We start from the raw sequence: 56,100 nt of genomic DNA, 5'->3' as shown, positions 1-56,100 counted from the left end.
CCCGGTGGAGCGCACGACCCCGTACCCCGCGGGCGGCGAACTGCCCCCGGAGTACGGCCGCACTCTCGACCCGTTCGTGGCCCTCGGCCAGGCCGCCGCGGTGACCTCCCGGCTCGGCCTCGGCACGGGCATCACCCTCGTCGCCCAGCACGACCCGATCGACCTGGCCAAGCAGATCGCGACCCTTGATTTCTTGTCGGGCGGACGCTTCACGCTGGGCCTCGGCTTCGGCTGGAACAAGGAGGAGGCCGCGGACCATGGCGTGGAGTGGACGACGCGCCGCGAACTGACCCGGGACCGGACAGCGCTGATGCGCGCACTGTGGGCGGCCGAACCGAAGGCGTACAAGGGCGAGTTCGGCTCCGTACGGGCTTCGCATGCCTACCCCAAGCCGGTGAGCGGCCCCCGCACCCTCATCGGAGGAGCGGCGGGCCCGAAGCTCTTCTCCCACATCGCGGACTACGCGGACGGCTGGCTCCCGATCGGCGGCCGGGGCCTGACGGAGTCGGTCCCGGTGCTCCGTGAGGCATGGTCGGCCGCTGGCCGGGACCCGGAGGCCTTGCAGGTGGTCCCGTACGCGGTCCTGCCGACGCCGGGGAAGCTGGCGCACTACGCGGAACTGGGCGTGGAGGAGGTCGTGCTGCAGTTGCCGCCGGCGGGGGAGTCGGAGGTACTGCGGGTGCTGGACGAGTACGGGCAGTACCTGTAGTTCCCGGGCGCCTGCACAGTGGGCGCCCCGGAGCGCGGCCCGTACGCGGCGCACGCGGGGAACAGGGCAGCGGCGGGCACGGCGGCGACGGTCAGTACGGCGATGGCGATCAGTCGTGGTGTGGTCACGTCACCCGAGCCTGCCGAGGGGAACGGGCCGCGCCCGGGAGACACGCGTGGGGGCTAGTCCAGAGGGAGCATCGCGGGGTGCGCGAGGAAGGCGGACCAGGTGGCGGGGGTGACGGCGAGGTGGGGGCCGTCGGTGACTTTGGAGTCCCGGATGTGGATGGTGGCGGGGGTGGTGGCGACCTCGACGCAGTCGCCGCCTTCGCCGTCGCTGTAACTGGACTTGCGCCATTCGACGGCGACTTCGATGCATTCCCCGCCCTCGCCGGTGCTGTAGCTGCTCTTGAACCAGGCAAGTTCCGACGTGTTCATCGTTCTCCCAGCATCTTCTCGATCAGGGACAGAGACTCCCGTGGGGTGAGAGCCTGCGCTCGGATAATCCCATAGCGTTCGCTGAAGACGCGGACGTCCTCCGGGTCCGTGATGAGCCTGGGCTGCCCATACAGCTCCGTGTATGCGACTTGCTGCCGCCCCTTTGGCGTGAGCAGGGTGAACGTGCCGTCCAGCGCCGGGTGTTCCTCGCGATCGGTCGGCATCACCTGGAGTTCCACAGTGCGTAGCTGCCCGACCCTCAGCAGCTGATGCAGCTGGCGCGCATGTGCAGCACGTCCTCCGATCGGCCGCCGAAGGACCGTCTCCTCGAATACGTAACTGAAGGTCGGCGCAGGCCAACGCTCGAGGACTTCCTGGCGGGCCAGACGATCGGCCACCCGCTTCTCGATGGTTGCTTCATCCAGCAGCGGTCGCCGCTGAGTGAACGTGGCTCGGGCGTACTCCTCGGTCTGAAGCAGACCGTGTACCGCCTGGGCACTGTAGTTGTGCAGCGCGACGGCATCGGCCTCAGCTCGCGCGTAATCCCGGAACCAGTCCGGGTGCCGCGTCCGCGCCCTCGCCTGGGCCTCCCGTACGTCCTCGATGGCCGCCTTGAGCACACCGCCGGCGGCCAGCAACTCATCGGCCCGCACCAGGAAGTCGGGCTGCGGCGTCCGTACGCCCCGCTCCATCGCGGAGATGAGGTCCTCCCCGCAATGCGCGGCAACCCCCAGCTCCCGCTGGCTCATCGAGGCGTTACTGCTGCTGCCTTGATCTGACGTACTCGCGCTATCCCGTGCCGTTGTCAGTGGCCCGACCTACTGTGGGGCGACACAGGATCCGCGACGAGAAACAGGAGGGTCCCATGACGACCCTGCCCGACAGGCCGAACACCGCGCTGCTGGTCATCGACGTTCAGAACGGTGTGGTGGCAGACGCGCATGACCGCGAGGGCGTCATAGCCAACATCAACACCCTGGTCGACAAGGCTCGCGTCGAGGACGTGCCCGTGGTTTGGGTGCAGCACTCCGACGACCAACTCAAGCGGGAAAGTGAGAGCTGGCAGTACGTGCCTGAGCTGGTCCGCCGCGATTCGGAGCCTATCGTCCACAAGAGCTACGGCGACTCGTTCGAGGGCACCGAACTGGAGGCGCTGCTCGCCGAGCGTGGGGTGGGCCGGCTCATCGTCACGGGCGCCCAGACCGACGCGTGCATCCGCTCGACCCTCCACGGGGGCTTCGTTCGCGGGTACGACGTGACGTTGGTCGGCGACGCGCACACGACGGAGGACCTCAGCGCGTACGGCGCGCCGACCCCGGACCTGGTGATCGCACACACCAATCTCTACTGGCAGGAGGAGAGCGCACCCGGGCGCCGCGGGGGGACTGTCAAGACGGCGGAGGTGACCTTCGCGGCGGCCGACGCGGGCTGAGCCGTCCCGGATGACAGCCCGGTCTGCTCGCGGTGTCCTGAGGCACGACGGACCGCGTCGTCGGCAAGACGGTCTGGGCGGAACTGGCGCTGCGGTGAGCTGGCTTACTGCGCCGGACAGGCAGTCCACATACTGAAGCTCCAGCCGTCGATCACCCTCGGTCGTTCGCCCGGCGGCGCAAGTTGCCCCCGTCTTCGAGCTGCAGGCTCGAGCTCAGGCTTTGAGCTTCGAGCCCCGAGCTCTCTTTGTGGGGAATGGTTGGTGGTTTGAACCCACCCACCCTCCCCTGTGCGCCCAACTGCGGGGATCCCCAGAAGAGTTGACTTTGGGTGTTCAACTTGCCACGCGCTGTCATATGCCTCTAGCGTTCACAGCAATAAACAACCCCGACCGGTGTTCGAGCACCAGCCGGGGTCTGACCTCCAAGATCGAACTAGGACCGATCTCGTGGCTTACCTCAACTCTAGCTGTGCCCTGCCGACGCCCGCACACCCCATGGCCAGCCCCGGCTACGGCAAGCGCCCCGGCCCCGATCAATCCCCTCGCCGCAGCGGTGACTTCGCAAATCTGCCCAAGCGGGAAGCGGCCGTCGCCGCGTTCATCGACCGTCTCCCCGAGGGCGCGGCGATGGACCACAAGACCCTCGCCAAGCACATCGCCGACTACGGCCAGGCCGCAATCCGTAGTGCGCTCAAGGCACTTACCAACGCGGGCCATCTGCGCCGCATCAAGGAGCAGGTCGTACGTGACGACGGCGTGCGCTGGGTGACGCGCACGTACTGGTCGCGTACCGCCCGCAGTGCCGCCTGGTGGCAGGAGTTCTGCCGGAGCGTACGAGGCGTGATGCTCGACGCCCCGGACTGCGCCGCGGACGACGAGCCGGCCGCCGCCGAGCCCGCGCCGGAGCGCACCGCTGCCTACCGAACCCTTGCCGCCCTCGGCCGTACCGACCCCCGGATGACCCTCTCCGCCGCCGACTGTCAGCGGCTGGAACCCTTCGCCGCGACCTGGCTGGAGTACGGCGCGAGCGTGAAGCACCTGACCCATGCGCTCACTCACGGACTGCCCGACGCGATCCACAATCCGGCCGGGATCGCGAAACGACGACTGGAGGACAAGATGCCGCCCAAGCCCGCCCGCGAGCCCGAGACCGTGCTCCGCAGCGTCATGGTCTGCATGTTCTGCGACACGACCGAGGAGGACGAGCCGCTGATCAACGGCATGTGCGAGTCCTGCCGCAGCGAGGACGAGGACGACATCCCGGCCACGTTCCGCCCTGGTCCGCGCCCGGCGGACGTGGCCGTGCTGGCCGACGCCGCACGTATCGCTGCCGGACTGCCGCCGAGGAGTCGCGAATGACCGTGCAGGCGGTCGTGACCCCTGGACGGGAGGAAGCGACGCCATGACTCCCAGAACCGGCATGCCCCAGATGGCCGTCGAGGAGTTCGAGGAGCTCGCCCGCCGTGCACCCGAGTTCGTGCGACTGGAGTTCATCAACGGGAAGGTCCAGGTCATGCCCGGACCGGACGGTGTCCACGGAGCCATCGTGATGTGGCTCATCAAGCGGTGCATGCAACAGCGGCCGGAGCTGTCGCTCTACCCGGAGCAGGGGCTGAAGGTCGAGGCCTGTCGCAGGGGGCGGGCCCGCCCGGACGGGTGCCTCGCTCCTGAGGAGAACTTCGTCGGGCAGGGCGAGTGGGCAGAGCCCGGTGGCGTTCTGATGGCGGTCGAGGTCACCTCGCGCGATGCGGACACCGACCGCCGCGACCGCGTCGAAAAGCCCGACGGCTACCCGGCGGCCGGTATCCCCGTCTGCCTCCTCGTCGACCGTGAGGCCTGCTCCGTCACCGTCCGCGCCGAACCCGAAGGCGGCTCGTACCGAAGGATCACCACGCGCCCCTTCGGCGCCGTTGTCGAGCTCCCCGACCCGGTCGGGATCACTCTGGAGACGCAGAAGCTCAAGGACTACGCCGACTGATGCGGTGACCCCGCCCCGAGGCCAGCTATTTCCCTTCCCTGTGCGCTCGTATGCTCGATCCATGACGGATCACCAGCACGGACGGCCCGGCCCCCCCACCGAGAACTCCATGCGCCGCGCCCTCAAGCGAGCCAGGGACGGGGTGGCGCTCGACGTCGCCGAGGCCGCCGTGCTGCTGCAAGCGCGCGGGGCGGATCTCGAAGATCTCGCCGCGTCCGCCGCGCGCGTCAGGGATGCCGGGCTGGAGGCCGCAGGCCGCCCCGGCGTCATCACGTACTCCAAGAGCGTGTTCATTCCGCTCACCCGGCTGTGCCGCGACAAGTGCCACTACTGCACCTTCGCGACCGTCCCCGGCAAGCTGCGCCGGGCCGGGCACGGGATGTTCATGTCGCCGGACGAGGTTCTCGACATCGCCCGGCGCGGCGCCGAACTGGGCTGCAAGGAAGCGCTGATCACGCTCGGGGACAAGCCCGAGGACCGCTGGCCCGAGGCGCGGGAGTGGCTGGAGGCCGAGGGGTACGACGACACCATCGCGTACGTGCGGGCCATGGCGATCCGCATCCTGGAGGAGACCGGGCTGCTGCCGCATCTCAACCCCGGGGTCATGTCCTGGACGGACTTCCAGCGGCTCAAGCCCGTCGCGCCGAGCATGGGCATGATGCTGGAGACCACGGCGACGCGGCTGTGGAGCGAGCCGGGCGGGCCGCACCACGGGTCGCCCGACAAGGAGCCCGCCGTCCGGCTGCGGGTGCTGGAGGATGCCGGGCGCAGTTCCGTGCCGTTCACCAGCGGGCTGTTGATCGGGATCGGCGAGACGTACGAGGAGCGCGCCGATTCGCTGTTCGCGCTGCGGCGCATCGCCCGTGCGTACCACGGCATCCAGGAACTGATCATGCAGAACTTCCGCGCCAAGCCGGACACGGCGATGCGCGGCATGCCGGACGCCGAGCTGGACGAGCTGGTCGCCACCGTCGCCGTGGCCCGGCACATCATGGGGCCCTCCGCCTGCCTGCAGGCGCCGCCCAACCTGGTGGCGGGTGAGTATGCGCGCCTGATTGGCGCGGGCATCGACGACTGGGGCGGGGTTTCGCCGCTGACGCCCGACCATGTGAACCCCGAGCGGCCCTGGCCGCAGATCGACGAGCTGGCCGAGCGCTCGGCGGCCGTCGGGTTCGAGCTGCGTGAACGGCTGTGTGTGTATCCGGAGTTCGTGCAGCGGGGCGAGCCCTGGCTGGACCCGCGGCTGCTGCCGCACGTGCGCGCGCTCGCCGATCCGGAGACGGGTCTGGCGGACCCGGACGCCCGCGTCGAGGGGCATCCGTGGCAGGAGCCCGACGAAGGGTTCACCTCCATCGGGCGCACCGATCTGCACCGGACGATTGATACGGAAGGCCGGACCTCCGACAGGCGCGACGACTTCGACGAGGTCTACGGGGACTGGGAAGCCCTGCGCGAGGCCGCCGTGCCCGGCATGGTGCCCTCCAGGATCGATACGGACGTGCGGCAGGCCCTCAAGACGGCCGCCGACGATCCGACCAGGCTCACCGACGACGAAGCCCTTGCCCTTCTGCACGCGGACGGGCCTGCGCTGGACGCGCTGACCCGGATCGCGGACGACCTCCGTAAAACCGTCGTCGGTGACGACGTCACGTACATCGTCACGCGCAACATCAACTTCACCAACGTCTGCTACACCGGCTGCCGCTTCTGCGCCTTCGCCCAGCGGCGTACGGACGCCGACGCGTACACCCTCTCCCTCGACCAGGTCGCCGACCGCGCCGCGCAGGCCTGGGACGTCGGCGCCGTCGAGGTCTGCATGCAGGGCGGCATCCATCCCGACCTGCCGGGCACCGCGTACTTCGACATCGCCCGGGCAGTGAAGACCAGAGTTCCCGGCATGCATGTGCATGCCTTCTCGCCGATGGAGGTCGTCAACGGCGCGACCCGGACCGGGATGTCGATACGGGAATGGCTCACGGCCGCCAAGGAGGCCGGGCTCGACTCCATCCCCGGGACCGCCGCCGAGATCCTCGACGACGAGGTCCGCTGGATCCTCACCAAGGGCAAGCTGCCCACCGCCACCTGGATCGAAGTCGTCAAGACGGCTCATGAGCTGGGTATCCGGTCCTCCTCCACCATGATGTACGGACATGTGGACCAGCCCCGGCACTGGCTCGGGCACCTCCGTACCCTCGCGCGCATCCAGCAGGAGACGGGCGGCTTCACGGAGTTCGTGACGCTGCCCTTCATCCACACCAATGCGCCGGTGTATCTGGCGGGAATCGCCAGGCCGGGCCCGACGACCCGCGACAACCGCGCCGTCGTTGCCATGGCGCGGCTCCTCCTCCACCCCCACATCACCAACATCCAGACGAGCTGGGTGAAGCTCGGCACGGAGGGTGCGGCGGAGATGCTCCGCTCCGGGGCGAACGACCTCGGCGGCACGCTGATGGAGGAGACCATCTCCCGTATGGCGGGCTCCAGTTACGGCTCGTACCGCTCCATCAAGGATCTCGTCGCCATCGCGGAGGCGGCCGGGCGTCCGGCGAAGCCGCGTACGACGCTGTACGGCGAGGTGGCCGAGGAGCGCATGCGCGCGGCCACCGCGTCCGACGGACATCTGCCCGAGCTGCTGCCGCTGCTGCCAGACTGATCGCATGAGTGCCGGAGCCGCGCGTCTGTCCATGCAGGAACTGATCGACATCGCCAGGCGCGCGAGCTTCGTGGGACGGCGCGAGGAACTGGCCGCGTTCCGTGGGAACTTCGACGTGCCCGTGGGGGACGCGCGGCACCGCTTCATCTTCCATATCCATGGCAACGCGGGCGTCGGCAAGACCTCCCTCGTACGCGAACTGACGCAGGCCGCGCGCGAACGCGACGCGCTCACCGCTGTCCTCGACGAGTCCGTGAACAGCGTGCCGGAGGCGATGGAGGCGCTCTGCGCCCAGTTCGCCGAGCAGGGGCATGCGCTCAAGGCTCTGGACAAGCTGCTGGCGACCTACCGCCAGCGCCGGTACGAGGCGGAGTCGGCCGCCGCCGCTGCGGTCACGGCCCCCGATCCGCAACAGGACGGCCCCACGCCCGGGTCCCTCGCCGTCGCTCAGGCCGGACTGATCGCCCTGGGCGCGGTGCCGGGCGTCGGCGCGCTCGCCGGAGGCGTCGACCCGGCCCAGCTCGCCCGCGGAGCCGACCATGTACGAGCCGTGCTCAGCGCCCGCTTCGGCAAGCAGGAGGACGTACAGCTGGTCCTCCATCCGATCGAGACCCTCACTCCGGTACTGGTCTCCGAGCTGAACCGGGTCGCCGCCCAAGTCCCCTGGATCGCGCTCTTCTTCGACACGTACGAACGCACCGGGCCCTTCCTCGACCTCTGGCTGCGCGATCTCATCACCAGCAAGCGCCACGGCCTGCTGCCCCCGCAGGTCGTCGTCACTCTCTCCGGGCAGCGGCCGCTCGACCCCAGCTGCTGGGCGGATTACGCCGGTTTCGTGACGGACCTGCCGCTCTCGCCCTTTACCGAGTCCGAGGCCCGCCAGTTCCTTGCCGCCAAGGGTGTGCAGGACGAGGAGGTGGTACGGGAGGTGCTCAAGCTCTCCGGCCGGCTGCCCGTCCTCGTCTCGACGCTCGCCGAGAACCCGGGAGCGGTCGACGACCCTTGCGCTACCGCAGTGGAGCGCTTCCTGAAGTGGGAGCAGGACCCGGTCCGCCGATCGGCCGCACTGGACGGCGCACTGCCGCGCCGGCTGAACGAGGACATCTTCCGGGCGGCCGTCGAAGGGGACGCGCAGGGGCTGTTCGGCTGGCTGTGCGCGCTGCCGTTCGTTAGCGACCGCGGGGGCCGGGCCCAGTACCACGACGTCGTACGGGACCCGATGCTGCGGCTGAGGCGCAACAGCTCGCCGGAGCGCTGGCGGGCCGGGCACACGCGGCTGGCGGAGGCGTTCGCCGGATGGCGGGCGGCGGCCGAGGACGGCCTCGACGAGGAGCAGCGCTGGGGACAGGACGCCTGGCGGGAGCTGCGCATCGAGGAGACGTACCACCTGCTGTGCGCCCGGCCGCGCGCAGTACTGCCCGCCGTCCTGCGGGACGGGATCGACGCGTGCGACGCGGGTATGCCCGCCGCCCGGCACTGGGCGCGGACCGTCGCGGACGCGGGCGCCGACGGAGACAGCGAGCTGCTGCGGGCGCTGGGCGGGGGCGCGCTGGCCGCGCTGGAGGACGAACAGCGCAAGTGCACTGCGGTGTTGGAGCTGATCCTCGCCCGTGGCGAGCTGGGCGACGAGGCGCGGGTGGCGGCCCTCGTGGTCCGCGGCCGTGACCACCGCAATCTGGGCGAGTACGAGGAGGCGCTGCGCGACTACCGGCGGGCGGTCGGCCTGGACGCGGGGTGTCAGCGGGCGCACTACGGGCTGGGGGAGACGTACGGCCGGACGGGGCGGTACGAGGAGTCCCTCGCCGAGTTCGACCGCGCACTCGAACTCGACCCCGCCGATATCTGGTCCCTCTCCAGCCGCGCCCAGACGAAGCACGCCCTGGGGCGCAGCGAGGAGGCGCTCGCCGATCTGGACCAGGTCATCGAGGCGAAGCCCGGCCATGTGTGGTCGCTGGTGCGGCGGTCCCAGATCCGGCGCTCGCTCGGGGATGCGCAGGGCGCCCTGGCGGACATCCGACGGGCCAAGGGGCTCGACCCGGACAATCCGTGGATCGTCGGCGAGCACGGGGAGATCCTGCGGTACGAAGGGCGGTACGAGGAGGCGATCACCGAGTTCGACCGGGCGTACGCACTGGATCCGGACTATGCCTGGGCTCTCGGCAGCCGCGCCATGGCGAAGCATGCGCTCGGCAGAACGCAGGAGGCGCTGGCGGACCTGGACGAGGCGCTGGGGCTGAAGCCGGACTACTGGTGGACGCTGCTGCGGAGGGCCGAAATCTGGCGCCAACAGGGCGATATGGCCCGGGAGTTCGCCGATCTCGACCGGCTCGTGGAGTATGCGGAGCCCAAGGCGTGGGCACTGGTCAGCCGCGGATACGCGCATCAGCGGGCCGGGCAGTACGAAGAAGCGCTCGCCGATTACGACCGGGCGCTCGCCCACAATCCGGAGTACGGCTATGCGCTGGAAATCCGGGGCCGGATGTACGAGCGGCTCGGCCGGTACGAGGAGGCGCTGGCGGACCTGAACCGGGGGCTGGGGCTCGACCCCGGATCGGTTCTCGCGCTGACGGTACGGGCGGGTGTGCGGCGGGAGCTCGGCGATCTCGACGGTGAACTCGCCGACCTCGACGCGGCGTTGGAGCTTGAGCCGGACCAAGCGGGGCAATTGACCCTGCGCGGTGAGGTGCATCGCCGTGCCGGGCGCTACGAGGAAGCGATCGCGGACTACGACCGGGCGGACGAGCTCAAGCCCGACGACGGCTGGACCATCGGCAGCCGCGGCCAGGCGCTGCGGGGCCTCGGCCGATTCGAGGAGGCGCTGGCCGATCTGGCGCGAGCCGCCGAGCTCCAGCCGGAAAAGGCGTGGATCGCGGCCGAGCGGGGTGCGGCTCTTCAGGACCTGGGGCGGTACGAGGAGGCGCTTGCGGAGCTGGACCGGTCGATCGGGCTCGACCCGGGATACGGGTGGGCGTACGGGAGGCGGGCTTCGGTGCGGCTGGCGGCAGGGCGGGCGGAGGAGGCCCGCGCCGATCTCGACCGGTACCGGGAGCTGGGCGAGGATCCGGCCGAGCTGGATTCTCACCTGCGGGGGGCTTTGCCCCCACCCTGAACCTCCAGGCGCCGTCGTTTGAGCCGCGGGGGCCGGGGCGGAGCCCCGGTTGAAAAGCCACGGCCCCTGAGCCCACCGTTCCCGTTCGATTACAGTGCTGCGCCAGGCATACGTTCGAGGTCCAGGGAGGGACGCGCGGTGAGCGCAGCAGCTACTGCCGTGTGGGGCCGGGCCGAGCAGCAGGACTTTCGCGCCCGGGTGCGCGGCGCCCTGCTCGGTGGCGCCATCGGTGACGCGCTCGGCGCCGGGGTCGCCGCGCTGACCCTGGAGGAGATACGCGCCGCCCACGGCCCCGAGGGCATCGCCGACCTCGTGCCCGCCCACGGCCGCCGCGGGGCCGTCACCGCCGCCACCCAGCTGACCCTGTTCACCGTCGACGGGCTCATACGGGCCCAGGTCCGCCGGGACACCGGCGCCTGGCACCCGCCCACCGATGTGCACCGCGCCTATCTGAGATGGGCCGCCACCCAGCGCGACTGGGGCCCCGACGAACGCCGCAAGGACAACGGCTGGCTCGCCCGCGAGGAGTGGCTCTACACCCGCCGCGACCCGGCCAATGCCTGCATCATCGGGCTCGGCGACGAGACCATGGGCACCCTCGAAGCACCGAAGAACCCGGCCGTGCGCGACGCGGGCGCGCTGGTGCGCTCCGCGCCGTTCGGGCTGCTCGTGGGCTGGGAGCCGCAGTTGGTGTGCCAGCTGGCGGTGGAGTGCGCGGCGCAGACGCACGGCCACCCCACCGCGTATCTCTCGGCGGGCGCGTTCGCCGTCATCGTGCACGGTCTGGCCCGCGGCGAGACCCTCGACGGCTCGGTGCAGCGCGCGCTCGCCCAGCTGGCCGCTCGGCCCGGGCACCAGCCCGTCACGGACGCCCTCAAGCTCGCGCTCGGCGCCGTACGCCAGGGCATCCCGAGCCCCACCAGGGTCGCCTCGATCGGCGAGGGCGGCAATGCCGAGGACGCGCTCGCGATCGCCGTCTACTGCGCCCTCGTCGGCGAGGACATCCGGCACGGCCTGCGGCTCGCGGTCAACCACGACGGCCCGTCCGAGGCCACCGGCTCCGTCACCGGCGCGCTGCTGGGCGCCCTGCACGGTGAGACGGCCCTGCCGCCCGCGTGGCTCTCTGAGCTGGAGGGCCGCCCCACGGTCATCGAGCTCGCCGACGACTTCGCTATGGAGATGACCCAGGGCCCTGCCCTGCACGGCCCCACGGTCGCCTCGCCCGGCTGGCTGGCCCGCTACCCACGCAGCTGAGACCTGGCTCCACTCCTGCGGAGCCGGGTCCCGACCGCGTACGGAACGAAGCGCGTCAGCCGTCCGCGCCCTCGCGGCCCAGCACCTTCGCATCGGCCGGCTCGGCCGGCGCCGGCACGGCCGCGGCCGCGAGCCCCGTCCCGTCCGGACCGTCGTCGTCCGTGTTGATCCGGGCGATGACCGCGTCCCGCTCGGGGGTGTCCTCCGGCTTGACCAGGCCGATCACGATGTAGAGCACGAGCGAGATCGCCAGCGGTACGGAGACCTGGTACTGCAGGGCCACATCGGTCCTGGCGGTGCCGTCGATCTCGTAGTTGAGGAAGAAGAAGGCGATCAGACCCGCCGCCCAGCTGGTGAGTGCCGCGGTCGGTCCGGACTTACGGAACCAACGCAGCAGGCCGAGCATGAACGGGATCGCGATCGGTCCCATCAGTCCGGCCACCCACTTGATCACGACGGTGATGATGTCCTTGAACGTGGGCGAGTTGACCTGGGTCGCGATGGCCATCGACAGCGCCAGGAACGAGATCGTCGACAGACGTGCGGCGATCAGACCGGCCCGTTCCGTCCAGCTCCTGGCCTTCTTGGAGATGACCGGTGCGATGTCCCGGGTGAAGACCGCGGAGATGGCGTTGGCGTCGGACGAGCACATGGCCATGGTGTGCGAGAAGAAGCCGACGATGACCAGGCCCAGCAGACCGTGCGGCAGCAGCTGCTCGGTCATCAGGGCGTAACTGTCGGAGGCGTCCGACTTCTTCGCCTCGACGAGCAGCGGGGCACACCACATCGGGAAGAAGAGGACCAGCGGCCAGACGGCCCACAGGATGGCCGAGAGCCGGGCCGAGCGGGTGGCCTGGCGGGCGTTGGCGGTCGCCATGTAGCGCTGCGCCTGGTTCCACATGCCGCCGTTGTACTCGAAGGTCTTGATGAAGAGGAACGCCAGCAGGAACGTCACCGTGTACGGTCCCGCGGTCGCGTCCGTGTGCCCCTGGAGCTCCGGCTTGTCCCAGACCGTCCACAGGGTGCTGAAGCCGTCCAGCTTGCCCATGACCGCGATGAGCATCGCGAGACCGGCGAAGAGCTGGATGATGAACTGCCCCAGCTCGGTAAGGGCGTCGGCCCACAGACCGCCGACCGTGCAGTAGACACCGGTGATGATGCCGGTGATCAGGATCCCCTGGTTGAGCGAGAGACCGGTGAAGACGGAGAGCAGGGTGGCGATGGCGGCCCACTTGGCGCCCACGTCCACGATCTTCAGCAGAAGACCGGACCAGGCGAGTGCCTGCTGCGTCTTGAGGTTGTAGCGGTTCTTCAGATACTCCAGCGGCGATGCGACATGCAGCTTGGAGCGCAGCCGGTTCAGCCGGGGTGCGAAGAGCTTCGCGCCGATGAAGATGCCGATGGCGATCGGGAGGGACCACGTCACGAAGGACGTGACACCGTACTTGTAGGCGATGCCCGCGTAGCCGGTGAACATCACCGCGCTGTAGCCGGACATGTGGTGCGAGATGCCCGACAGCCACCACGGCATTTTGCCGCCTGCGGTGAAGAAGTCGCTGACGTTGTCAACGCGCTTGTGCGACCAGAGTCCGATCGCGACCATCACACCGAAGTAACCGATGAGCACGGTCCAGTCGAGACTGTTCATGTGCCCCCTCCTGGGGTCCGCCTTGTGAACGCCGTTCATGGTGTGTCCATGGGCGCGGTCACGACAACGACCCGAAGGGTCAAGGGCAAGTAAAATTGTTCGAGTTAATGACCTCTGTTCACATCCATGATTCACGGAGGGGCGAAAAAGGGCCGTACGGCAGTGATTGCCCGTACGGCCCCGGCGGCCGGCTACCGCATCAACTCCCCCGCGTTGACCAGCAGCGACTGACCCGTGATCGCCCGGGCCCGGTCGGAGGCCAGAAACGCCGCGGCCTCCGCGACATCTCCGTCCGTGGCCAGCTCGGGCAGCGCCATCCGCTCGGTTAGCCGCCCGAGCACCTCGTCCTCCGGCACCCCCTCGGTGTGCGCAGTGAACTGGACGTACGCCTGGACGGGCGGCCCCCACATCCAGCCGGGCAGCACCGTGTTCACCCGGATCCGGTCCGGGCCCAGTTCGCGTGCCATCGAGTACATCGCCGAGGTCAGCGCGCCCTTCGACGCCGCGTACGCCGCCTGCCACACCTGTGAGGGCGCGGCCACCGCCGACTGCGTGCCGATGATGACGACCGAGCCGCCGCGCTCCTTGAGCGCGGGCAGGCAGGCCCGGGTCATCCGCAGCGTGCCCAGGAGATTCACATCGATGACCCCCTGCCAGGTCTCGAAGTCCGCGTCCGCGAGCCCGCCGAAATAGCTGTCCCAGGCGGCGACATGGACGACCGCGTCGATCCGTCCGAAGCGTTCCAGCGTGAGCGCGGCCAGCGCCTCGCACTGCGCCTCGTCGGTGATGTCCGTGGCGTGGTAGGCGGTGCGTGAGCCGTCGGGGTCCATCTCCCGGGCCGACTTGGCGAGATTCGACTCCGTACGGGCGCCGAGGACCGCGTTGCCCCCGTCCCGTACGACGGTCGCGGCGATCTGATGGCCGAGTCCGGCCCCGACGCCGGAGACGATCACGGTCTTGCCCTGCAGCAGCATCTGGGCGCCTCCCGGCTCTGGCAGTTCTTCTGACGGGCCGTCAGAGTAGGTCCGTCCGGCGGAGGAAGGAAGAGGACGGAAGGGGAGCGTCATGAGCGAGAACACGCGCAGGAGCGAGGACACGCGCAGCGAGGTGTACGCGGAGCTGGCGGGCGTCGGTCCGTACGGGGTGCGCCCCGGCCATGCCCTGATCACCATGGTCGAACCGCACCCGGGCCATGAGTACGCGTACAACCGCTGGTACGAGGACGACCACTACTACGCGGGCGCGATGGCGATGCCCTGGATGTACGCGGGACGGCGTTGGGTCGCCACGCGTGACCTCCAGCTGCTGCGCTATCCGGAGAAGTCGGCGGTGGCCCAGCCCGTCACGGCGGGCTGCTACATATCCACGTACTGGATCACCGACGGGCGCTACGGCGACCACATGAAGTGGACCGTGGGGATCAACAAGCGGCTCAACCGGGACGGCCGCGTCTACCAGGACCGTACGCATGTCTTCACGGCCTTCCAGGACCATGAGGCAACCGTCTACCGGGACGGGGCTGCGGGCCCGCGCGACTATCACGCGCTGGATCATCCGTACGCGGGCCTGGTCGTCGAGGTGATCGACGCGGAGGGCCCCGAGCAGCGGGCGGAGCTCCTCGAGTGGCTGTGTACGAAACAACTGCCGAAGCAACTGGCCGGATCGGGCGCGGCGATGGTGACCATCTTCAGGCCGACACCGCTGCCGGGCGACCGCATGACCTATGTGAAACAGGTGGAGGGCGTCGACACCCGGCTGACGCTGCTGTGGTTCCTCGAGGAGGACCCGAGGGAGCGCTGGGACGCTGCTTTCGCAGGCCTCGACGTGGCGGTCGTCGAATCGGGGCTCGGACGGGTGGAGCTCGTGGCTCCCTTCATCCCCACCGTCCCCGGAACCGACCGCTACGTCGATCAACTGCGATGAGCAGGCAGGGAGGTTGGGGGATGGCCGTGGGGGCATGGCCGAGCCCCCTCGGCCGGGACGGCGGACCAGTCGAGAGGGCTCTGGTAGATGGTGCTCTGTGCTGCGTTGGTTCGTATTGCTTTTTGCTGTCTCTTTTGCGGTACAGCCCGGCGTGCTCCTCGGCGTGGCGCTCAGCCGAGATCGAACGCGCCGTGCCCCACTTCGTTCACGAACGCGTTCCACGACCCGGGGACGAAGGTGATCGACGGGCCCGCGGGGACTTTCGAGTCCCGCACGGCAATCGCCTGTGCGACGGGGGACTTGACCTCTACGCATGCGCCGTTTCCGGTGGAGTACGAGGACTTCGTCCAGGTCTCCGTGGCGCCCTGAAGGATTGCCATGTTCGCTCCGCTTCGGCAAGTGGTGTGATTTGCGCCAACGTTCTTGCTGGCGTGATCGACGCTACTCGCCGCGCTGGGTGCGCGAGGCAGACGTTCACTCGACCGGATGGCATATTCCACATGGGTCTTCCGTCGCGAGGTAGCTGGGGTGTACCGTGCGGTCCCCCTCGCGGCCGAAGCGTTTCAGCGGTTGTTTCAGCGGGCGTAATCCTTGGCGATGTCCGCGATGAACTGCCTGGTCTGATCCACGTTCAGGGCCTGCGCGCGCAGATGCTCGTACATGACGCTGTACTTCTGTACGTCATTGGCCTTCTCCAGGTACAGATCGCTCGTAACGCCCTCGATGTAGACGACGCTCGAGTCGGAGGCGTCCGGGAACTCCAGGATCGCGTACTGGCCATTGATGCCCGGGTGGGCGCCCATCTCGAAGGGCAGCACCTGCACGGTCACATGCGGCAGCTGGGACAGCTCCACCAGATGCTCCAGCTGTTCGCGCATCAGCGTCTTGTCGCCGACGAGACGGCGCAGCGCGGCCTCGTCGACCACGACCCACAGCCGCAGCGGATGCTCGCCGTCGTTGATCCGCTCCTGGCGGCGCAGCCTGACGCTGACCCGTTTCTCTACGTCGGTCGTCCCGCTCTCGGGCAGCGCGCCGGCGATCAGCGCCTCGGCGTACTGCCGCGTCTGCAACAGGCCCGGAACGACCTGGGGTTCGTACACCCGAAGGCTCGCCGCGTCGGTCTCCAGACCGATGTAGACGCTGTACGGGATGTCGCCGAAGGCATGCCACCAGCCCTGCTGGCGGGAATCCTTCGCCATTTGCATCAGCGAGTCCACGATCCTGTGGTCCTCGACCTCGTACACCCCGCACAGATCGCGGACATCGCGCTGGCTGATGGAACGGCGGCCGTTCTCGAGGCGGCTGATCTTCGACTGGGAGACGAGCAGGCGCTCCGCCACCTCCTCGGCCGTCATGCCCTTCAGCTCCCGGAGTCGGCGCAGCTCCTGTCCCAATCGGCGTCGCCTGACGGTGGGGTTGACATTGGACGCCACGGAAACTGCACCTCCGGCTGCGTAGCTGAGCGTATCTACCGCTCAGCAGACTGCCACCAATGGTCGTGGCTGCGCTGCGAAATGGCTACACAGGTGGCACACGCGAACGCGCGGGGCAGCCAAAGGGCTGCCCCGCGCGTTCTGTGCGGCTCCCGAACCGGGTCATGGGGACGTCGGTGCGGCGGTTCTGCGGTTGGTGCCGGTCGTACGGGTCGTGCTGGTGCTGTGTCAGTGCAAGGCGACACGGGCCATGGTGCCGTGGCGCGGTTGCTGCATCGCCGCCACGGCTGCCGGCTGCCTGTTGCCGTTCGTCGCGGTGGGATTACGGCGCGGCTGAGCGGCCACACCGTTCTGGACGTCCATCACGGCGTGCGCCACGAGGCCGCCCATCGGGTCGTGCCTGATGAGATCCCGCAGACGGGACCTCGAGGAACGCCCTTCGTTCCCGGGGTACAGGTGCTTGCCGAGTCCGACCGCGTGGGCCAGTGCGGCGAGCGCCGCGGTCCGCGGGTCCGGCGGTACGCCGGTGCGGATCGCACTGTCCAGCCGGGCCCTGATGTCCCGGCTGATCGCCGTGTCCGTCGCCTGGTAGCGAGTCGTCGGCAGTACTCCGCACATCTGGCCCGCCACGGCATGCACCATGCCGCACCGCTCCAGATGCGAGAGGTAAATCTGGCGCAGCCCCAGTCGGGGCCCGCCGATCCAGTGGACAGCGCGAACCGGACTGCCGCGTCTGCGCAGCAGTTCCAGCGCGGAGTCCAAAGTCGGATCTCCGGTCGGCCGTGGCATCACCACGGCGATACGATCCCCGTCTGGGGCTATCCGTCCTGCCAGAGCCAGCTCTACTAGCTGGGCTCCGGCCAGGCCGAGGTCGAGCGACTGCGGCTGCGCTGTGGTACCCGTGGCCGGGTCCAGAGCGAGCAACAGAAGCTCCTCCGGAATTGTTCTGCGGCTCCTGCCCATCCATGCCTCCCCGCGTGGATGTACGACAGGGTGACCCCTCTCACATTGGTCTGTCGAGAGCGCCTGGGTGCTTTCTGCTGGAACCGGCAGGTATGTCGTTCTCGTCTAGGCACGGGAGCAGGGCTCTCACACAGGACACTGGTAGATGGTTCGGACAACACGGGCTGTCGTTTGAGGTTGCCTGTGGGTACGTACGTATGGCGCAGGAACGCGTGCGCATGACGCATGACTCATGGAGGAGGCACGGTGGCGGGCGAGTCCCCCGACAAGTCGGAGCAGCGGAAGTCGTCGGGGGAGACGGCTCCGGGTGAGCGAGACCCGCGGCTCGCCGTGTTCCGTCAGGCATCTCCGGGGCCGACGGCTCCCCAGGTGGACCAGGCGACGGCGGTCTTCAGGCTGCCGGCCGAGCGGACGGACTCCGAGCCGGAGGCCGAGCCGGGCACGGAGTCGGGCTCGACGGAGAACGACGCGAGGCTGCGGGCAGCGGTAGCGGCGTGGGTGGCGAGCGCGGACGACTCCACCGACGCGGGTGCCGTGGACGCCGACGCTCCGGGTGCGGACGAGGCCCCGGGTGCGCCGGAGCCGGACGCCGACGCGCCGGGTGCGGACGAGGCCCCGGGTGCGCCGGACGCGGACGCCGAGGGGCCGGGTGGGGACGAGGGCCCGGGTGCGCCGGACGCGGACGCCGGTACTCCGGTGCCGGACGCCGTGACGGGTGCCGCGGACGCCGGGGCGGACGCGCAGGTCGCTCCGGTCGCCGAAGGGGACGGCGACGCGCCTGCGGGCGACGCTGAGGCCGCTGAGGCCGAGCCCGCGCCTGCGGCTGACGACAAGGCTGATGCCGAAGCCGACGAGGTCCCGTCTGCCAAGGACGGTGCCGAGGCTCCCGCGCCCGGCGACGGGGACGCCGCCGCGCCCGAGGCGGACGCACGGTCGACGGGCGAAAGCGCGCCTGCCGACGCGGAGCCCACGCCCCGCGACGAGGACGCCGACCAGGCCCCTGCGGCGCAGCCCGACGCGGTCCCGACCGCCGGGGAGCGCACCGACGCTCCGGCGTCGGCGGGCGACGCGTTCGCTGACGCACAGCCCGCTAACGAGGCCGAGGCCGACGCGGCGCCCACAGTCAAGGACGCCGAAGCGTCCCCGCGCGAAGACGCGCCGGCGAGCGAGGCCTCCGAGACCACGGCGCCGTCCGTCGCCGATGAGGGAGGCGCTTCCGCCGCGTCGGAGGCGGACGCAGGATCGACTGACGACAGCGCGCCTGCCGACGCGCCCGCGCCCCGCGACGAGGCTGCTGCGGCGAAGCCGCCCGCGGCGCCGTCCGCCGAGGACGAGGACGAGGGCGAGGGCGACGCCGACGCAGCGCCCGCGCCCAGCGACGAGGACGGTGAACAGGCCGCCGCGGCGAAGACCGACGCGAAGCCCGGTGCCGGGCAGTCCGCCGAGGACAAGGGCGAATCCGCATCCGCATCCGCGGAAGCAAAGGCTCCGGCCAAGCCCGTCGTCGATCAGCCCACCGCCGTCTTCAAGGCCCTCCGGCGGCCCGCCGTCGACCAGCCCACCACCGCGCTCAAGGTGCCCCCGGCGCCCCGGCCAGAGGCTCCCGCCGAGCGGAGCAGCACCTTCGTCCCGCTGCGGGCCGAAGCGCCCGCACCGGCGCCCGCACCGGCATCCGCATCGGCATCGGCATCGGCGCCCGCCTCGCTCACCGAGGCCGAGCGGACCAAGCAGCAGCCCATGCCCCCGCTGCCGCCGCTCGATCTCCTCGCCGAGCTGACGAACACCCCGCCCCCGCCCCAGACCCCCGTCCGCACCGTCGTGCGGCGGATCAAGATCTGGACGCCGCTCGTCGTCCTGCTCCTGATCATCTTTGCGGTCGTACAGGTTCTGCGCCCGCTCCCCGACCCCGAGCTCTCGCTCTCCGCCGAGCCCACGTTCACCTTCAAGGGCGGGAAGCTCGACATGCCGTGGCCCGACGAGGGCCAGGGCGCCGTCGAGGTCGAGGGCGTCGGCAGCATCGGTACGTACGGCCCGCAGAAGCCCGCCCCGATCGCGAGCGTCGCGAAGACGATGACGGCGTTCGTGATCCTCACGGAGCACCCGATCTCCGGCAAGGAGGTCGGCGAGAAGATCACCGTCGACCAGAAGGCGGAGGACGAGTCCAAGATCGAAGACGAGTCGACCGCGCAGATCTCGAAGGGGCAGCAGTTCACCGAGAAGCAGATGCTTCAGCTGCTGATGATCCCGTCGGGCAACAACGCCGCCCGCCTCCTCGCCCGCTGGGACTCGAAGTCCGAGGCCGAGTTCGTCAAGAAGATGAACGACGCCGCCAAGAAGCTCGGCATGACGGACAGCACCTACACGGACCCGAGCGGCCTGAAGGCCACCACCGTGTCCACCCCGCAGGACCAGCTCAAGCTGGCCAGGGCGGTACTGCAGAACGACATCTTCCGCGACATCGTCAACACGCCCAACATCACCATCCCCGGCATCGACGGGCGGATCGAGAACAACAACTCGATCCTGCTCCAGCCCGGCGTGAGCGGCATCAAGACCGGCTCGTCCACCCCGGCCGGAGGCAACCTCCTCTGGACGGCCGACACGGTCGTCGACGGCAAGAAGCGCCGGATCGTCGGCGCGGTCATGGGCGCCCAGAACGCGGCGCTGCTGCACGAGAAGCTGACGCTGGCGATCAAGACGTACAGCCTCAAGCTGATCCAGGCCGCCCAGGCAGGCATTACGTCCGCGAGCGTCGTCAAGAAGGGCGAGGTCGTCGGCCATATCGAAGACGGTCTCGGCGGCGAGGTGGCGGTCGTCGCCACGAAGGACCTCAAGGCGGTCGGCTGGGCCGGTCTCCAGGTCCAGATCGCGATCAACGACGCCGGCACAAAGATCCCGCACAGCGCGAAGGCGGGCACGGTCGTGGGCCAGGTCTCCATCGGCTCGGGCACCGGCAAGGTGACCGCCCCGGTCGCGCTCCAGCAGGACCTGGCGGAACCTGGTTTCGGCGACAAGCTGACCCGGCTCGGCTAGGTCCTGTCCGGTCGATCAGGCGGACAGGACCTAGCCGCCGCGCGACGAAACCGTACGGCGCGGGCGTCCCGGGATCACGGGACGCCCGCGTGCTAGCGTCCCGGGGCAACTTCAAGGTGCCGGGACGGCGTCCTTGAAGGTGAACAGCTGCAAAAGGCACGTCGGAGGCAGGCAGGCCGGAGGACATCGGCACAAGCCGGGGACGACAACGGCACAGCCGGGGAAGACGGAGAGAGCCGCAGTGACCACCGCTGAGCCGACACAGGCGGACGGCAGCAGCCCCGACACCGGGCTGCGAATACGTCTGCCCGCGCCCGGCCGCACCGATCCCGGTCCTCTCGCCGACCTCCGCGACCGGCTGACCCGCCACCCTGTGCTTCTCGCGACGGCGCTCGCCGCGCTCACCCATCTGATCTGGTTCTTCTTCTTCGCCAACAGCGGCGGAGACATCGCGGCCCAGGACGCTTGGGCCGAATTCGTCGGCCGCCACCCCGACTCCGCGTACAACCTCGCCTGGTACGGCGGGATGCACCCGGTCTCGTACAGCGTCGTCTCGCCGTATCTGATGTCGCTGATCGGTGTCCGCTCGACGATGATGGTCGCCGGTACGGTCTCGGCCGCGCTGACGGCGCTGATCCTGGTCCGTGTCCGTGCCGTCCGCAATCCTCTGGCCTGCGCGCTGGCCGGGGTCTTCGCCTTCCTCTGCAACGCCCTCTCCGGCCGGGTGACGTTCGGGCTCGGCATGATGTTCGCGCTCGGCGCGGTCGCCGCGGTCTTCTGCTGGCCGCACCGCTGGAGGACGAAACGCTGGGCGAAGGCGGCGGTGGCTGCCCCGCTCGCGGGTATCGCCACCGCGTCGAGCCCGGTCGCCGGTCTGTTCCTCGGAGTTGTCGCGGCGGCGCTGTTCCTGAACCGCCGCCGCCCCGGTGCGTACGCACTCGGTCTCGCCCCGGTCGCCGTCGTGGCGCTGTCCTCCTGGCTGTTCCCCTTCTCCGGTACGCAGCCGATGTCGTTCTGGTCGACGTCGCTGCCCTTCCTCTTCGGGGCCCTTGTCCTCGTACTCGTACCCAAGGACTGGCTCACCGTCCGCGTCGCAGCCGCCGTCTACACCCTCGGCACGCTGCTGACCTGGCTGATCGAGTCCCAGATCGGCTCGAATGTCTCACGGCTCCCGATGCTGTTCGCGGGTGTGGTGCTGCTGGCGGCGCTTCCGTACACCGTGCCGAAGTCACGCAAGTGGTACGCGCTCGTCCTCGCCTTCGCGGGCCTGAACTTCTGGATCGGCTTCAAGGCCGTCGACGACATGGTGCGTACGGCCCCGGCCGCGTCCTGGAGCCGGGAGCTCGCGCCGCTGGTCAACCGGCTCCAGCAGGTACGCGCCGAGCGCGGCCGGGTCGAGGTGGTGCCCGCCAGCAGCCACCGGGAGGCGTCCGCGCTCGCGCCGTACGTCAATCTGGCCCGCGGCTGGAACCGGCAGGCGGACATGAAGCGCAATCCGCTCTTCTACGACGACGACAGGACGCTGACCTCCGCCGGTTACCGCGCCTGGCTCGACCGGTGGGCGGTCCACTATGTGGTGCTGCCGAAGGGCTCGCCCGACTCCAGCGGGGCGACGCAGGAGGCGGAGCTGGTGCGCGAGGGCCAGCCGTATCTGACGCGGATCTGGAGCGACGTGAACTGGCAGCTGTTCGAGGTGAAGGACCCGATGCCGCTGGCCGACCCGCCGGCGAGCGTGGACCGCGCGGGCGCGGGCGAGCTCACGATCCAGGTGAAGAGGGCGGGCCTGGTGCTGATCCGGATCCCGTACTCGCCGTGGCTGAGCATCGTCGACGAGCACGGCAAGAAGGTGAAGAGCCCGCAGGAGACGGACGCGTCGAAGAAGCGCGACAACGAGGACGAGCCGAAGACCTTCGTCAATCTCCACGGCTGCCTGTTCAAGGCGGAGAAGGACGCGGAGGGCGACGAGTGGACCGAACTGCTCGCGCCCGCTCCGGGGGTGTACCGTCTGGCGGCTCCGTACCAGCTGCCGCGTGGCACTGCGTGCCCTGATGAGCTCCGCTGACCCCATTACCGGCGTTAACACCTATCTCGGTCCCTCGTGCTGATGCATAGTGGACAGCCTTGACATACCGAGCAGTTGGTCTACTGGTTCAGGTGCGACATGGCGTGCGAACGATGCGGGGGCGACGGCAGAGGCTCGCTGCCCGGGATGCGATGCGGGAAGTGCGGAACACGCGCGCCTGGCGGGGTGTGGGTGGCCCGGGAGACGCTGGCGGGACGTGTCTCCCTCTTCTCCCGTACGGGAAAGATCCTGCTGGCGGGAGGAGTTGCGCTGACCGCGGTCGCCGTGGTCGTCTCGGCGGTCACGCTGTACGGAGGTGACTCGGCCGCGAGCGGCGCGAACGCGTCCGCAGACTCGGACTTCGTCCCGGGCGACCTGGGCGGCGCCCCGCAGCGCATCGTCCCCACGGCGCTACCCGGCACGTCCCCGACCGCCTCGTCGACGTCCAAACCGACCCCGAGCCCGACCGGCGCCGCCACGAAGAAGCCGGCCCCGCCGAAGGCCCCGGTCCGCCCCGCGTACTCCGCCTGGGCGGGCCCGGGTTGCGCAGGCGGCGGCCTGTACCGCGAGACCGGCCGCTTCAGCGACGGCTTCGACGGCTGGTACACGGTGAGCACGGGCGGCCACAAGGGGGACGGCTGCGACGGCAGCTTCAGCGCGGTTCCGATGTCGGGCAGCGAGACCAGGGACAGCGGGGGCAGGGCGACGTGGTCGTGGTACGTGGGCAGCGGCTACACGACCTGCTCGGTGTCCGTGGTCATCCCGAAGGCCGGCCGCGACCAGGACGTGGCGGGCGACCCGACGACGTACCGGGTGCTGGCCGACCCGGACGACGAGGACAGCGCCATCAAGTCCTTTGAGATCGACCAGACGTCACTGCGGGGCAGGGGCCTGATCGTCGAAAAGATCCCGGTCACCAACCAGCAGCTTACGGTTCAACTGGTGGACCGCGGCAAGGACTGGGGCAGCGACGAACGCGACGGCGCCCACCACGCGGCGGCCCAGATGCGGGCGGACTGCCGCGCCTGAGGACATCAACTGCCCACGACAGCCGCCCGCACGGCGTCGTCACAGGCATCGCATGTGAGCCGGTCCCACCGGGGCGCATGCCAGGCGGTGGGATCGGAACCGGTGTGGTCGGCCTTCTCCATCCCGGCCGCCGACCGCCCGCACATGGTCCGTGCCGTGTCCCAGTGCTCATCGCCCGGCCCGGGCCAGTGAACGGCGTGCACCCGGACGGGCTGCCGTATGTCGTGCCCACTCGGACCGAAGTGGTCCTGCTCCTGAGCTGTGTCCTGTATCGCGGTGGCGTACTGACTCATGCGGGAGACCATAGGCCTGAACGGGGCGCGGGGAGACGGGAATGCACGCCTTTCTGCGGCGCTTCGGACGAACGGGACTCGCGGCGGCGCATTCCTGCTCCGAGGCGGTTCAGACCGTGGCCTCGAAGAGAGCGACGGTGCCGCGCACCGCAACCTCGTACCGCGCGAACCTGCACTCCAGTTCAGCCTCCAGTTGCTCCAGCGAGTCGTCCCTGTTGTGGAAGACCCGCTTGCGGTTGAGGAGATCCAGCTGGGCTCTGGAGATGCGGGTGTGACCTACCCCATGGGCCAGCACCGTGCTGCCGAAGACGCGGGCACCGGGGTCCAGATGCGGCAGCAGATTGTCGAAGAGCGCTGACTTCCCGGACATCCCGCCGGGCAGACAGTGCAGTACGAAATTGAGCGAGGCCGAGGAGAAGCGCAGACCGCCGAGGTCGTACGGCTGCAGGATGTTGTGCCGGTGAACAGTGGGCCGGTAGCGCTCGACCCGGCGCCGGGCCCTCTCCAGCACCGTCGGGTTCAGATCGAGTAGCGCCAACTGCGGTTGCAGGGAAGGGAATCGGCAGCGGTCGAGGAAGTATCCGGTGCCGGGACCGATGTCCAGATGCCGCTCGGAGACATGGCGGTCGTACTGAGCGGCCATCGCCTTCCGGGGGCATCGCCACACCGCCGGGCTCACCACACCGAGCACGAACGCGTCGTACACCTTGAGCATCGAGGCGGAGTAGACGGCGGTCGCCGCGGCGACCGGGCTCTGCTGCGCGGCATGACGGTCCATCGGGAGCCTCCCTGATCGGTGTTGTTGATCCTAGAGGTGTATCCACGGCGCCTCTTCGCGGATCAGAGAGGGAGAGGACGGCTGTGGCTGAGGCCGGAGCCCTGTGGACCGAGAGGAAACAGCGCTGTGGACATCAAGGAAGAACTCCGAGTGGCGAAGCTGGCGGACGTGCCACCTGGGGAGCTGCTGAGCGTGGACTACGACGGCGTCCCGGTGCTCCTCGCCAACGTCGGCGGCACGGTCTACGCGGTGCGCGACGAGTGCTCCCACGAGGAGGCCCCGCTCTCCGAGGGAGAGCTGGAGGACGACAACAGCGTGACCTGCCCATGGCACTTCAGCCGGTTCTGCCTCCGTACGGGGGCGGCGCTCGACGCCCCGGCGGAGGACCCCATCGACACCTACACGGTGCGGGTCGAGGACGGGGAGATCCTGCTCTCGGGGAGCGGCGGTGCGGTCCGGTGAGCGAGCTGCCGAAGGGGATGGTACGGCGCTCCCTGAAAGTGGCGTCGCTGCCGATAGGTCTGGCCGGGCGCACCGCGTTCGGGCTGGCGCGACGGCTGGCCGGAGGCGCCGAGGCGACGATCAGGACCGAGATCGAGGAGCGTACCGCCAAGCAGCTCTTCGCCGTCATCGGTGAACTCAAGGGCGGTGCACAGAAGTTCGCCCAGGTGCTCAGCGTGATGGAGAGCGCCCTGCCGGAGAATGTCGTACGTCCCTACCGTGCGGCGCTCACCAGTCTTCAGGAGTCGGGGCCCGCCCTGCCGGCGCGCACCGTGCACGGGGTGCTGCGCGAACAGCTCGGGGCGGACTGGCGGGAGCTGCTGCCCGAGTTCGACGACCGTCCGGTGGCCTCTGCTTCGATCGGCCAGGTGCACCGCGGGCGCTGGCACGACGGCACCGACGTCGCGGTCAAGGTCCAGCATCCGGGCGCCGCGGAGGCGATCACCTCCGACTTCGGTCATCTGACCCGGATGGGCTGGATCCTCGACCGATTCACCGGCGGTGAGGTCAACATCAAGGCGATGCTGGCGGAGCTGCGCGAGCGGATGGTCGAGGAGCTGGACTACCGCCAGGAAGCCGAGTCCCAGGCGGCGTTCGCCGAGGGCTTCGCCGACGATCCGGACTTTGTCGTGCCCCGGGTGGTGGAGGGCACCGACCGGGTCCTGGTGTCCCAATGGCTGGATGGTGTACCCGCGTCCATCGTGATGGCCGAGGGCAAGCAGGAGGACCGCGACCGGCTGGGGCTGCTCCTGGCGCGGTTCCTGTTCGCGGGACCGAAGCGGGTCGGTCTGTTGCACGCCGACCCGCACGCCGGGAACTTCAGGCTCACCGACGACGGAAGGCTCGGGGTGCTCGACTTCGGCTCCGTGGCCCGCCTTCCCGACGGGTTCGCACCCTGGATCGGGCCGGTGATGCGGGCCTGCGTCGACGACGATCCGGACCGGATGGCGAAGGTGATGCGGGACGCCGGGCTGCTCAAGCGGGAGAAGGACAAGGACAAGAAGGAGGACGGGGCGCAGGACTTCGGCTGGCTGCGGGGCTCGATGGAACTGCTCGCGAAGCCGCTGGGCACCGAGGTCTTCACCTTCGACAGGGAGTGGATGCGCGAGGCCGTACGCAGGGCCACCCTCTCGAAGGACGCGGACATCCTCAGGTCCCGGGTGCAGATGCCGGCGGAGCACGCGCTCGTCCAGCGAGTGTGGATGGGGGAGCTGGCCATGCTCAGCCAGCTCGGCGCCACGATCCCGTTCCGCACAGAGGCGGCCGAGGGCCTGCCCGGCTTCGAGCCCGAAGGCTGACGCCTGTATCCACAGGGCCCCTGGCCAGATCTGAACAGTGGACCTGACGCCACCCGTGGAGGTAATGCCCTGATGAGCACCGGAGAGTGGGACGCCATTGTCATCGGCAGCGGCCTGGGAGGTGTGTCGGCCGCGGCCATCCTGGCCCACTGCGGACAGAAGGTGCTCGTCTGCGAGCAGAGCGAGGGCATCGGTGGCCTCGCTCACGCCTTCTCCCGCGACGGGCGCACCTTCGACTCGGCGATCCGGGTGCTCGCCGAGGGGGAGATGGTGCAGGGCCTGCTGGACTGGCTGGGCGTGCAGGACGAGTGCGAGCTGACCGTCATCGACCATCTCTATCGGGCCGATTTCCCGGACATGAGTGTCTTCGCGCCGACCGGCCTGGAAGAGTTCATGGAGGCGCACATCCGGCTCTTCCCGCAGGAGGAGGAGGGGATCCGGGCGTTCTTCCGGCTGCGCCGGCAGATGTTTCTGGAGACGGCGCAGGCGCCGATGCGTGTCACCGACCCGTCGGCCCTGGGGCAGATCGCCGAGTTGCTGCCCACGCTGATGAAGTACCGCACGTCGACGCTGGCCGACGTCATGAACGAGTATCTGCGCGACCCCAGGCTCAAGGCGATGTGCTCGGCGCTCTGGCCCTATATGGGCGCCCCGCCCTCGCAGTTGTCGTTCTTCGCGTACGCCCAGTTCATCGGCGTACTGATCGACGGGCCTTCGTACTGCAAGGGCAGCTTCCAGAAGCTGGTGGACGCCTTCGTGGTGGCGGTCGAGCGTGGCGGCGGCACGGTCCTGACCGGTACGGCGGTCGAGAAGATCCTGCTCCAGGACGGCCGGGCCGCCGGGGTACGTACGGCCGACGGCGAGGTGTTCACCGCACCGGTCGTCATCTCCAACGCCGATGCACGGCAGACCTTCGAGGAACTGGTCGGCACCGAGGAGCTGCCGGCGCGCTTCGTCAAGCGGCTCGGCCGGATGAAGCCCTCGATGTCCGCCTGTGTGGTCTACGCGGCCACCGATCAGGATCTGCTCGCCGAGAACCCGGCGCACGAGACGTTCAAGTACAACCACTGGGACCACGAGGACACCTGGCAGGACGTGCTGGGCGGCCGTCCCGGCGGTATGTCGCTCTCGGTCATGACGATGCTCGACCCGGAGCTCGGCCGACCGGGGGAGCATCTGCTCATCGGCACCGCGGTGGCGCCCTACCAACGGCCCGACGGCGTGCCCTGGCACGAGCAGAAGGACCGTTTCGCCGACGCACTCCTCGGCGAGTTCGAGTCGGTCTTCCCCGGGCTCCGCAAGAACCTGACATTCCTTCAGGCGGGCACTCCGCAGACGATCGAGCGGTTCACCCGCAACCACCAGGGAGCGACGTACGGCTGGGCATTGACGCCCAACCAGATCGGCGGCAAACGGCTCGCCCACCAGTCCCCCTTGCCCGGCCTCTTCCTCTCCGGCCACTGGACCGAGGAGGGCCCCGCCTCCTTCCGCGTCATCCTCTCCGGCATGAACACCGCCCGGGAGGTGCTGGGGCACCTCGGGACCGGGATCGAGGTGCCCACCTTCAAGCCCGACGACGTACCCCAGCTCGCCCTGTGACCCACAGCCGCTCAGGAAAGGCCTCGTCCGCATGACCACCACGCTCGTGCCCCCCGGCCCACGCGGCCATCCCGTGCTCGGCAGCATCCGGGAGATCCAGCGGGACAATGTCTCCGCGTTCATGGAGGCATTCCGCCACCACGGGGACATCGTCAACTTCCGCGGGCCGCTGCGGATCAATCTGCTGGCCCACCCCGACTACGTACAGCATGTGCTGCGTGATCAGCACAAGCGCTATCCGCGGCCGCGCAAGGTACAGGGCTGTCTGAGCACGATCGTCGGAGACGGTCTGGTCGCCGCCGAGGGCACCGCGTGGCTCCGCTCGCGACGACTGACCCAGCCGGCCTTCCACCGCGACATCCTGCGGCGGTTCGGGGACTCCTTCACCGCCTCCACGGCCGAACTGCTCGACGGCTGGGAGCGGCGGGCCCGCGACGGAGAGCCACTGGACATCAAGTCCGAGATGATGCACCTGAGTCTGGCCAATCTGGCCCGCGCGCTGTTCAGGGCCGAGTGGACCGACGAGGTGTCCAGGATCGAGCCCGCGGTGCAGGAAGCCCTGGGCTTCACCCACCGGCGGATGACCTCGCCCGTCGACCCGCTGAAGTTCCCGTCCGCGGCGCGCACACGCTTCCGTGGAGCGCTGGAGACGATCAACTCTCTGCTGTACCCGATGGTCGCCGAGCGCCGGCGCGACGGCGGCGGGGACGACCTGGTCAGTCTGCTCATCGACGCCGTGGACCCGGAGTCGGGCGGCACGTTCACCGACGAGCAGATACGGGACGAGGTCAGCGGGTTCTTCGTCGCGGGGCACGAGACGGTGTCCACCGCCCTGAGCTGGACCTGGTATCTGCTCTCCCTCAACCCGGAGAGCCGCAGGCGGCTGCAGGCGGAGGTCGACGAGGTCCTCGCCGGCCGCGTGCCCACCGTCGACGACCTGCCGAAGCTGACCTATACGACCATGGTGCTCCAGGAGTCCATGCGGCTGTATCCGCCGATCTTCGTCTACATGCGGTGCGCGGCCGAGGACGACGTGATCGGCGGCTATCACATCCCCGAGGGGCGCTGGGTGGTGGTGTGCCCTTACGTCACCCACCGGCACCCCGAGTTCTGGGACAACCCCGAGGGGTTCGAACCCGAGCGTTTCACCCCCGAGAACAGCGCGAACCGGCATCGCATGGCGTATCTGCCGTTCGGAGCGGGACCGCGCAAGTGCATCGGCGACTCCTTCGCCATGCTCCAGATGCCGCTCGTCGTCGCCATGATCGCCCAGCGGTTCCGGCTCGATCTGGTCGAGGGCCAGCAGGTGTTCCCGGAACCCGCGATCTCACTGCGTCCCCGGGACCCGCTGATGATGTGGCTGCGACCGAACGAGGAGACCCCCTGATGGCAACCCCGACAGTGCTCACCGCACGACAGGCACCGGGCCCCAAGGGGGAACCGGTGCTGGGCAACGCGCGCTCGTTCCAGGCCGACATCCTCGGTGCCCTCCAGCAGGGCCGGCGGGGGTACGGGGATGTGGTGCGGTTCGACGGAATCGGCCCGCTCTTCCCGGTGTTCTTCGTGGCCCACCCCGACGGGATCAAGGAGATCCTCCAGGACAAGCACCGCAACTTCCCCAAGACCCCGTTCGTCAGCGACCGTTGGCGTGCCCTGGTGGGCGACGGTCTGATCTGCAGCGAGGGCGACTTCTGGAAGCGGCAGCGCCGGCTGTGCCAGCCCGCCTTCCACCGCAGGCTGGTCAACAGCTTCGGCGAGAACATGACCGAGGTCACCGGTGAGCTGCTCGATCGCTGGGAGGCGGCGTCCCGCTCCAATCAAGAGGTCGACATCACGCTCGACATGACCCGGCTCGCGCTCAGTGTCCTCGGCGGTGCGCTCTTCGGCGCCAACTGGCGGCAGGACTCCGAGGTCATGGCGCATGCGGTCGAGGTGGCCATCGGTGAGGCGTACAAGAAGTTCGGCAAGTTCGTCTCTCTTCCGGAGAGCGTGCCGACCCCGGCCAATCTCCGCTTCGCCAAGGCCAGGCGCAGCCTCGACGACGTCATCTACCGGGTCATCAAAGCCCGTCAGGCCGACCCGGGCGAGCACCCGGACGACCTGCTCGAGGCGCTGATGACCGCCACCGAGGACGACGGCAGCGGAATGACCGTCGAGCAGGTCCGCAATGAGGTCATGACCTTCATGTTCGGCGGCCATGAGACGGTTGCCTCCGGACTGACCTGGGCCCTGTATCTGCTCTCCCGTCACCCCGAGGTGTACGGGCGGATGGAGCAGGAGGTGGACGAGGTGCTCGGCAGCCGGGTGCCCACCGTCGACGACCTGCCCCAACTGCCGTACATCGACCGGGTGGTGCGCGAGTCGCTGCGGCTCTACCCGCCGGTGTCGTTGATCTCCCGCACTCCGCAGGAGGACGACACGGTCATGGGCTATGACATTCCCAAGGGGTCGATGGTCCTTCTCTCCGCCTTTGTGACGCACCGTCACCCGGAGTTCTGGCCCAACCCCGAGGGCTTCGACCCCGACCGCTGGATCGAGCTCGGTGAACAGGGACCGCACCGCTTCGCCTGGTGGCCGTTCTCCGGCGGGCCCCGCAAATGCATCGGAGACGTGTTCGGGCTCCAGGAGATGAAGCTGGTCCTCGCCATGATGGCGCAGCGGGTACGGGTACGTCTGGTGCCGGGCCATGCGGTCGTGCCCAAGCCGGGTATCACCCTCGGCCAGCAGAACGGCGTCATCGCCACCGTGGGCATGCGCGAACGGAGCCGTACCGCCCAGCCGGCAGCGCCACGTCCGGTCGTCGGCGCCGCCCAGGGATGCCCGGTGACCGGAGCGCAAGCCGCGCCCCCGGCCGCCGCGAGTGGATGCCCGGTGGCCCATGACTGAGACAAGGACGGCTCGCGCACGGACCGACACGGCCGCGGAGACGGTGTGGCGATGGATCCACGAATGCGGCAACGCCCGGCGGCGCGAGCTGGTGGGCAAGCTGGTGACCGACGGCTTCCGGATCCACGGCACGGCCTGGATGGGGCCGGCCTGGACGGGCGCGGATCTCCGCGGCCCCGACGCCTGCCGGGCCTGGCTGCTCACCCTGCACCGCGCCTTCCCCGACCTCACAACCACCGTCGACGACCTCTTCTGCGCCGGGGACCGGGTAGTGGCCCGGATCACCCACCGCGGCAGCCACCGCGGCCCCTGGCTGGGGCTGGCGCCCACCGGGCGCGCGGTGGAGTTCTCGCAGACGCTCATCTGCCGTACGGAGAACGGCCATATCGCCGAGATCTGGCAGGAACTCGACGGGCTCGGCCTGCTCATCACGCTGGGCGGGGCCCCGCCCATGGGGACGGCGGGGCCAGGACAGGCCCTGCGCTGGGCTGCGGCGGCCGCGGCCAGGACGGCTCTCAACCGGGTGCCGCAGGACCGGCCCTGGCCGTGGCGGGGCACCGGCTGGCAGTCGGTCCCGCCCTTCCCCGGACCTCTGTCGGGAACCGGGGACCCGGATGGCACGGACCTCGCGGCGAACGAAAAGGCACTGCACCGCTGGATCGACGAGTGCGTCAACGAGCAGGCTGTACATATCTGTTCGGAGATCTTCCACGAGACCTATCTCGGTCACTCACCGCCGCACGCGGAGCCGGAGCCGCTGCACGGCCCCGAGGGCTACGACCGGTTCATCCGCGGGATCCTCACCGGCTTCCCCGATGCCCACGCGACCATCGAGGACATGGTCAGCGCGGGCGACCGGGTCTGCTGCCGGGTGAGGATGACCGGCACGCACCGCGGCGTCTACCGGGATCTGACACCCACCGGGCGCCGGTTCACCATGTCGCAGATCGTCGTCTGCCGGATGGTCGACGGCAAGATCGCCGAGAGTTGGCAGGAGATCGACGGTGCGGGGCTGCTGCTGCAGCTCGGCTACGTACCGCGGCCCGGCAGCCGGCCGTCGGCGATGCTCACCTGGTTCCTGCGGCTCGGAGCATCCCTCGCGGGCGCGGGCAGGCACTCTCGCGCCGAAGGAGCCGACCGTGGCTGACAGTTCGGGACGGATACGGCCGGCATTGCTGGAGCGGGTGGTCGACGCCTACGGCGGCGCCGATCGATGGCGGGACATTTCCGTCATCGAGGCGGAACTGTCGGCCGGAGGGCTGCTCTTCGCCTGGAAGAGGGGCAGGGCCGGCAGATTCGACCGGCTGCGCGTGGTGGCCGACGTACACCGGCAGCAGATCAGATACCCCGCCTTCCACGAGGGCATGGACGGGGTGCTCAGGGGCCACGACGTATCGCTGGAGACCCCCGACGGGCCGGTGATGCGCAGACAGGGAGCCAGGGCACGCTTTCCCTACGGACAGCGTCTGCTGCACTGGGACGCGCTCGACATGATGTATTTCTTCGGCTACGCGATCTGGAACTACCTGACCCTCCCCGCGCTGCTGCTCCGTACCGACGTGCGCTGGGAACAGACGGGGGAGCAGCTGCTCACCGGGACCTTCCCCGCCGAACTGGCCACCCACTGCCCCCGGCAGACGTTCCGGATCGACCCGGAGACGGGCCTGGTGGACCAACACCACTACACGGCCGAGGTGTTCGGCCGCGGCTGGGCGCGCGCCTGCCATCTGACGAGTGAGTACCGCGAGGCCGACGGCATCAGGTACGCCTCGCGCCGACGGGTGCATCCCATGTCGCCCGGGGCCGAGGGCCCCATGTCGAGGCCGCTGCTGATCTGGGCGGACATCCACGAGCTCAGCGCGGTCTGAGCCCCGGCGGCGCCCGGGTGTATCCGGAGCGGGTGCCGCCGGATCTATCCAACCGGCGAGCGTGTCGGCTCCGGGACTACGGGACCCGGACTACGGGACTACGAGGGGAATCACATGATCCGCGGACTGAAGGTTGTCATCGTCGGGGGCGGTGTGGGCGGGCTGACGCTCGCGGGCATGCTGACCCGGCGCGGCGCCACGGTCACCGTGCTCGAGCGGGCGCCGGAGATGCGTCAGGGCTTCGGACTCACCATGTGGCCGAACGCGTTCCTGGCCCTGCGCCAGGTCGGTGGCGACGACATGTACAAGGCCGTCTGCGACGTGTCCCAGGAGCTGACCCGGCTGCGCTACCGGCTGGGTTCCGGGCGGGTCGTGGCCGATATCGACATCAACGGCACGCTGGTGAAGCAGTACGGGGAGCCCGGTTACGCGGTCACCCGGATCGAGCTGCTCCAGGCGCTGGCCTCGCAGGCCGGTACCGAGGTCAGATACGGGGCCGATGTGGTCGGCGCGACCACCGGCGGAACCGTCACCCTCGCCTCCGGCGAGACCATCAGCGCCGACGTGGTCATCGGCGCGGACGGCGTCGGGTCGAAGGTGCGCCAGGCGATCGCACCGCCCGGCCGTCCGGTGCCCGAGAGCCGCCGACTGCTCGGGTGGCAGGGTGTGGTGCCCCGGCTGCTCACCCCGTCGCAGACCGAGGCCGAGGTGTTCTTCGGCCCCACGGGATCCTCCGGGATGTTCCCGCTGCCGAACGGCAGGACGTACTGGTTCTTCCTCGACCCCAACCGCGAGCGGCCGCAGATCGAGGGCTGGCACGAGGCGATCCAGAGCATGGTCAGGGAGACCCCCGCCGAGGCCATGCACAAGGACGAGGCCCGGGACCGCCCGGCCGACGAGCACTGGGGCGAGGGCAGGGTGACCCTGCTCGGCGACGCCGCACACGCGTTCCTGCCCACCGCGGGCCAGGGCGCCTGCATCGCCATCGAGGACGCGGCGGTGCTCACCCGGCGCCTGGAGCGCTTCGATGATCCCGTCATGGCGCTGCGCCAGTTCGAGGACGACCGGCTCCGCCGGGTGCGCAGGGTGCTGAAGATCTCCCGGCGGCTGCACGGGATGCAGCAGTTGAAGCCGGCGTTCATGCGCCACTTCGGCCTGATCGTCACACCGACGTCGGCCATCACCCGGATGTACGGCGAACCGACCTACCCCATCCCGGAGTTCCTCGCCGGCACCCGCTGACACCAGCTACTCATCTCCCGCTACCGCCGGGGCAATCCTCAACCCATTTAGGGAGCATCAACCAATGAACCGGGCGACCATCGACAGGCGCCGTTGGCAGATCCTGGCCATCCTGTGTCTGAGCATCATCGTGATCGGTCTCGACAACCTGATCCTCAACCTCGCACTGCCGAGCATTCAGCAGGACCTGGACGCGTCCGGCAGCGATCTGCAGTGGACCATCGACGCGTACACGCTTCCGTTCGGCGGGCTGCTGCTGCTCACCGGCAGCCTGGGGGACAGGTACGGCCGCAAGCGGATGCTCACCCTGGGCATGCTGGTCTTCCTGGCGTTCTCGCTGGTGGCGGCGTTCGCTCCCAGTACGGAGGTGCTGATCGCGGCCCGCGCCGGCATGGGCGTCGGCGGCGCGCTGATCATGCCGGCGACCCTCTCCATCATCAAGGACGTCTTCCCGCCCGAGGAGCAGGCGAAGGCGATCGGCATGTGGGCGGGCTCCAGCGCGATCGGCATCCCGCTCGGCCCGATCGTCGGCGGTGTGCTCCTCGAACACTTCTGGTGGGGCACGGTCTTCCTGGTCAACGTCCCGGTGGTGCTGATCGGCCTGATCGCCGGTGCCAAGCTGATACCCGAGTCGCGTGCCCCGCGCAGCGGCAAGCTCGACCTGGTGGGTGCCGCACTGTCGGTGGCGGCGCTGGGCACGATGGTCTATGGAATCATCGAGGCTTCCCGCGAGGGCTGGGGCTCGACCGTCACCCTGTCGACGATCGCCCTGGGCCTGGCGCTGGTGCTGGCGTTCGTCGGCTGGGAGCGGCGCACGGCCAATCCCCTGATCGATGCCTCGCTGTTCCGCAACCGCAGTTTCTCGGGCGGTGCGGTGGTCGTGGTCTGCATCAACTTCTGCCTTTTCGGGCTGCTCTTCGTGGCCACGCAGTATCTGCAGTACGTGCTCCGGTACGACCCGATCGACGCGGGGCTGCGGCTGCTTCCCTGCATCACGCTGGTCTTCGGCGCGGGCCTCGGTGTCAAGCTGGTGGAGAAGCTCGGGCTCAAGCCCACCGTGGTGGCAGGTCTGTTGGTGACCAGCGCGGGCATGGCCCTGATGGCCGCCGTGGGTACGTCGTCGGAGTCGCTGGCTCTTTCGTCGCTCGCGGTCCTGGGCTTCGGCATGGGTCTGTCGATGCCTGCGTGCGCCAACGCCATTCTGGCCTCGACGCCGCAGGAGCAGTCCGGTGCGGGCTCCGCGGTCACGGACGCTTCGGTGCAGGTGGGCGGCGCGCTCGGCATCGCGGTCACCGGAAGTGTGCTGGCCACCTCGTACCAGGACTCGCTGGGGGGTCTGGGTCAGCTGCCGCCGGGGGCCGATGAGCTCGTCCGTGACTCCATCGGCGGAGCGGCTGCCGTTGCGGGGCAGCTCGGCAGCGCGGGGGAGCGGATCGTGACCGCGGCGTCTTCGGCGTACGTCGATGGAGTGCAGTCGTCGATGCTCGTGGGCGCGGGAGTCGCACTCCTCGGTGCGGTACTCGCGCTGGTCATTCTGCCCCGCTGGGCGCCCGAAGGGGCCCCGGCGCCGGCGGAGAAGCCCGAGGAGGGCAAGGGGCAGCGGCCCGTCGAAGAGCTGGTGGATTAGGCCCTGAACGACGGCAGGGAGCAGGCGGACGGTGAGACCGTCCGCCTGCTCCCTGCCGAACCGGCGCTCTGCGTGTGGTCAGGCCCGGTGTCCCGCCGGGGTCGCGGTTCCGCGCTCCGGTACGCGGGGTGTGGGCTCGGACGGCGACGACGTGGGCGCGGGCTCGCGCTCGGCGGCCGTGCGGCGCGCATCGAGGATGAGCAGAACGGCGGGGACGAGGCCCAGCGCCAGTGGTGCCGGTTCGAGGATCAGTGCGCCCACGATGCACCACAGACCGAGTCCCCATCCTGTCGACTGCGGGATGCCGATTCCCCGCTTGGCCAGCTGTGTGATCAGGACACCTAGCAGCAGGAGGGGTACGGCGAAGCTGGCGACCACGAGCCAGAACGCTCCGTTGGCGCCGCTGGGCTGTACGAATTCGTCGCGGGAGAGCCCCCAGAGGGCTCCGCTGAACCAGTCGTCGAAGTGCTTGGTGTTCTGCGCGCCCATGCCGACCAGGTGCGCGATGCTCAGGATGATCAGGCTGCGTCCGGCCCAGATGGTCATGATCGCTCCTTTTTGAAACTACTAGTTTCGGAACTGTCGGTACCGTATCATGGGTGCCATGGGACGACCGAGAGACGGCCGAGTCGATGAAGCGATCCTCGCGGCTGCCCGCGGTCTGCTGGTGGACGGCGGATACGCGGGACTGACCATGGATGCGGTGGCCGCGCGGGCGGGAATCGGAAAAGCTGCCATCTACCGGCGGTATGCCACCAAGCAGGAGATGGTGTTTGCGGCGGCGGTGCACGGGGCCGACCTGGCGCCCCCGCCGGACACGGGGAGCCTGCTCGGGGATCTGACCGCTCTGGTCCAGGAGGTCGTGGACCATCTGACCAGGCCGGCCGCCGCGGCCGCGGTCCTGGGGCTGCTCGCGGACATAGGGGCCTCCGAGGGCCTCGCCGCACGCTTCCACGAGGTGTTCGTCACCCGGGAGCAGGCCGGGATCGCGACCCTGCTCGACCGGGCGGTCGTCCGGGGCGAACTGACCGTCGCACCGGACGTCGGGATGGTCCATGCGCTGGTGGCGGGCCCGGTCTTCGCCACGCTGTATCTCCAGCGCCGCGACTCACGCGATCTGGCCGGATGGCTGGGCCGGGTCGTGGCCGGAGCGGTCGTCGGCACCGCAGGGAAAGCCGAGCGAGGGGGAAAGTCATGAGCAGCGAAGCGCTGACCGTTCCGGTCGGAACCAGGCGCGAGCGGCGGCATCGCGCGCGCATCGGTCGGAGTTCGCGTTCATCCGCGGACCCATGGCGCCCGGCGCGCAGGACGCAGCCGGACAGGCGGCGTCGGGTCAGCAGGCACTCGGCCGGCAGGCGGGCTGGGTCCTCGGCCGGATCTTCGCGGAACTGATCGCGGACCTGTGGCAGATCCGCCCCTTCCCTGTCCCCGAGCCCGGCTCGCTGCCGCCGGGGCTCACGCGGCAGTTGAGCGGAATCAGGGGCGGCCCGACCGCCGACCTCCCGGTCGAGGCGATCGCCGTCATGCTGCGCTGGTGGGTGCGGCTCTACGGACTGATCTGCATGGAAGTCATGGGGCACATGGAGTCCGCAATGACCGACGGGACCGCCTTCTTCGAGGGTGAACTCGCGGATGCGTGCGGGGCATTGGGAATCCGGAAGTTCTACATGGCGCCCTGAGCCGAGTTCCGTCGGCGGCCCGCCCACACGTATCCGAGCGGCGCTCCACCGGATCTGTACCGGTGCGGGCGCCATTCAGGTGCGCCCTTCATCGAGGAGGACGACGACGTGACGACCAATGTGCGGGCCGCTCACCGGACTTCGCGGCGGCGCCGTACGCCGGCCCAGTGGTATCTGCTGGTCAGCGGTGTGTTTGTGACGCTTTGGGGGATCTCCGGCTTCTTTGTCAACAGCAGCTTCACGAGTGGAGTGCACGCGGTCCACGCTCCGGGGAACCATGGGCTCATTCTCGGCGTGTTCGCTACCAACGGGTGGCACAACGTGGTGGCCCTGGCGCTGGGCAGCATCGCACTGCTGCTGCACGGCAGCAGCGCCGCCAAGGGACACGCGACCGGTCTCGGCGCCGGCTATCTGGCGTTCACCGCCTCCACCATGATGGCAGGGCATTTCCTCCTGGCGGGGAATCTGGCCAACGACATCGTTCATGTGCTTCTCGCGGTCACCGGAATTGGCGCGGCGATAGTTACGCGTACGTCGCGCGCGCAATAGCCCAACCCTTTATAGGGATCGATTCCGGTGCGCCAACTCCCGGCACCGGATGCGGTGGAGTGCGACGAATGCCCGAGGTTACTTGCCCGGACGCCGGAAACGGAAGCCCGCAAGCCGTTTTCGCCGGGCGGACTCCACCCTATCTCGCCATGCTGGCACGGGAGTTGGTACCTCCAAGGGAACGTTGACATTCAGCCCCCGCAGCGCCTTATAGTTAACGCCTGTAGTATCAGGGACAGTGGTTATTGAGTTGGATTTTCTACTCATCGGGAGTCGCCGCACGCGCAGTCGCGTGATAGTCGCCGAAGCGACGACCGCATGGGCAACGGGGGGAAGCATGGAAGATCGTGCTCTGCATCGGCTTGTGGACGAATGTCTGGCCGGAAGCCAGGAGAGCTGGAACCGTATCGTCGACCGCTATACACCGCTGATATGGGCCATAGCCCGCGGGCACAGGCTCAGTTCGGCGGACTGCGAGGATGTCAGCCAGACCACCTGGATGCGGGTCATCCAGCATCTGGGCAAGCTCCGGGATCCGGAGAAGCTGGCCCACTGGATCTCCGTCTCGGCCCGCAGGGAGAGCCTCAAGCACATCCAGAAGTCCGGCCGGAGCACGCCGATCGAGGACCCGGAGGTGTTCGACCGGCCACAGCCGTCGGTGAACCAGCCGGAGGAGGCGGCACTTGATCGCGAGACCCGTGACGAGGTGCTCCTCGCCTACTGTTCGCTGTCGCCGAAGTGCCAGGCGCTGCTGGGCCTGTTGGTGGCCGAGCCGCCGATGTCGTACGACGAGGTGAGCGCCACGCTGGGGTTGGCCCGCGGCTCCGTCGGGCCCATTCGTGGGCGCTGTCTGAAGCATCTGGAGCGTGCTCTGGAGCGTGAGGTGGACCGTTCCGGACGGGCCAGGGAGCTCTTCGATTCCATCAAGAAGATGGGCCTGCGGGCATTCGCCGAGGAGAGCGGCTCCGAACTGGGGTCAGCGTCCCGGTGCAGCCGGGTGTCGGCCGGCTGAGTCGGAAGGCCGGTCTTCCAGCGCGGCGAGCGACTGCTCGTTGTCCAGCGCGGCTTCGAACGCGATAAAGGGGAACAGGGCCTTGGCGCTCTCGGTCGCCTCCTGCGAGGGTTCCCCGAGGGCCTCTGAGAGCTTGCCCAACGCCGTGCTGTCGGCGTCTCTGTCGGCGTCGTTCACCCCGGTCACCTCCACCATTTTAGTTCGCCTCTTAACTAGACGCAGAGTAAAGGAGAGTCCCGCGAACCACAATACCGACGGGTATTTTGTTCGCGGGACTCGCCCTTTCCGGCCACACCCGTGGGTGTGAAAGGGCGAAGTACCGTCAGGCGGGCAGCGGAACTTCCTGCTCAAGGGCCCGGAGAAGCCGGTCGATACGCCGGATTTCACCCGCGGGATGGCACACGGCTTCCGGCAGCGTGCTGCGGCAGAAACCGCTCAGCACCCGCCCCGGTCCCGCTTCGACAAAGGTCTGGACGCCGCTGTCCGCAATCACCTGCAGGGTGTCCGACCAGCGCACCGCCCCCGCCAGTTGACGGCGCAGCAGATCCTTGGCCTCGGCTCCGGTACGTATCCGGGCCGACGTCACATTCGCCAGCACGGGCAGCACCGGGTCCGAGAAGACGACCTGATCCAACTCGGCGGTGAACTCCTCCTCCAGCTCGTTCATGAGGCTGCAGTGGAAGGGGGCGCCGACATTCAGCATGACCGAGCGCTCGGCGCCGACGGCCCTGGCGGCCGCCATCACCGCGCGTACCGCCTCGCGTTCACCGGACACGACATGCTGCGCAGGGTCGTTGTAGTTGGCGACCTCGACGATCGCGCCGTCCCTCTCGCGTATCCCCGCGCAGAGCTCTTCGACCTGGTGGGCTGACGGGCCGATGACGGCCGCCATCGCTCCAGGTGTGCGCTCATTGACGCCGGCCATCAACTGCCCCCGTCGGCACACCAGTCGCAGGGCGTCGGTCCACTCCAGCACCCCGGCGCAGACCAGTGCCGCGTACTCGCCCAGGCTGTGGCCTGCCGCCACGGACGGGGTGATGCCATGGCCGCGCAGCACGTCCAGGACGGCGATGCTGGTGAGGAAGACGGCGGGCTGGGTGATCTCGGTGGCCACCAGGTCCTCGGCGGAGCCCTCCAGGCACAGCCGCGACAGCTCGAAGCCCAGCAGGTCGTCAGCGGGGCGGTAGTAGCGCTCCAGCAGCTGCGGGTGACGTTCGACCAGATCGCTTCCCATGCCGGGCCGTTGGGACCCCTGCCCGGGGAAGAGGAAGGCGATGTCATTCATGAGTTACCTCCGTGGGGTGTCCGGCGCGTTGTGCGACAGAGGGCCGGCGCGTGGTCCGCGCCGGCCCCCGTCGACCCCGCGGCCGAGAGTGTCATCGCAGGGACAGGAACTGCCCCTGGTGGTAAGCGAGCGGATCGGCCAGTTCGGCGAATCCGATGCCGGTGACCTCGCCGATGAAGATGGAGTGGTCGCCCGCGGAGACCTCCTGGGCCACCCGGCAGTCCAGATGGACGACGGCTCCGTCGAGCACCGGGGCGCCTGTGTCGCCGATGCGGTGCGGCACGCCCGCGAAGCCCGCGCTGCCGAGCGGCCGTCTCGACGAGGCGAACCAGCCCGCCAGCTCCGACTGGTCCCGCCCCAGCACGTTCACGGTGAAAACACCGGTGGAGCCGATCGTCCGGGCGCCGCGCGACGCGTGGCCCAGGCAGACCAGCAGCATCGGCGGTTCGAGGGAGACCGAGGCCAGCGAGGAGACCGTGGTCCCGTGCGGCCCGTCGGGGCCGCATGAAGTGACCACCGCCACGCCGGTGAGGAACCTCCCCATGGCCTGCCGGAACTGCCCGGCGACGACCCCGCCGCCGGGTGCCGTGTCGGTTGCGGACGGCTGTGGGCTGGTACGGGACGTCATGACGATTCCTCTCAGCCCGCCGGAGCAGCCGCGGTCCAGTCCACGACGGCGCCCGCGTAGATCCACTTGGTGGACTCGACACCGACCAGCATCACGCGGTCGCCGGGCTTGATCCGGCCGCTGCGCCAGGCGTCGTCGAGGAAGAGCGGCACCGCGGCGCAGCCGACGGCCCCCATGGTGGAGAGGCTGTCGAAGACCTTCCCGTCGAGCGCCTTCCACTCGGCGGTGTCGAGGCCCAGCTCCTGGAGCGCGTCCAGCATCCAGCCGACGTTGCCCTCGGGGATCAGGCAGAGGTCGACGGACTCGACGTCCACGTTGCTGTGCCGCAGTGTGCTGCTGATCGCGTCGGTGACCATCACGGGCGTGAAGTCCCCGGCGCCGACGACGTCGACCTTCAGGTCGACGAGCCGCTTGGCCTTGAGCTGCTCGTGGATCGGCGCATGGGTGCCGCCGCCCACCGAGTGGATGCCGGCCTTGCGGTCGCCGCCGATGGCCTCCATCGCGGCGCCCAGCAGACCGCCGGACTCCGCGTTCTCGTCGGCGCGCAGCACGATCGCTCCCGCGCCGTCGCCGAACATGTAGACCGGCATCCGGTCCCGCATGCGGATCTTGTACGGGTCCTTGCCGAGGAAGATCGGCGCCAGTACGGGGGAGATGGCCTCGCTCCCGATAACCAGCGCGGTCTTGTAGACCCCCGACTCCAGGTACATCCGGGCGACATCCAGGCCCTGGACGACGCCCGCGCCGCCTGAGCGGATCTCCAGGGTGGCGCAGCGGACCAGGCCAAGACGCTCCTGGACCATGTTGACCAGCGGCGGCAGCGGGTAGTCGGGCGTGCCGGTGGCGAGGATGATCAGGTCGATGTCGCCGGCTTCGAGACCGGCCGAGTCCAGAGCCCGTACGGCGGCCTTGTAGGCCATGTCCGAGTTGTTCTCGCGGTGTTCGCCGGTGGCCGGGTCGATCATCCAGAACCGGCGCTCGATGGAGAGGCCCTCGCGGACCTCGTCGGGCAGCGGCCCGACGAGGCGCGCGATCTCCTCGGTGGAGATCGGGTCACCGGGCTGATAGCCGCCGGTGCCGATGATGTGTACTGCGGTCATCTGATGTGAGCCCCTTCAGGCAGTGGCGAGGGCGGCGCGGTGCTCGACCAGGCCGACAAGGTTTTCCACCGTGAACAGGCCCATGACCTGGGTGGCCTGGAGCTTGCCGGTGAGCTCGGCGGTGTCGATCTGGGGCATGACCTTCTTCAGCTGGGCCAGGCCCGCGGCCGAGACGATCTCGTTCTCGTCGCCGAACTCCTCGTCCGGTATGCCGCCCTGGACGTAGGCGGCCAGCTCCGCCGCCTGGATCTTGATGCCGAGCGAGCGCTCAAGGCGGAACAGGATGTCGAGCAGATCGATCGACTCCGCGCCCAGGTCGTCCAGCAGGGTGGCCTCGGGCACGACCTCGTCGGTCTCGGCGCCAAGGGCGTCGATGACCGCGTCGGTCACGGCTTCGACGATGGTGTTGCGGTCCATGGATAGTCCTCCGGGACTGAGATGGGAGCGGCGGCTTGGTGTTCTCGTACTGCCAGATCCGCCGCTACGGGCTGCGGATACACCGTGATCAGCGGGCCCAGGAAACGGGCGAGACCGGTGGTGCGGAGCGCGGCACCGGCCAGGGGTCCGTGCGGCGCGCGGACTTGGCGTGCACGGGACCGGCAGGCGCCGAGGCCAGCCGGAGCGCCACAAGCACCGCGCAGAGCTCTTCAGGGGTGGGGCTGCCGCTGACCACGGCCAGCTCTACCGGGCCGCTCACTGCGGCGGATTCCCGTGCTTGCGCTGCACCAGCGGTACGTACTTGGCGCGCAGCAGAGCCAGCGAGCGGATCAGCACCGAACGGGTGTCGCGCGGGTCGATGACATCGTCGACCAGCCCGCGCTCCGCCGCGTAGTACGGATGCATCAGGGTGCGCCGGTAGTCCTCGATGACCTCGGCGCGCTCCGCCTCCGGATCGTCGGCCGCGGCGATCCGCTTGCGGAAGACGACATTGGCGGCGCCCTCCGCGCCCATCACCGCGATCTCGTTGGTGGGCCAGGCGAACGACAGATCGGTGCCGATGGAGCGGGAGTCCATCACGATGTACGCACCGCCGTAGGCCTTGCGCACAATGACCTGGATCCGGGGGACGGTGGCATTGCAGTACGCGTACAGCAGCTTGGCGCCGTGCCGGATGATCCCGCCGCGCTCCTGGTCGGCCCCGGGCAGGAAGCCCGGCACATCCACCAGCGTGACCAGTGGGATGTTGAAGGCGTCGCAGGTCTGGACGAACCTGGCGCCCTTCTCCGAGGAGTGGATGTCCAGAACGCCGGCCATCTGCATCGGCTGGTTGGCGATGACACCCACCGTCTGTCCGTCCAGCCGCGCCAGGGCGCAGATCAGACTGGTGCCCCAGCCCTCGTGCACCTCGAAGAAGTCGCCGTCGTCGACGATCTCCTCGATCACCTTCCGCATGTCGTACGCGGCCTGCGGATCGACCGGGACGATGTCGAAGAGCGCGTCGCAGGAGCGGTCCCCAGGATCCTGCGGCGCCTCGGCCGGGGGCATCTCCCGGTTGTTGGACGGCAGCAGCGACAGCAGATGGCGGACGTCCTCGAAGCAGGACTCCTCGTCGTCGTGCGCGAACGCGGCCAGACCCGAGACCTGGGAGTGCATGTCCGCGCCGCCCAGTTCGTCCTGGGTGAGCTTCTCACCGGTGACAGCCTGGACCACATCGGGCCCGGTCAGGAACATCTGCGAGGTGCCGCGCACCATGAAGACGAAGTCGGTCAGTGCGGGGGAGTAGGCGGCGCCGCCCGCGCAGGGGCCGAGCACCACACTGATCTGCGGAATGAGACCGGAGGCCCGGACATTGCGGCTGAAGATCCCTCCGTACCCGGCGAGCGCGGTCACTCCCTCCTGGATACGGGCCCCGGCGCCGTCACAGAGCGAGATCAGCGGTACGCCGCCGGCCTCGGCCAGGTCCATCACCTTGTGGATCTTCTCGGCGTGCGCCTCGCCGAGCGCACCTCCGAAGACCCTGAAGTCATGTGCATACACCAGGACTTCACGGCCATGCACCCGGCCCCACCCGGCGACGACACCGTCGCCGTGCGGGCGCCTGCGGTCCATGCCGAAGTCGGTGGCACGGTGCCGGCGCAGCGGCTCGATCTCGGCGAACGAGCCCTCGTCCAGCAGGAGTTCTATCCGCTCCCGCACGGTCAGCTTGCCCTTGGCGCGCTGCCGTTCGGTGGCGGCTGCGTCCCCCGCGTACAACTCCTCCTTGATGATCCGCAGTTCGTCGACCCGCTGCTCCATCGTCTCGCGCGGCAGCTCGCCACGGGCGGCGGGGCGCAGCGCGGTCTCTCCGGGGCTGCTCATGGGCGCCCCAGACCCAGCGCGGTCATCGCGCCGCCGTCCACATTGACCAGCGATCCAGTCATGTACGAGGACTCGGGGCCGCTCAGGAAGCGAACCACGTCCGCGATCTGCTCGACCTCGCCGAAGTCCCGCATCGGGATCTGCTTCTTGATGGAGCGGCCGGTGGCGCCCTCCGTCAGACCCGCCACCAGATCGGTCGGGGCGAAGCCGGGCAGTACCGCGTTGACGCGGATGCCGAAGCGCGCCGACTCCATGGCGCAGCAGCGGGTGAAAGCGTTGACCGCGCCCTTGGACGCGGCGTAGTTGGACTCGCCGACCCAGCCGCGCTCACCCATGACGGAGGAGACGTTGACGATCACGCCCGCGCCCTTGCTCATGAAGTGCGGCAGCACGGCCTTGGTGCAGTGGAAGACGCCGCCGAAGTTGACGTTCATGACGTCCAGCCAGTCGTCCATCTCCATGTTGAAGATGAGCGCGTCCTGGGCCACCCCGGCGTTGTTGACCAGGATGTCCAGGCCACCGAGATCCTCGACGGTCTGGCGGACCATCTCCAGGGCGGCGGCGCAGTCCGCGACATCGCCGTGCACGGTGATCGCGCGCCCGCCGGCGGCCTCGATCTCGCGGGCCAGCTCCTTCGCCGGGCCCTCGGAGCTGCGGTAGTTGATGGCGACGGCGGCGCCGTCGGCTGCCAGCCGACGGCAGACGGCGGCGCCGATGCCGCGGGAACCGCCGGTTACCAGGGCGACCTGTCCTTGGAGCTTCATCGGGCCTCTCCAGATGTAGTGGTGGTACGGGATTCATCGGCGCCGCAGCGCACAGCCAGCGACACATGACTGCCGCCGAGCGAGGAGCTGTTCAACAGCACCGGGCGGCCACCGAACTGCCCCTGGTGCAGGGCCAGCGCGAGCGTCAGCGCCCCACCGACGCCCATCGGCTCGCCGAGGACGGTCTTCGGAGCGTGCAACGGCGGGACCCCATAGGGGTGGAACAGCCGCTGCACGGCCTGGCTCTCGGCAGTGTCGGCGGCGCGCAGCCCGGCCGAGGCGAGCCACACCGAGTCCACCCCGGTCGGCGCCAGACCGGCATCGTCCAGGGCCGCGCGCATCGCGCGCTCCAGGCCCCGGCCGCGCGCGTCCCAGAGCCGGGCCCGGCTGGCGTCGGACGCCATGCCGTGGCCGAGCACCTCACCGAGGATGGTGGCGCCGCGCTCGATCGCCGCGGAGCGCCGCTCCAGAACGACGGCGACGCTGCCCTCGGCGAGCGTGAACCGGCCGTCGGCCGCCTCGCCCGGACCCCGCGTCGAGGCCGCGCCGACCGCCGTGTATGCCCGGCCCACCTCCTCGGTCAGCGTGTCGGAGACCGTGCACACCAGGGCGTCGGCGTGCCCGGCCGCCAGAAGATCGGCGGAGTAGGCGAGCGCGGCGGCGCCGGTGGCGTGGCCGGCCGAGAGCGTGGACGTCGGTCCGCGCAGACCGAGATGGATGGCGATCTGCCCGGCCGCCTGGTTGTAGACGGTGTTCGGGAAGACGGACGGATCGGCGGCGGCGGGCCCCTCGGCGAGCAGCGGAATGGTGAACTTCTCCATCGCCTCCATCGGTCCCGTACCGGTGCCGAAGACAATGCCGAGCGCCTCGGCCGCCGCGCTGCCGGGCTCGAATCCCGCATCCGCGAGGGCCTTGGCGGTTGCGGCGATGGAGAACTGGGCGAGCCGGTCCATCCGGCGGCGCTCGCGCTTCGTCAGATACGGGTCGGGGTCGAAGTCGACCCGGCTGCGGCGCAGTCCGCCGTCCCACTCGACCGGGCACTGGCCACGGGTGTACGCCGACCAGACCTCGGCCGCCGTGGAGCCGGCCGGGCTGAGCAGCCCGATACCGGTGATCACCACGCGGTCGGTCTCCGGCTGCGGCGGGTGGTGGCCGTCCGCCGTCCTGGTCAGCACCAGCGAGGCGTTGGCCCCGCCGAAGGCGAAGTTGTTGGTGAGCGCGGCGCCGGTGTCCAGGGGCCTGGCAGGTCCCGGGATGTAGTCGAGCGGGCAGTCGGGGTCGGGCGTGGTGTACCCGGCGGTGGGCGGCGCCAGTTGGTCGGCCAGCGCCTGCGCCGTCACGATGGCCTCGGCCGCCCCGGCGGCGCCGAGCATGTGGCCGATCATGGACTTGGTGCTGGAGACCGGTGTACGGGCCGCCTCCTCCTCGCCCAGGGCGAGCCGGATGGCGTTGGTCTCGGCCGGGTCGTTCTTCGGGGTGCCGGTGCCGTGCCCGTTGACGTATCCGATCTGCTCCGGCGTGATCCCGGACAGCCGCAGCGCCGACTCGATGGCCCTGGCCGCGCCCCTGCCCTGCGGCTGCGGGGCGGTGGAATGGAAGCCGTCGGCGGAGAGTCCGTAACCGGCGATGTCGGCGATACCGGTCAGCCCGTGTTCGCGGGCGAAGTCGGCACGGACCAGGACGACCATGCCGCTGCCCTCGCCGAGCGAGAGCCCCTGCCGCCCCGCGTCGTACGGGGCGGCAGGCTCGGGCGACAGCGACTGGAGCGCGTTGAACCCGGCGAAGCAGACGTCCGAGAAGGCGTCGCTGCCGCCGGCGAGCACGGCGTCGGCCCGGCCCGCGCGCAGCAGATCGGCGGCGAGCCCGATCGCGTTGGCACCCGAGGCGCACGCCGTGTTCACCGCGAGCACAGGGCCACGCAGCCGGAACGCCGCGCCCACCGACTCGGCCAGCGCCTGCGGCGTGACCAGCAACGGCAGTTCAGGGTCGGGGACTTCACCGTCCCGTACCGCCCGCAGCCACTCCCGGCCGGAGAGCAGCCCGGCATTGCAGGTGCCGAGCACCACGCCGAACCGCTCGGAGTCCACCAGACCCGCGGGCAGCGCCGCCATGGCCTCTTCGGCGGCCACCAAGGCGAGTTCGATCGCCCGCTCGCGGAACCCGTCCGGATGCCGGTAGCCGCGCGAGGGCTCCACCGGGTCCGTCACCTCGCCGCCGAGCTTGGTGTCGAGCCCGTCCATCTCCAGGGCCTGCACGGGACGGATGCCGACCTGGCCCTGCCGCGCGCCGTCCCACAGGTGCCGGGCGGTGGGACCCAGCGCCGAGATCGCGCCCGTACCCACCACGGTCACACCACTGCTCCTGTGCTGTGGGTCCATCGTCAATTCCCCCTCTGAACCTGCTTGATGGGGGCGCTCAGCACGAGCGCCGTCTGCTGTCCTTCCAGTCCGCGGCCGATCGCCACGGTGTGCCGCACCTGTCCCTCGCGGGCCTGCCCGGCCACCCAGTCCATCCCCGCGCACTCCGGGTCGAGCCGGTCCAGGCCCAGCGTCGGCGGCAGGGCCGAGCCGTCGATCGCCATCGCGCAGACCGCCGCGTTGAGCGCGCCCGCGCCCGCGACGAGATGCCCGGTGGCCGGTTTGACGCTGCCCGCCGCCGTACCGGAGTCGCGGCCGAACACCCGGGTCAGCGCCCGTGCCTCGGTGCGGTCGCCGAGCCGCGTCGCACAGCCGTGGGCGGCCACATAGTCGACATCGCCGGCGTCCACCCCGGCCTCGCGCAGCGCTCGCTGCACGGCGGCGGCCAGAGGCTCGCCGTCCGGGTGCGGGGTGACCAGATCGGGGTCCTGGGTCGCGCCGAAGCCGCCGACCTCCGCGTACACATGGGCGCCGCGGCGCCGAGCGGACTCCCACTCCTCGAGGACCAGGAAGGCCGAGCCCTCGCCCAGCACCGAGCCACTGCGCTCCCGGTCGTACGGACGGAAGGCGGCCGCGCCCGCCTCGTTGCGGGTGGTGAGCACGCCAAGGCCGTCCATCTTGGACATCACCCACCAGGACGCGGCGTCGTCGAAGCCGCCGGCGATCACCACATCGGACTCGCCGTGACGGATCGAGCGGAAGCCCCGGGCGAGCGCCGTCACTCCGGCGTCGGCGGTGCCGTGGTAGTAGGAGTTGGCGCCCTTGAACCCGTGCGCGTGCGAGAGATGGAAGAGCGAGGCGGACTGCAGGCCCTCCACGAAATACAGCGGGTAGAAGGCGGACGAGGCACGCTCGCCGAGCTGCCGCAGATCCGCCCTGCCGTCCTCGCGGCGGCCCGCCAGGCTGCCGTTCAGCAGATGCTCCGGGTTGGAGATCTCCTTGTTGCCGCCAACGAACACTCCGGCCCGCTCCGGGTCGTACCCGGCCACCGCGAGATCGAGCCCGGCGTCCTCGACCGCCAATGCCGCGCCTGCAATGGCGAGTTGATCGTTGCGCGTGGTCATCCGCAGGGACTTGCGGTGGGCGTACCGGGTTGGCTTGAAGTCCGCCAGCTCGGCGGCGATCCGGGTGCTGAGCGACGAGGGGTCGTACCCCTGGATCGGCCCGATGCCGCTCCGTCCGTCGAGCAGCGCCTTCCAGGTCTCGCCCCGGCCGTCGCCGAGAGCGGTGAGTACTCCGATGCCGGTGACGGCGACCCGCCTCATGCCGCCACCTCGCTCTTCTCCAGGCGGAGTTGGCGGATGGTGGTGATGTCCCGCCCGTCCACGCCGACCGCCGCCTTGAAGGTGACGGACGACTCGGTCGCCTCGATCACCTTGACGCTGATCTCCAGCCGGTCACCGGGCTCGGCGAAATGGCGGTAGCGCACCCGCCGCGCCTCGGCCAGCACCCAGCGGGAGCCCTGCGGCACCTTGGGGGCGGCGAGCCTGGCGGCCCGGACGATGTCGTCCAGGATCAGCACACCGGGCAGGACGGGGAACCGGGGGAAGTGAGTGGCGAACACCGTCAGGGTGCCCGGGACATTACGGACGGCGACGGCCCGCTTGCCCGGCACCACATCGAGGACCTCGTCGAACGCTGTCATGCTGCCTTTCCTTCACTCAGTCCTTCGCTCTTTCCTTCGCTCATTCCGGCCTTGACCACGAAGCAGGCGTTGGTACCGCCGAACGCGAAGGCATTGACCAGAGCCGCTCGGACCGGGCGACGTGCGGCCTTGTTCGGCACATAGTCGAGATCGAGCTTGGGATCGGGGCGGTCGAGGTTGATGGTCGGTGGCACCAGGCCCTCGCGGATGGCGCCGAGCGCGGCGATCAGATTGACTCCCGCCGCCGCCGAAGTGAGGTGGCCCGTCATGGACTTGGGGGAGCTCACGCACAGCTCGTCGGCGTGCTGCCCGAAGAGCTTCCTGATGGCAAGGGTCTCGCTGGCGTCGTTGCCGGGCGTGGACGTCCCGTGCGCGGCGATGTAGTCGATGCCGTCCGGGCCGAGACCCGATTCCGCCACCGCGTCCCGCATCGCGGAGACCGCGCCGCCGCCGTCCGGCGGCGAGTCGGTGATCCGGTAGGCGTTCAACGTGGCGCCGTAGCCGACGAGTTCGCCGTGGATCCGGGCGCCGCGCGCCACCGCGCTGTCCCAGTCCTCCAGGACCGCGATGACCGCGCCCTCGCCGAGGACGAAGCCGGAGCGGTCGGAGTCAAAGGGGCGGGAGGCCCGCTCGGGTTCGTCGTTCCAACGGTCGGTGATCGCGCCGAGCAGCGAGAAGCCGAGGACGTCCATCCAGGTCGTCAGCGCATCGAAGCCGCCGGCGAGCATCTGTGTGCACTCGCCCTCCTGGATACGCCGGTAGGCCTCGCCGATCGCGTGAGCGGCGCCCGCGCAGGCGGTGGAGACACTGACCATGGGACCGCGGCAGTCCCCGGCCCTGGCGACTGCGACGACCCCGACGTTCTGGTTGCGCAGAAGTACGTCCCCGGGGGCCTGCCGGTACAGATCACGGAAGTCGCTGGTGCTCAACTGGTACGACATGTCGACCAGTTCCTGGAGCTCGGGCCTGCCGACCGTGCCGGCCACCGCCACACCCCGGTCGTACGGATCGGTGGCGCCCCAGCCCTCGCCCGCGTCCGCCACCGCCTCCTGGGCCGCGGCGAGCGCGAACAGCGCAGCACGCGAGAGATGGCGCCGCTGCTTGGCGGGCGCCACGCTCTTCGGGTCGAAGCCCTTGACCTGGCCGGCGATCCGGACCGGGAAAGTGGAGGCGTCGAAGGTCTCCAGAGTGCTTACGCCGCTGCGACCCTCGGCAAGACCCTGCCAGGTCTCGGCGGCGCTGTTGCCGAGCGGGGTGACCGCGCCGACCCCGGTGATGGCGACCCGCCTCATCGGCTTCGTCCGGTTCATCGGCGACCGCCGCCGACCGGCACCCGGGTGAGCCGCTCCAGCATCCGCCGTGTGTCCTCGGGGTCCTCCAGGTCTTCGGCGGGCAGCAGGGCGCACATCACTGCCTCGGCCTTCATCACGGTCCTGCCGTTCACCGACGCGGTGCCGGAGAGGACCGCGGTCTCCTCGCCCATGGACTCGACCGTCCCCTCCAGCACCAGGGTGTCCCCGGGACGTACCGGCTCATGGAAGGAGACCCCGTCCACCGAGAGGAGCGCGGCGCGTTGCCGCACCCCGGTGGTGGCGATGATCAGCCAGGTTCCGGCCTGGCAGAGGGCTTCCAGGATCAGCGGCTCGGGCATCTGGGGGCCGTTGCCCTCGTCCCGCCAGAAGTCCTCCAGCCAGGAGGTGAGTTTGCGGGCGCTGATGGTGCGCCCCGCATCCCAGGAGTCGATTCGGTCGATCAGATGGAAACGCATCGTCATCCTTCGTCTAGGAACATCACGGCGTGGGCGATGGCGTACTCCCCGCTGTGCGAGAGCGAGAGCTCGACGGAGGAGGCCCCGGCCTTCTCCGCCCGGTCACCGGCCCCGCCGGACAGGCGCACCCGGGGGCGACCGAGCGGGGTGTTGACCACCTCCACATCGGTCCAGCGGGTGCCGGGACCGAGCCCGGTGCCGAGCGCCTTCAGGACGGCTTCCTTGGCGGCGAACCGCGCCGCCAGATGAGCGAGACGATTGCGTTTCGCGGCGCAGTAAGCGCGCTCGCGCCCGGTGAAGATGTCCTGTTCCGCGGCGGGGTTGTCCGCCAGCAGCCTGCGGATCCGATCCACTTCGACCAGGTCCACTCCGACCGCGATCCGTGTCGCCACGCCACCATTCCCCCGTCATCCGTTCCGGCACTGCACTGAGAGATCCGGGCCGTGGCATCGCGGATACACCGGCGTACGGATGTATCCGGGCGCCGTCTTGCGGGATCTGTCGTGCGGGATCTGTCGTGCGGATCGGAGTCAGGACCAGGCGGAGGTGGGGTAATTGCGCATCGCCACGAACACCGACTGCGGCTCGTCCGCGCACTGAGCGAGCTGGGCGGGGTCCCGCTCGCCCGATCGCGCGCGGTGGCGGCCCAGCCACTCGCAGGGCTGCCCGGCGGATCACCCGCGTCGGGCAGCCGCCGGCAGAACCTGCCTGGCGACCCGTCCGCTCACGCAAACGGCCCCGGACGAAGAGTCCGAGGCCGAATAGAACGCCTCCCGGGGGAACCCCAGGGCCAACGGCTTACTGCATGGTGCCCCCGGCAGGATCTGACGTCGTTGATGTCAGACGTGGATGTCAGTGACCCTCTGATCCGTAGCTCTGGCGGGATGGGTCAGCGACGGTCATGCAGGCCGCTACGAGGCCCCGAAGGGAGGGGGCGGGCCGGGGACGGCTCCTCGGGTTGCGGTACGGCTGCCGCGGCGCAGGCCGATGAGCTCGGCGACCGTGTCCAGCCAGCGTGCGGCGCGCGCCTCGTCATCCGGTGTGCCGGCGACCTGCGCGGCGGTCTCCAGCCAGTCCCGCAGGCATGCGGACGCGGCACCCGACGGCAGGGGCTCGGACAGCCCGGCCGCGTACACGAGGCCGCCGGCCCGGACGATCTTCGCCACGTACGTCACCGAGCGCGGCAGCACACCGAGCCGGTCGAGGGTGACGGCGGCGGCGATCGCACCGTCGCCGAAGAGCGCGGTGCGGAAGGTGTCGCGGCTGAGGCCGTGGCGCAGCAGCGCCTCGATGTCGGTGGCGGCGAGCACCTCGTCGTCGGTGCGTGGGGAGCGGTCGTGGACCATGGTCATTCCGTTCGGTCGTTCCGTTCCCGTGCAGGTCAGCGGACGGTGATGGTGTAGACGTAGTAGGCGACCTCGTCGTCCGACTTCGTCGGGGCCGCGGTGGTCGTGGCCGTCGGGACCGGGCTCGCGCTCACCTCCGCGGCGCTCCCGCACAGGCCGTGCGGGCAGAACAGCAGTTTCACCGTCGTCCTGCCGGCCGCGTGCGCCTTGAAGTCGAAGAACTGGGCGCCGGCCCCGCTGCCGATGAGGTCTTCGTCGCCCCCTTCTTCCTCCTCGCGCCTGCCCTGGTACGTGACGACGCCCTTGTCGGGGTGCGGGCTCGCCAAGTACCAGTTCTGGCCGAGGGCGGGGTTGGCCGGGACCTCGAGGGTGAACGTGTCGCCCTTGTCGACGGAGACGCTCCGCTCGCCCGGCCCGAAGGCGGCGGGTCCGGTGGAGCCGCCGCATCCGGAAAGGGTGACGAGGGCGGCGGCCGAAGCGGCCGCAGTACGCACAATGTTTCGCATTCGCACGGTGAGTTCAGTCCTGCTGGATGTAGACGCGGTTGACGTCGCCCTTGTGGGCCTTGGAGTAACGGTCGTCGGCGGCGGCCTCGAGATCACCGTTGATGAAATCGTCCTCGCTGATCCAGGACGTGGTGCCCCACGGGTTGTAGACCTGCAGCTTGCCGTCCTCCTGCCCGATGATCATCAGGCTGTGGCCGTGGCGGCCGCCGTTCTCGTCGACGCGCGTGATGTTGATGGGCACGGGCTTGCCGTCGGCGACGGACTTCTCGATGTCGGGCAGGACGCCGCGCCGGTCGTCGGCGCCGTCCATCTCCTTCTGGTCGTACTTGTCGCCGGTGTGCGGGCCGAGCTCCTTGTTGGAGATCTCCTCCTGCCCGTCGGAGTCCATGCCGGCCGGGTGTTGGTCCCACCACCAGCCGTCCATCTCGCCGTCGCCCTCGTCGTTCATCCGAAACTGCTCGTCGTGCAGGCGCTTGCGGAAGTGATCCGGGTCGTCGTCGGTGCCGTCGGGGCCGCCGGTGAGTTCGAGGGCGTACACCGGGTCGACGAGGGCGCGGGCGGTGACCGTCGAGGACGGGACGCAGGTCTCGTTGTCCTGGTCCCAGAGCTCGCCGCGGAAACCCTGCTGCTCCTTGCCGGGGGCGACGGAATTCGTGGTGACCGGCGTCAGGTGCTCCGAGAGCCACGCCGCGTCCTTGCCGTGGATCTTCCCGCCGAACTTCTCGACCTCGCCGACGTCGTAGCCCGAGGCGAGGGCCTTCATGAGGTACGCCTTCTCCTGCGGGCTCGACGCGTTCGCCAACAGCTTTTCCATGCGTGCCCGTTCGGCGGGCGACATGTCCTCCATGGCGCGGCCCGAGCGTTCGAGGTCGTTGGCACTGAGGATCTCGTTCAGCTCGGGGTCGCCGCCGGGGTTGGCGGTGTCGGCGAGGGCGAGCCGGTCGGCGGCGGTCAGTTCGTCGGTGTCCATCTGGCCGGCGCGGGCCTCGGCCGCGAACTTGTTGAGGTCGCGGGCCGCGATGCGGGCGGCGTCGTCGGCGTCGACGGCTGCCGCGTGCACGTCGTCGATGCCGTGGGAGGCCAGCGAGCGGGCCTTGAGGCGGAGGGCTTCCTCGTCGTCGTCCTCGTGCCAGTCATCGAACCAGCCGTCCTTGCCGCCGAGCATGGTGCGGGCGTCGCGCAGCTTGCCGCGGCCGGTGCCGTCCTTGGTCTGCGCCGTCTCCAGCGCGTCGGACAGCGCGATCAGGGCCTTGCCGCCGCCCTGGAACGCCTCGATCATCTGCTGGGCGTCGCGGGAGGCGGCGCCCACCACGTCGGAGGCGAGGACGCTCGTGTCGCCGACCCAGGCCTGCGGAAGACCCTTGCGGGCGATCTTGTCGATCCGGTCGCTCACCCTGTCGGCCTCGTCGGTCTGGCCGGTGTAGCGCTTGCCCAGGGCCTCGATCACCTTCGGGTCGCCGACCGGTGCCGAGACGCCGAGGGCGTCCTCGATCGCGTCGATCAGGTCGTTCTTGCTGCCGGCCGAGGAGATGCGCCCGCGCAGGCCGTCGAGCTTCTGGCTGCGGTCGTTCGTGGATTCCGTCATGGACGCGTGCCCCGTCAGTAGGCGGCCAGCGCGGACGGGCGCTGGGCGTGGGCCGGCATCGTGCTGACGCCCGCGTCGGCTGCCGAGCCGACGGAGACGCCGCGGGCTCCCGTACGGACGTCGATGTCGGAACCGCGGTATGCGTGGCTGGAGAGGCGGACCTTGTCCGCGAGTTCGTGCAGGGCCGCTTCGAGGACCTTGGTCTCGGCCTCCCAGGCGGCCGCGAACGCGTTGAACGCGGGCCCGGTGTCGGAGCCGCCGAGGGCGTCCTGCGTGTAGCACATCGTGCTGGCGACGGCCTTGCGGATCTTGCCCACGTCGTCGCCGGAACCGTCCAGTTCGCCGGCCTGGCCCGACATGCCCTTGTGCCTGACCTGGTAGCCCTCCGCAGAGGTCATGGCCCTTCCCCCGTTTCCCGCGTCCCCGACCCCGGCACACCTTCCGGACAGGGAAGTTGGGCCAGGTCACAACCGTCAGGAAGTTAGCAGATGACTGCCATGGACACGCCCGGCACCGGGAGACACGAGCTCCTAGTGGCACGTCCGTGGCACGGCCGCGATCACGGCAAAGGGCCAGTTCGAGGGGATCAACCCTCTGAACTGGCCCTTACTGCTGTGCCCCCGGCAGGATTCGAACCTGCGACACCCGCTTTAGGAGAGCGGTGCTCTATCCCCTGAGCTACGGAGGCGGCTTGAGCTGCTGCTGAGAACAGCCCTGGACAGGGTAGCGGATACGGGCCGGCAGGCGGGGGCGACCCCCGGCCTGCCCCCGCCAGCCGCGCAGCCCGATTCACACCCCGCCCACGCGCGTCCGGGTCGCGGTGCGGGGTCCTCGGGGGTTGACACCCGAGAAGTGTGAGTGGTCTATTACTCACATGGGTACGAGAAAGACGCGACAGCTCTCCACCGCCGACGCCCGTCGCGGCGAGGTTCTGGCCACCGCCGCGCGGGTCTTTGCGCCGCGGGGGTACTACGGCACCTCCACCACCGAGGTGGCCAAGGGTGCCGGGATCTCGCAGTCGTATCTGTACCGGCTCTTCCCCGACAAGGAGGCGTTGTTCGTCGCCGTCGTCGAGGAGTGCGGGCGGCTCATCCGGGAGCGGCTCGCCGAGGCGGTCGTTCAGGTGGGGAGTGCCGAGCCGGCGGATGTGCTGGATGCGATGGGGGATGCGTACGCGCATCTCATCGCCGACCGGGACGACCTGCTCAGGGTGCTGATGCATGCGAACTGTGCGGCGAGCGAGCCGGTGATCAGGGCGGCGGTGCAGGCGATGTACGCACGGCTCGTCGAGTATGTGCGCTCCGCGTCAGGTGCGCCGGACGAGCTGATTCAGGGCTTCTTCGCCACCGGGTTCCTGTGCAATGTCGTGGTCTCGATAGGGGCGACGGAGACCGATGCGCCCTGGACCCGGACGCTGCTCGCCGGTATCCGCCACTACTGAGCCAAGGCCGCACGCTTCGCGGCCTTTCTTTTCAGTCAATCAGTGAGTGATCGACCACTCTTTCTCCAGGAGGAGAGATGGCAACGGTGACGGAACAGCCATCGGGCATACGACAGGGCCCCGCTCTCGCCGCCCTCGCGGTAGCGCAGTTCCTCGTGGTGCTCAGCACTTCGATCGTGAACGTGGCGCTCCCCGCCCTGGCGGACGGGCTGGCCATGTCACCCGCCGCCCTGACCTGGGTCGTCAACGCCTACGTACTGGCTTTCGGCGCGCTCCTGCTGCTCGGGGGACGGCTCGCCGATCTGCTGGGCCGGCGACGGGT

General features: G+C 69.7%; 53 protein-coding genes, 1 tRNA gene and 1 pseudogene (2 of these 55 only partly in view). 26 read left to right on the top strand and 29 right to left on the bottom strand.

The features are described from left to right. Positions 1–709: the 3' portion of an LLM class F420-dependent oxidoreductase gene (locus tag ABZS64_RS03530; RefSeq protein ID WP_355822624.1), read on the top strand. It extends 116 nt beyond the left edge of the window; 709 of the gene's 825 nt are visible here — the last part of the coding sequence; its start codon lies off the left edge, out of view; the stop codon is at positions 707–709. A gap of 182 nt (positions 710–891) precedes the next feature. Here ABZS64_RS03530 and ABZS64_RS03525 read toward each other — a convergent pair whose 3' ends face one another. Both ABZS64_RS03525 and ABZS64_RS03520 read right to left on the bottom strand, forming a co-directional pair. Continuing rightward, positions 892–1,146 (bottom strand): DUF397 domain-containing protein, encoded by a 255-nt coding sequence (locus ABZS64_RS03525; protein WP_355822622.1) that lies wholly within the window; start codon positions 1,144–1,146, stop codon positions 892–894. Next, positions 1,143–1,901 (bottom strand): annotated as a pseudogene (locus tag ABZS64_RS03520) (helix-turn-helix transcriptional regulator); the annotation flags it as partial. The gene ABZS64_RS03525 and the pseudogene ABZS64_RS03520, both read right to left, overlap by 4 nt. Before the next feature lie 110 nt (positions 1,902–2,011). Between ABZS64_RS03520 and ABZS64_RS03515 the strand changes: the two are divergent. From ABZS64_RS03515 to ABZS64_RS03490, 6 genes are all read left to right on the top strand, one after another. Then, positions 2,012–2,578, top strand: coding sequence for an isochorismatase family protein (locus tag ABZS64_RS03515; protein ID WP_355822620.1), 567 nt, complete (start codon positions 2,012–2,014; stop codon positions 2,576–2,578). 447 nt (positions 2,579–3,025) lie between these two features. Further along, entirely contained in the window at positions 3,026–3,937 is a 912-nt protein-coding gene (locus ABZS64_RS03510) for a hypothetical protein (protein ID WP_355822618.1), read from the top strand. Positions 3,938–3,980: 43 nt separating this feature from the next. Further along, a complete protein-coding gene (locus tag ABZS64_RS03505; protein WP_355822616.1) occupies positions 3,981–4,556 on the top strand; it encodes a Uma2 family endonuclease in 576 nt (191 codons plus the stop codon). A gap of 61 nt (positions 4,557–4,617) precedes the next feature. Next, entirely contained in the window at positions 4,618–7,209 is a 2,592-nt protein-coding gene (locus ABZS64_RS03500; RefSeq protein WP_355822614.1) for a bifunctional FO biosynthesis protein CofGH, read from the top strand. A gap of 4 nt (positions 7,210–7,213) precedes the next feature. Beyond that, entirely contained in the window at positions 7,214–10,318 is a 3,105-nt protein-coding gene (locus ABZS64_RS03495; RefSeq protein WP_355822612.1) for a tetratricopeptide repeat protein, read from the top strand. 138 nt (positions 10,319–10,456) lie between these two features. Then, positions 10,457–11,572: an ADP-ribosylglycohydrolase family protein gene (locus ABZS64_RS03490; protein ID WP_355822610.1), complete on the top strand. Its 1,116-nt coding sequence runs from the start codon at positions 10,457–10,459 to the stop codon at positions 11,570–11,572. A 55-nt stretch (positions 11,573–11,627) separates the two neighbouring features. Here the strand turns inward: ABZS64_RS03490 and ABZS64_RS03485 are convergent, their stop codons facing one another. After that, entirely contained in the window at positions 11,628–13,220 is a 1,593-nt protein-coding gene (locus ABZS64_RS03485) for a sodium:solute symporter family protein (RefSeq protein ID WP_355822608.1), read from the bottom strand. Between the two features lie 191 nt (positions 13,221–13,411). Then, a complete protein-coding gene (locus ABZS64_RS03480) occupies positions 13,412–14,194 on the bottom strand; it encodes an SDR family oxidoreductase (protein ID WP_355822606.1) in 783 nt (260 codons plus the stop codon). Positions 14,195–14,285: 91 nt separating this feature from the next. Here ABZS64_RS03480 and ABZS64_RS03475 point away from each other — a divergent pair, with 91 nt between their 5' ends. After that, positions 14,286–15,143: a hypothetical protein gene (locus ABZS64_RS03475; protein ID WP_355822604.1), complete on the top strand. Its 858-nt coding sequence runs from the start codon at positions 14,286–14,288 to the stop codon at positions 15,141–15,143. 170 nt (positions 15,144–15,313) lie between these two features. Here ABZS64_RS03475 and ABZS64_RS03470 read toward each other — a convergent pair whose 3' ends face one another. The 3 genes from ABZS64_RS03470 to ABZS64_RS03460 all read right to left on the bottom strand — a co-directional run bounded on the left by ABZS64_RS03470 (position 15,314) and on the right by ABZS64_RS03460 (position 17,539). Further along, positions 15,314–15,523 carry a DUF397 domain-containing protein gene (locus ABZS64_RS03470; RefSeq protein ID WP_355822602.1) on the bottom strand — a complete coding sequence of 70 codons (210 nt, stop codon included), beginning with the start codon at positions 15,521–15,523 and terminating at the stop codon, positions 15,314–15,316. 195 nt (positions 15,524–15,718) lie between these two features. Further along, positions 15,719–16,576: a helix-turn-helix transcriptional regulator gene (locus ABZS64_RS03465; RefSeq protein WP_355822600.1), complete on the bottom strand. Its 858-nt coding sequence runs from the start codon at positions 16,574–16,576 to the stop codon at positions 15,719–15,721. Between the two features lie 228 nt (positions 16,577–16,804). Beyond that, entirely contained in the window at positions 16,805–17,539 is a 735-nt protein-coding gene (locus ABZS64_RS03460; protein ID WP_355822598.1) for a GPP34 family phosphoprotein, read from the bottom strand. A 225-nt stretch (positions 17,540–17,764) separates the two neighbouring features. On the opposite strand from ABZS64_RS03460, the gene ABZS64_RS03455 reads away from it, so the two are divergent. The 3 genes from ABZS64_RS03455 (at position 17,765) to ABZS64_RS03445 (ending at position 23,663) form a co-directional block, all read left to right on the top strand. Beyond that, positions 17,765–20,572 (top strand): serine hydrolase, encoded by a 2,808-nt coding sequence (locus tag ABZS64_RS03455; protein WP_355822596.1) that lies wholly within the window; start codon positions 17,765–17,767, stop codon positions 20,570–20,572. Positions 20,573–20,813: 241 nt separating this feature from the next. Continuing rightward, positions 20,814–22,634 (top strand): MFS transporter, encoded by a 1,821-nt coding sequence (locus tag ABZS64_RS03450; RefSeq protein WP_355822594.1) that lies wholly within the window; start codon positions 20,814–20,816, stop codon positions 22,632–22,634. A gap of 192 nt (positions 22,635–22,826) precedes the next feature. Further along, the gene (locus ABZS64_RS03445; protein ID WP_355822592.1) at positions 22,827–23,663 is read left to right on the top strand and encodes an adhesin; all 837 of its coding nucleotides are present in this window, start codon (positions 22,827–22,829) and stop codon (positions 23,661–23,663) included. A gap of 5 nt (positions 23,664–23,668) precedes the next feature. Here ABZS64_RS03445 and ABZS64_RS03440 read toward each other — a convergent pair whose 3' ends face one another. Both ABZS64_RS03440 and ABZS64_RS03435 read right to left on the bottom strand, forming a co-directional pair. Further along, entirely contained in the window at positions 23,669–23,956 is a 288-nt protein-coding gene (locus ABZS64_RS03440) for a hypothetical protein (RefSeq protein ID WP_355822590.1), read from the bottom strand. A gap of 109 nt (positions 23,957–24,065) precedes the next feature. Further along, positions 24,066–24,734 carry a class I SAM-dependent methyltransferase gene (locus tag ABZS64_RS03435; protein WP_355822588.1) on the bottom strand — a complete coding sequence of 223 codons (669 nt, stop codon included), beginning with the start codon at positions 24,732–24,734 and terminating at the stop codon, positions 24,066–24,068. A gap of 126 nt (positions 24,735–24,860) precedes the next feature. Between ABZS64_RS03435 and ABZS64_RS03430 the strand changes: the two genes are divergently transcribed. The 9 genes from ABZS64_RS03430 (at position 24,861) to ABZS64_RS03390 (ending at position 35,755) form a co-directional block, all read left to right on the top strand. Then, positions 24,861–25,196, top strand: coding sequence for a non-heme iron oxygenase ferredoxin subunit (locus tag ABZS64_RS03430; RefSeq protein WP_355822586.1), 336 nt, complete (start codon positions 24,861–24,863; stop codon positions 25,194–25,196). Continuing rightward, positions 25,193–26,533, top strand: coding sequence for an AarF/ABC1/UbiB kinase family protein (locus ABZS64_RS03425; protein ID WP_355822584.1), 1,341 nt, complete (start codon positions 25,193–25,195; stop codon positions 26,531–26,533). Before ABZS64_RS03430 ends, ABZS64_RS03425 begins: the two co-directional genes overlap by 4 nt. Positions 26,534–26,605: 72 nt before the next feature. Then, the gene (locus ABZS64_RS03420) at positions 26,606–28,132 is read left to right on the top strand and encodes an NAD(P)/FAD-dependent oxidoreductase (protein ID WP_355822582.1); all 1,527 of its coding nucleotides are present in this window, start codon (positions 26,606–26,608) and stop codon (positions 28,130–28,132) included. Between the two features lie 31 nt (positions 28,133–28,163). After that, on the top strand, positions 28,164–29,519 hold the full coding sequence (locus ABZS64_RS03415; RefSeq protein WP_355822580.1) for a cytochrome P450: 1,356 nt from the start codon (positions 28,164–28,166) through the stop codon (positions 29,517–29,519). After that, positions 29,519–31,018: a cytochrome P450 gene (locus ABZS64_RS03410; RefSeq protein WP_355822578.1), complete on the top strand. Its 1,500-nt coding sequence runs from the start codon at positions 29,519–29,521 to the stop codon at positions 31,016–31,018. The genes ABZS64_RS03415 and ABZS64_RS03410 overlap by 1 nt, the downstream gene beginning before the upstream one ends. Then, a complete protein-coding gene (locus ABZS64_RS03405) occupies positions 31,011–32,165 on the top strand; it encodes an ester cyclase (RefSeq protein ID WP_355822576.1) in 1,155 nt (384 codons plus the stop codon). Before ABZS64_RS03410 ends, ABZS64_RS03405 begins: the two co-directional genes overlap by 8 nt. Next, complete coding sequence (locus ABZS64_RS03400; RefSeq protein ID WP_355822575.1) at positions 32,158–32,886, top strand: hypothetical protein; 729 nt, start codon at positions 32,158–32,160, stop codon at positions 32,884–32,886. Before ABZS64_RS03405 ends, ABZS64_RS03400 begins: the two co-directional genes overlap by 8 nt. A gap of 114 nt (positions 32,887–33,000) precedes the next feature. Continuing rightward, positions 33,001–34,128, top strand: a complete 1,128-nt coding sequence (locus tag ABZS64_RS03395; protein WP_355822573.1) for an FAD-dependent monooxygenase — start codon at positions 33,001–33,003, stop codon at positions 34,126–34,128. Between the two features lie 64 nt (positions 34,129–34,192). Further along, positions 34,193–35,755: an MFS transporter gene (locus ABZS64_RS03390; protein WP_355822571.1), complete on the top strand. Its 1,563-nt coding sequence runs from the start codon at positions 34,193–34,195 to the stop codon at positions 35,753–35,755. Positions 35,756–35,833: 78 nt separating this feature from the next. Here ABZS64_RS03390 and ABZS64_RS03385 read toward each other — a convergent pair whose 3' ends face one another. Continuing rightward, on the bottom strand, positions 35,834–36,301 hold the full coding sequence (locus ABZS64_RS03385; protein WP_355822569.1) for a DUF6463 family protein: 468 nt from the start codon (positions 36,299–36,301) through the stop codon (positions 35,834–35,836). A 58-nt stretch (positions 36,302–36,359) separates the two neighbouring features. Here ABZS64_RS03385 and ABZS64_RS03380 point away from each other — a divergent pair, with 58 nt between their 5' ends. From ABZS64_RS03380 to ABZS64_RS03365, 4 genes are all read left to right on the top strand, one after another. Continuing rightward, positions 36,360–36,953, top strand: a complete 594-nt coding sequence (locus tag ABZS64_RS03380; RefSeq protein WP_355822567.1) for a TetR/AcrR family transcriptional regulator — start codon at positions 36,360–36,362, stop codon at positions 36,951–36,953. After that, complete coding sequence (locus ABZS64_RS03375) at positions 36,847–37,434, top strand: WHG domain-containing protein (protein ID WP_355822791.1); 588 nt, start codon at positions 36,847–36,849, stop codon at positions 37,432–37,434. The genes ABZS64_RS03380 and ABZS64_RS03375 overlap by 107 nt, the downstream gene beginning before the upstream one ends. 108 nt (positions 37,435–37,542) lie before the next feature. Continuing rightward, positions 37,543–37,983 (top strand): DUF4383 domain-containing protein, encoded by a 441-nt coding sequence (locus ABZS64_RS03370; protein ID WP_355822565.1) that lies wholly within the window; start codon positions 37,543–37,545, stop codon positions 37,981–37,983. Between the two features lie 337 nt (positions 37,984–38,320). Then, positions 38,321–38,995 (top strand): sigma-70 family RNA polymerase sigma factor, encoded by a 675-nt coding sequence (locus tag ABZS64_RS03365; RefSeq protein WP_355822563.1) that lies wholly within the window; start codon positions 38,321–38,323, stop codon positions 38,993–38,995. On the opposite strand, the gene ABZS64_RS03360 is transcribed toward ABZS64_RS03365, so the two are convergent. The 19 genes from ABZS64_RS03360 to ABZS64_RS03270 form a co-directional block, all read right to left on the bottom strand. Continuing rightward, positions 38,960–39,190, bottom strand: coding sequence for a hypothetical protein (locus tag ABZS64_RS03360; protein ID WP_355822561.1), 231 nt, complete (start codon positions 39,188–39,190; stop codon positions 38,960–38,962). The two genes, ABZS64_RS03365 and ABZS64_RS03360, sit on opposite strands and share 36 nt — an antisense overlap. Positions 39,191–39,317: 127 nt before the next feature. Further along, complete coding sequence (fabD, locus tag ABZS64_RS03355) at positions 39,318–40,280, bottom strand: ACP S-malonyltransferase (RefSeq protein WP_355822559.1); 963 nt, start codon at positions 40,278–40,280, stop codon at positions 39,318–39,320. A 91-nt stretch (positions 40,281–40,371) separates the two neighbouring features. Then, positions 40,372–40,908, bottom strand: coding sequence for a flavin reductase family protein (locus ABZS64_RS03350; RefSeq protein ID WP_355822557.1), 537 nt, complete (start codon positions 40,906–40,908; stop codon positions 40,372–40,374). A gap of 11 nt (positions 40,909–40,919) precedes the next feature. Further along, positions 40,920–42,008, bottom strand: coding sequence for a 3-oxoacyl-[acyl-carrier-protein] synthase III C-terminal domain-containing protein (locus ABZS64_RS03345; protein WP_355822555.1), 1,089 nt, complete (start codon positions 42,006–42,008; stop codon positions 40,920–40,922). A 15-nt stretch (positions 42,009–42,023) separates the two neighbouring features. Beyond that, positions 42,024–42,425, bottom strand: coding sequence for a phosphopantetheine-binding protein (locus ABZS64_RS03340; protein WP_355822553.1), 402 nt, complete (start codon positions 42,423–42,425; stop codon positions 42,024–42,026). Positions 42,426–42,513: 88 nt separating this feature from the next. Then, entirely contained in the window at positions 42,514–42,705 is a 192-nt protein-coding gene (locus tag ABZS64_RS03335; RefSeq protein WP_355822551.1) for an acyl-CoA carboxylase epsilon subunit, read from the bottom strand. Beyond that, on the bottom strand, positions 42,702–44,306 hold the full coding sequence (locus tag ABZS64_RS03330) for an acyl-CoA carboxylase subunit beta (protein ID WP_355822549.1): 1,605 nt from the start codon (positions 44,304–44,306) through the stop codon (positions 42,702–42,704). The genes ABZS64_RS03335 and ABZS64_RS03330 overlap by 4 nt, the downstream gene beginning before the upstream one ends. Further along, positions 44,303–45,070, bottom strand: a complete 768-nt coding sequence (locus ABZS64_RS03325; protein ID WP_355822547.1) for a 3-oxoacyl-ACP reductase family protein — start codon at positions 45,068–45,070, stop codon at positions 44,303–44,305. Before ABZS64_RS03325 ends, ABZS64_RS03330 begins: the two co-directional genes overlap by 4 nt. Next, positions 45,067–47,421, bottom strand: a complete 2,355-nt coding sequence (locus ABZS64_RS03320) for a beta-ketoacyl-[acyl-carrier-protein] synthase family protein (protein WP_355822545.1) — start codon at positions 47,419–47,421, stop codon at positions 45,067–45,069. Before ABZS64_RS03320 ends, ABZS64_RS03325 begins: the two co-directional genes overlap by 4 nt. Positions 47,422–47,450: 29 nt before the next feature. Continuing rightward, complete coding sequence (locus ABZS64_RS03315; RefSeq protein WP_355822543.1) at positions 47,451–48,752, bottom strand: beta-ketoacyl-[acyl-carrier-protein] synthase family protein; 1,302 nt, start codon at positions 48,750–48,752, stop codon at positions 47,451–47,453. Next, positions 48,749–49,132 carry a hydroxymyristoyl-ACP dehydratase gene (locus tag ABZS64_RS03310; RefSeq protein ID WP_355822541.1) on the bottom strand — a complete coding sequence of 128 codons (384 nt, stop codon included), beginning with the start codon at positions 49,130–49,132 and terminating at the stop codon, positions 48,749–48,751. Before ABZS64_RS03310 ends, ABZS64_RS03315 begins: the two co-directional genes overlap by 4 nt. Beyond that, positions 49,129–50,442, bottom strand: a complete 1,314-nt coding sequence (locus tag ABZS64_RS03305; RefSeq protein ID WP_355822539.1) for a beta-ketoacyl-[acyl-carrier-protein] synthase family protein — start codon at positions 50,440–50,442, stop codon at positions 49,129–49,131. The genes ABZS64_RS03310 and ABZS64_RS03305 overlap by 4 nt, the downstream gene beginning before the upstream one ends. Continuing rightward, on the bottom strand, positions 50,439–50,900 hold the full coding sequence (locus ABZS64_RS03300) for a hotdog domain-containing protein (RefSeq protein WP_355822537.1): 462 nt from the start codon (positions 50,898–50,900) through the stop codon (positions 50,439–50,441). The genes ABZS64_RS03305 and ABZS64_RS03300 overlap by 4 nt, the downstream gene beginning before the upstream one ends. A 2-nt stretch (positions 50,901–50,902) precedes the next feature. Next, positions 50,903–51,292 carry a holo-ACP synthase gene (gene acpS / locus ABZS64_RS03295; RefSeq protein WP_355822536.1) on the bottom strand — a complete coding sequence of 130 codons (390 nt, stop codon included), beginning with the start codon at positions 51,290–51,292 and terminating at the stop codon, positions 50,903–50,905. Between the two features lie 519 nt (positions 51,293–51,811). Beyond that, positions 51,812–52,246 (bottom strand): hypothetical protein, encoded by a 435-nt coding sequence (locus tag ABZS64_RS03290; RefSeq protein WP_355822534.1) that lies wholly within the window; start codon positions 52,244–52,246, stop codon positions 51,812–51,814. A 35-nt stretch (positions 52,247–52,281) separates the two neighbouring features. Then, a complete protein-coding gene (locus tag ABZS64_RS03285) occupies positions 52,282–52,752 on the bottom strand; it encodes a protease inhibitor I42 family protein (RefSeq protein ID WP_355822532.1) in 471 nt (156 codons plus the stop codon). A gap of 13 nt (positions 52,753–52,765) precedes the next feature. Then, the gene (locus tag ABZS64_RS03280; protein WP_355822530.1) at positions 52,766–54,337 is read right to left on the bottom strand and encodes a peptidoglycan-binding protein; all 1,572 of its coding nucleotides are present in this window, start codon (positions 54,335–54,337) and stop codon (positions 52,766–52,768) included. A 14-nt stretch (positions 54,338–54,351) separates the two neighbouring features. Next, positions 54,352–54,735 carry a hypothetical protein gene (locus ABZS64_RS03275; protein WP_355822528.1) on the bottom strand — a complete coding sequence of 128 codons (384 nt, stop codon included), beginning with the start codon at positions 54,733–54,735 and terminating at the stop codon, positions 54,352–54,354. Between the two features lie 217 nt (positions 54,736–54,952). Further along, a tRNA-Arg gene (locus ABZS64_RS03270) sits at positions 54,953–55,025 on the bottom strand. A gap of 186 nt (positions 55,026–55,211) precedes the next feature. Here ABZS64_RS03270 and ABZS64_RS03265 point away from each other — a divergent pair. Next, complete coding sequence (locus tag ABZS64_RS03265) at positions 55,212–55,778, top strand: TetR/AcrR family transcriptional regulator (RefSeq protein WP_355822526.1); 567 nt, start codon at positions 55,212–55,214, stop codon at positions 55,776–55,778. Between the two features lie 77 nt (positions 55,779–55,855). Continuing rightward, positions 55,856–56,100: the 5' end (the start) of an MFS transporter gene (locus ABZS64_RS03260; RefSeq protein WP_355822524.1), read on the top strand. It continues 1,084 nt past the right edge of the window; 245 of the gene's 1,329 nt are visible here — the first part of the coding sequence; it begins with the start codon at positions 55,856–55,858; its stop codon lies beyond the right edge, outside the window.

Source organism: Streptomyces sp. NPDC005408 (genome assembly GCF_040606445.1).
Taxonomy (GTDB): domain Bacteria; phylum Actinomycetota; class Actinomycetes; order Streptomycetales; family Streptomycetaceae; genus Streptomyces.
Note: the sequence above shows the minus strand (reverse complement) of the source record. Positions and strands in the feature narration are given on the sequence as shown.

Excerpts from the sequence above, each read along its gene's own strand:
- ABZS64_RS03525 (WP_355822622.1), bottom strand. The coding sequence starts at position 1,146 with ATGAACACGTCGGAACTTGCCTGGTTCAAGAGCAGCTACAGCACCGGC.
- ABZS64_RS03515 (WP_355822620.1), top strand. The coding sequence starts at position 2,012 with ATGACGACCCTGCCCGACAGGCCGAACACCGCGCTGCTGGTCATCGAC.
- ABZS64_RS03505 (WP_355822616.1), top strand. The coding sequence starts at position 3,981 with ATGACTCCCAGAACCGGCATGCCCCAGATGGCCGTCGAGGAGTTCGAG.
- ABZS64_RS03500 (WP_355822614.1), top strand. The coding sequence starts at position 4,618 with ATGACGGATCACCAGCACGGACGGCCCGGCCCCCCCACCGAGAACTCC.
- ABZS64_RS03495 (WP_355822612.1), top strand. The coding sequence starts at position 7,214 with ATGAGTGCCGGAGCCGCGCGTCTGTCCATGCAGGAACTGATCGACATC.
- ABZS64_RS03485 (WP_355822608.1), bottom strand. The coding sequence starts at position 13,220 with ATGAACAGTCTCGACTGGACCGTGCTCATCGGTTACTTCGGTGTGATG.
- ABZS64_RS03480 (WP_355822606.1), bottom strand. The coding sequence starts at position 14,194 with ATGCTGCTGCAGGGCAAGACCGTGATCGTCTCCGGCGTCGGGGCCGGA.
- ABZS64_RS03475 (WP_355822604.1), top strand. The coding sequence starts at position 14,286 with ATGAGCGAGAACACGCGCAGGAGCGAGGACACGCGCAGCGAGGTGTAC.
- ABZS64_RS03470 (WP_355822602.1), bottom strand. The coding sequence starts at position 15,523 with ATGGCAATCCTTCAGGGCGCCACGGAGACCTGGACGAAGTCCTCGTAC.
- ABZS64_RS03460 (WP_355822598.1), bottom strand. The coding sequence starts at position 17,539 with ATGGGCAGGAGCCGCAGAACAATTCCGGAGGAGCTTCTGTTGCTCGCT.
- ABZS64_RS03455 (WP_355822596.1), top strand. The coding sequence starts at position 17,765 with ATGACTCATGGAGGAGGCACGGTGGCGGGCGAGTCCCCCGACAAGTCG.
- ABZS64_RS03440 (WP_355822590.1), bottom strand. The coding sequence starts at position 23,956 with ATGAGTCAGTACGCCACCGCGATACAGGACACAGCTCAGGAGCAGGAC.
- ABZS64_RS03435 (WP_355822588.1), bottom strand. The coding sequence starts at position 24,734 with ATGGACCGTCATGCCGCGCAGCAGAGCCCGGTCGCCGCGGCGACCGCC.
- ABZS64_RS03420 (WP_355822582.1), top strand. The coding sequence starts at position 26,606 with ATGAGCACCGGAGAGTGGGACGCCATTGTCATCGGCAGCGGCCTGGGA.
- ABZS64_RS03415 (WP_355822580.1), top strand. The coding sequence starts at position 28,164 with ATGACCACCACGCTCGTGCCCCCCGGCCCACGCGGCCATCCCGTGCTC.
- ABZS64_RS03410 (WP_355822578.1), top strand. The coding sequence starts at position 29,519 with ATGGCAACCCCGACAGTGCTCACCGCACGACAGGCACCGGGCCCCAAG.
- ABZS64_RS03405 (WP_355822576.1), top strand. The coding sequence starts at position 31,011 with ATGACTGAGACAAGGACGGCTCGCGCACGGACCGACACGGCCGCGGAG.
- ABZS64_RS03395 (WP_355822573.1), top strand. The coding sequence starts at position 33,001 with ATGATCCGCGGACTGAAGGTTGTCATCGTCGGGGGCGGTGTGGGCGGG.
- ABZS64_RS03390 (WP_355822571.1), top strand. The coding sequence starts at position 34,193 with ATGAACCGGGCGACCATCGACAGGCGCCGTTGGCAGATCCTGGCCATC.
- ABZS64_RS03385 (WP_355822569.1), bottom strand. The coding sequence starts at position 36,301 with ATGACCATCTGGGCCGGACGCAGCCTGATCATCCTGAGCATCGCGCAC.
- ABZS64_RS03380 (WP_355822567.1), top strand. The coding sequence starts at position 36,360 with ATGGGACGACCGAGAGACGGCCGAGTCGATGAAGCGATCCTCGCGGCT.
- ABZS64_RS03365 (WP_355822563.1), top strand. The coding sequence starts at position 38,321 with ATGGAAGATCGTGCTCTGCATCGGCTTGTGGACGAATGTCTGGCCGGA.
- ABZS64_RS03360 (WP_355822561.1), bottom strand. The coding sequence starts at position 39,190 with ATGGTGGAGGTGACCGGGGTGAACGACGCCGACAGAGACGCCGACAGC.
- fabD (WP_355822559.1), bottom strand. The coding sequence starts at position 40,280 with ATGAATGACATCGCCTTCCTCTTCCCCGGGCAGGGGTCCCAACGGCCC.
- ABZS64_RS03350 (WP_355822557.1), bottom strand. The coding sequence starts at position 40,908 with ATGACGTCCCGTACCAGCCCACAGCCGTCCGCAACCGACACGGCACCC.
- ABZS64_RS03345 (WP_355822555.1), bottom strand. The coding sequence starts at position 42,008 with ATGACCGCAGTACACATCATCGGCACCGGCGGCTATCAGCCCGGTGAC.
- ABZS64_RS03340 (WP_355822553.1), bottom strand. The coding sequence starts at position 42,425 with ATGGACCGCAACACCATCGTCGAAGCCGTGACCGACGCGGTCATCGAC.
- ABZS64_RS03330 (WP_355822549.1), bottom strand. The coding sequence starts at position 44,306 with ATGAGCAGCCCCGGAGAGACCGCGCTGCGCCCCGCCGCCCGTGGCGAG.
- ABZS64_RS03325 (WP_355822547.1), bottom strand. The coding sequence starts at position 45,070 with ATGAAGCTCCAAGGACAGGTCGCCCTGGTAACCGGCGGTTCCCGCGGC.
- ABZS64_RS03315 (WP_355822543.1), bottom strand. The coding sequence starts at position 48,752 with ATGAGGCGGGTCGCCGTCACCGGCATCGGAGTACTCACCGCTCTCGGC.
- ABZS64_RS03310 (WP_355822541.1), bottom strand. The coding sequence starts at position 49,132 with ATGACAGCGTTCGACGAGGTCCTCGATGTGGTGCCGGGCAAGCGGGCC.
- ABZS64_RS03305 (WP_355822539.1), bottom strand. The coding sequence starts at position 50,442 with ATGAACCGGACGAAGCCGATGAGGCGGGTCGCCATCACCGGGGTCGGC.
- ABZS64_RS03300 (WP_355822537.1), bottom strand. The coding sequence starts at position 50,900 with ATGCGTTTCCATCTGATCGACCGAATCGACTCCTGGGATGCGGGGCGC.
- ABZS64_RS03290 (WP_355822534.1), bottom strand. The coding sequence starts at position 52,246 with ATGGTCCACGACCGCTCCCCACGCACCGACGACGAGGTGCTCGCCGCC.
- ABZS64_RS03285 (WP_355822532.1), bottom strand. The coding sequence starts at position 52,752 with ATGCGAAACATTGTGCGTACTGCGGCCGCTTCGGCCGCCGCCCTCGTC.
- ABZS64_RS03280 (WP_355822530.1), bottom strand. The coding sequence starts at position 54,337 with ATGACGGAATCCACGAACGACCGCAGCCAGAAGCTCGACGGCCTGCGC.
- ABZS64_RS03275 (WP_355822528.1), bottom strand. The coding sequence starts at position 54,735 with ATGACCTCTGCGGAGGGCTACCAGGTCAGGCACAAGGGCATGTCGGGC.
- ABZS64_RS03265 (WP_355822526.1), top strand. The coding sequence starts at position 55,212 with ATGGGTACGAGAAAGACGCGACAGCTCTCCACCGCCGACGCCCGTCGC.